Annotated in this window: 56 protein-coding genes and 1 riboswitch (2 of these 57 cut by a window edge); of the genes, 32 read left to right on the forward strand and 24 right to left on the reverse strand. The window is 52.0% G+C overall.

Features of this window, described 5'->3' with window-relative positions; translation table 11 throughout:
• On the reverse strand, positions 1–624 hold the beginning of the coding sequence (locus QWI17_RS18480) for a glycoside hydrolase family 97 protein (RefSeq protein ID WP_302724004.1). The gene continues 1,359 nt to the left of window position 1, outside the view; the window shows 624 of its 1,983 coding nt (coding positions 1–624); its start codon is at positions 622–624; the stop codon falls past the left edge of the window.
• 142 nt (positions 625–766) lie between these two features.
• Between QWI17_RS18480 and QWI17_RS18485 the strand changes: the two genes are divergently transcribed.
• Positions 767–1,831: a DUF2157 domain-containing protein gene (locus QWI17_RS18485; RefSeq protein ID WP_302724005.1), complete on the forward strand. Its 1,065-nt coding sequence runs from the start codon at positions 767–769 to the stop codon at positions 1,829–1,831.
• Entirely contained in the window at positions 1,828–2,643 is an 816-nt protein-coding gene (locus QWI17_RS18490; protein WP_302724006.1) for a DUF4824 family protein, read from the forward strand. The genes QWI17_RS18485 and QWI17_RS18490 overlap by 4 nt, the downstream gene beginning before the upstream one ends.
• Positions 2,644–2,714: 71 nt before the next feature.
• Here QWI17_RS18490 and QWI17_RS18495 read toward each other — a convergent pair whose 3' ends face one another.
• The 3 genes from QWI17_RS18495 to trmH all read right to left on the reverse strand — a co-directional run bounded on the left by QWI17_RS18495 (position 2,715) and on the right by trmH (position 4,625).
• On the reverse strand, positions 2,715–3,053 hold the full coding sequence (locus QWI17_RS18495) for a hypothetical protein (protein ID WP_302724007.1): 339 nt from the start codon (positions 3,051–3,053) through the stop codon (positions 2,715–2,717).
• Positions 3,053–3,850 (reverse strand): transporter substrate-binding domain-containing protein, encoded by a 798-nt coding sequence (locus QWI17_RS18500; RefSeq protein ID WP_302724008.1) that lies wholly within the window; start codon positions 3,848–3,850, stop codon positions 3,053–3,055. Before QWI17_RS18500 ends, QWI17_RS18495 begins: the two co-directional genes overlap by 1 nt.
• A 94-nt stretch (positions 3,851–3,944) precedes the next feature.
• Positions 3,945–4,625 carry a tRNA (guanosine(18)-2'-O)-methyltransferase TrmH gene (trmH, locus tag QWI17_RS18505; RefSeq protein ID WP_302724009.1) on the reverse strand — a complete coding sequence of 227 codons (681 nt, stop codon included), beginning with the start codon at positions 4,623–4,625 and terminating at the stop codon, positions 3,945–3,947.
• 89 nt (positions 4,626–4,714) lie between these two features.
• On the opposite strand from trmH, the gene QWI17_RS18510 reads away from it, so the two are divergent.
• The gene (locus QWI17_RS18510; RefSeq protein WP_302724010.1) at positions 4,715–4,930 is read left to right on the forward strand and encodes a peptidase S14; all 216 of its coding nucleotides are present in this window, start codon (positions 4,715–4,717) and stop codon (positions 4,928–4,930) included.
• Between the two features lie 3 nt (positions 4,931–4,933).
• Positions 4,934–5,728 carry a sulfite exporter TauE/SafE family protein gene (locus tag QWI17_RS18515; RefSeq protein ID WP_302724011.1) on the forward strand — a complete coding sequence of 265 codons (795 nt, stop codon included), beginning with the start codon at positions 4,934–4,936 and terminating at the stop codon, positions 5,726–5,728.
• A gap of 15 nt (positions 5,729–5,743) precedes the next feature.
• Here QWI17_RS18515 and hemH read toward each other — a convergent pair whose 3' ends face one another.
• Complete coding sequence (gene hemH, locus QWI17_RS18520; RefSeq protein ID WP_302724012.1) at positions 5,744–6,754, reverse strand: ferrochelatase; 1,011 nt, start codon at positions 6,752–6,754, stop codon at positions 5,744–5,746.
• A gap of 107 nt (positions 6,755–6,861) precedes the next feature.
• On the opposite strand from hemH, the gene QWI17_RS18525 reads away from it, so the two are divergent.
• Positions 6,862–7,206, forward strand: coding sequence for a thiol-disulfide oxidoreductase DCC family protein (locus QWI17_RS18525; protein ID WP_302724013.1), 345 nt, complete (start codon positions 6,862–6,864; stop codon positions 7,204–7,206).
• A gap of 328 nt (positions 7,207–7,534) precedes the next feature.
• Here the strand turns inward: QWI17_RS18525 and QWI17_RS18530 are convergent, their stop codons facing one another.
• Positions 7,535–8,665: a PQQ-dependent sugar dehydrogenase gene (locus QWI17_RS18530; protein ID WP_302724014.1), complete on the reverse strand. Its 1,131-nt coding sequence runs from the start codon at positions 8,663–8,665 to the stop codon at positions 7,535–7,537.
• Positions 8,666–8,829: 164 nt separating this feature from the next.
• Here QWI17_RS18530 and QWI17_RS18535 point away from each other — a divergent pair, with 164 nt between their 5' ends.
• From QWI17_RS18535 to QWI17_RS18555, 5 genes are all read left to right on the forward strand, one after another.
• Positions 8,830–10,116 (forward strand): endo-1,4-beta-xylanase, encoded by a 1,287-nt coding sequence (locus QWI17_RS18535; protein ID WP_302724015.1) that lies wholly within the window; start codon positions 8,830–8,832, stop codon positions 10,114–10,116.
• Between the two features lie 94 nt (positions 10,117–10,210).
• A complete protein-coding gene (pip, locus tag QWI17_RS18540) occupies positions 10,211–11,182 on the forward strand; it encodes a prolyl aminopeptidase (RefSeq protein WP_302724016.1) in 972 nt (323 codons plus the stop codon).
• Positions 11,183–11,197: 15 nt separating this feature from the next.
• Positions 11,198–11,635, forward strand: coding sequence for a D-aminoacyl-tRNA deacylase (dtd, locus tag QWI17_RS18545; protein WP_302724017.1), 438 nt, complete (start codon positions 11,198–11,200; stop codon positions 11,633–11,635).
• A 47-nt stretch (positions 11,636–11,682) separates the two neighbouring features.
• A complete protein-coding gene (locus QWI17_RS18550; protein WP_302724018.1) occupies positions 11,683–12,555 on the forward strand; it encodes a TraB/GumN family protein in 873 nt (290 codons plus the stop codon).
• A 347-nt stretch (positions 12,556–12,902) separates the two neighbouring features.
• On the forward strand, positions 12,903–13,238 hold the full coding sequence (locus tag QWI17_RS18555; RefSeq protein ID WP_302724019.1) for a glutaredoxin family protein: 336 nt from the start codon (positions 12,903–12,905) through the stop codon (positions 13,236–13,238).
• A gap of 45 nt (positions 13,239–13,283) precedes the next feature.
• Here QWI17_RS18555 and QWI17_RS18560 read toward each other — a convergent pair whose 3' ends face one another.
• From QWI17_RS18560 to QWI17_RS18585, 6 genes are all read right to left on the reverse strand, one after another.
• Positions 13,284–13,697, reverse strand: coding sequence for a hypothetical protein (locus tag QWI17_RS18560; protein ID WP_302724020.1), 414 nt, complete (start codon positions 13,695–13,697; stop codon positions 13,284–13,286).
• Positions 13,698–13,734: 37 nt separating this feature from the next.
• On the reverse strand, positions 13,735–15,417 hold the full coding sequence (locus QWI17_RS18565) for a S41 family peptidase (RefSeq protein WP_302724021.1): 1,683 nt from the start codon (positions 15,415–15,417) through the stop codon (positions 13,735–13,737).
• Between the two features lie 113 nt (positions 15,418–15,530).
• Positions 15,531–17,189: a ubiquinone biosynthesis regulatory protein kinase UbiB gene (gene ubiB, locus QWI17_RS18570; RefSeq protein ID WP_302724022.1), complete on the reverse strand. Its 1,659-nt coding sequence runs from the start codon at positions 17,187–17,189 to the stop codon at positions 15,531–15,533.
• Positions 17,186–17,809 (reverse strand): ubiquinone biosynthesis accessory factor UbiJ, encoded by a 624-nt coding sequence (locus QWI17_RS18575; RefSeq protein ID WP_302724023.1) that lies wholly within the window; start codon positions 17,807–17,809, stop codon positions 17,186–17,188. The genes ubiB and QWI17_RS18575 overlap by 4 nt, the downstream gene beginning before the upstream one ends.
• The gene (gene ubiE / locus QWI17_RS18580; RefSeq protein WP_302724024.1) at positions 17,809–18,558 is read right to left on the reverse strand and encodes a bifunctional demethylmenaquinone methyltransferase/2-methoxy-6-polyprenyl-1,4-benzoquinol methylase UbiE; all 750 of its coding nucleotides are present in this window, start codon (positions 18,556–18,558) and stop codon (positions 17,809–17,811) included. The genes QWI17_RS18575 and ubiE overlap by 1 nt, the downstream gene beginning before the upstream one ends.
• Before the next feature lie 78 nt (positions 18,559–18,636).
• The gene (locus QWI17_RS18585) at positions 18,637–19,083 is read right to left on the reverse strand and encodes an RDD family protein (RefSeq protein ID WP_302724025.1); all 447 of its coding nucleotides are present in this window, start codon (positions 19,081–19,083) and stop codon (positions 18,637–18,639) included.
• A 171-nt stretch (positions 19,084–19,254) separates the two neighbouring features.
• On the opposite strand from QWI17_RS18585, the gene QWI17_RS18590 reads away from it, so the two are divergent.
• Together QWI17_RS18590 and QWI17_RS18595 are read left to right on the forward strand one after the other, a co-directional pair.
• A complete protein-coding gene (locus QWI17_RS18590) occupies positions 19,255–19,665 on the forward strand; it encodes a YeeE/YedE family protein (protein ID WP_302724026.1) in 411 nt (136 codons plus the stop codon).
• Positions 19,666–19,674: 9 nt separating this feature from the next.
• Entirely contained in the window at positions 19,675–20,088 is a 414-nt protein-coding gene (locus tag QWI17_RS18595) for a DUF6691 family protein (RefSeq protein ID WP_302724027.1), read from the forward strand.
• A 7-nt stretch (positions 20,089–20,095) separates the two neighbouring features.
• On the opposite strand, the gene QWI17_RS18600 is transcribed toward QWI17_RS18595, so the two are convergent.
• Complete coding sequence (locus QWI17_RS18600; RefSeq protein ID WP_302724028.1) at positions 20,096–21,412, reverse strand: sigma-54 interaction domain-containing protein; 1,317 nt, start codon at positions 21,410–21,412, stop codon at positions 20,096–20,098.
• Positions 21,413–21,592: 180 nt separating this feature from the next.
• Here QWI17_RS18600 and QWI17_RS18605 point away from each other — a divergent pair, with 180 nt between their 5' ends.
• The 4 genes from QWI17_RS18605 (at position 21,593) to QWI17_RS18620 (ending at position 29,723) form a co-directional block, all read left to right on the forward strand.
• A complete protein-coding gene (locus QWI17_RS18605) occupies positions 21,593–22,495 on the forward strand; it encodes an MBL fold metallo-hydrolase (RefSeq protein WP_441294595.1) in 903 nt (300 codons plus the stop codon).
• Positions 22,496–22,536: 41 nt separating this feature from the next.
• Positions 22,537–24,264 (forward strand): SulP family inorganic anion transporter, encoded by a 1,728-nt coding sequence (locus QWI17_RS18610; protein WP_302724029.1) that lies wholly within the window; start codon positions 22,537–22,539, stop codon positions 24,262–24,264.
• 186 nt (positions 24,265–24,450) lie between these two features.
• Positions 24,451–26,175 (forward strand): autotransporter assembly complex protein TamA, encoded by a 1,725-nt coding sequence (locus QWI17_RS18615; protein WP_302724030.1) that lies wholly within the window; start codon positions 24,451–24,453, stop codon positions 26,173–26,175.
• Positions 26,172–29,723: a translocation/assembly module TamB domain-containing protein gene (locus QWI17_RS18620; protein WP_302724031.1), complete on the forward strand. Its 3,552-nt coding sequence runs from the start codon at positions 26,172–26,174 to the stop codon at positions 29,721–29,723. The genes QWI17_RS18615 and QWI17_RS18620 overlap by 4 nt, the downstream gene beginning before the upstream one ends.
• A 33-nt stretch (positions 29,724–29,756) precedes the next feature.
• Here QWI17_RS18620 and QWI17_RS18625 read toward each other — a convergent pair whose 3' ends face one another.
• The 3 genes from QWI17_RS18625 to QWI17_RS18635 are packed head-to-tail and all read right to left on the reverse strand — an operon-like array spanning position 29,757 to position 33,024.
• Positions 29,757–30,161: a type 2 periplasmic-binding domain-containing protein gene (locus tag QWI17_RS18625; RefSeq protein ID WP_302724032.1), complete on the reverse strand. Its 405-nt coding sequence runs from the start codon at positions 30,159–30,161 to the stop codon at positions 29,757–29,759.
• Between the two features lie 13 nt (positions 30,162–30,174).
• Positions 30,175–31,398: a hypothetical protein gene (locus tag QWI17_RS18630; RefSeq protein WP_302724033.1), complete on the reverse strand. Its 1,224-nt coding sequence runs from the start codon at positions 31,396–31,398 to the stop codon at positions 30,175–30,177.
• 24 nt (positions 31,399–31,422) lie between these two features.
• Positions 31,423–33,024: a methyl-accepting chemotaxis protein gene (locus tag QWI17_RS18635; protein ID WP_302724034.1), complete on the reverse strand. Its 1,602-nt coding sequence runs from the start codon at positions 33,022–33,024 to the stop codon at positions 31,423–31,425.
• 342 nt (positions 33,025–33,366) lie between these two features.
• On the opposite strand from QWI17_RS18635, the gene QWI17_RS18640 reads away from it, so the two are divergent.
• Positions 33,367–33,579 (forward strand): DUF2061 domain-containing protein, encoded by a 213-nt coding sequence (locus QWI17_RS18640; RefSeq protein WP_302724035.1) that lies wholly within the window; start codon positions 33,367–33,369, stop codon positions 33,577–33,579.
• Here the strand turns inward: QWI17_RS18640 and tatC are convergent.
• The 7 genes from tatC to QWI17_RS18675 are packed head-to-tail and all read right to left on the reverse strand — an operon-like array spanning position 33,576 to position 37,693.
• Entirely contained in the window at positions 33,576–34,322 is a 747-nt protein-coding gene (gene tatC / locus QWI17_RS18645) for a twin-arginine translocase subunit TatC (RefSeq protein WP_302724036.1), read from the reverse strand. The genes QWI17_RS18640 and tatC overlap by 4 nt on opposite strands.
• The gene (gene tatB / locus QWI17_RS18650; RefSeq protein ID WP_302724037.1) at positions 34,319–34,684 is read right to left on the reverse strand and encodes a Sec-independent protein translocase protein TatB; all 366 of its coding nucleotides are present in this window, start codon (positions 34,682–34,684) and stop codon (positions 34,319–34,321) included. The genes tatC and tatB overlap by 4 nt, the downstream gene beginning before the upstream one ends.
• 23 nt (positions 34,685–34,707) lie before the next feature.
• Complete coding sequence (gene tatA, locus QWI17_RS18655) at positions 34,708–34,941, reverse strand: twin-arginine translocase TatA/TatE family subunit (protein WP_368045371.1); 234 nt, start codon at positions 34,939–34,941, stop codon at positions 34,708–34,710.
• Positions 34,942–34,949: 8 nt separating this feature from the next.
• Positions 34,950–35,309, reverse strand: a complete 360-nt coding sequence (locus tag QWI17_RS18660) for a phosphoribosyl-ATP diphosphatase (protein ID WP_302724039.1) — start codon at positions 35,307–35,309, stop codon at positions 34,950–34,952.
• Positions 35,306–35,704, reverse strand: coding sequence for a phosphoribosyl-AMP cyclohydrolase (gene hisI / locus QWI17_RS18665; RefSeq protein WP_302724040.1), 399 nt, complete (start codon positions 35,702–35,704; stop codon positions 35,306–35,308). Before hisI ends, QWI17_RS18660 begins: the two co-directional genes overlap by 4 nt.
• The gene (locus QWI17_RS18670; RefSeq protein ID WP_302724041.1) at positions 35,697–36,500 is read right to left on the reverse strand and encodes an aldo/keto reductase; all 804 of its coding nucleotides are present in this window, start codon (positions 36,498–36,500) and stop codon (positions 35,697–35,699) included. The genes hisI and QWI17_RS18670 overlap by 8 nt, the downstream gene beginning before the upstream one ends.
• Positions 36,497–37,693, reverse strand: coding sequence for an NAD(P)/FAD-dependent oxidoreductase (locus QWI17_RS18675; protein WP_302724042.1), 1,197 nt, complete (start codon positions 37,691–37,693; stop codon positions 36,497–36,499). Before QWI17_RS18675 ends, QWI17_RS18670 begins: the two co-directional genes overlap by 4 nt.
• Positions 37,694–37,851: 158 nt before the next feature.
• Here QWI17_RS18675 and QWI17_RS18680 point away from each other — a divergent pair, with 158 nt between their 5' ends.
• From QWI17_RS18680 to waaA, 5 genes are all read left to right on the forward strand, one after another.
• Positions 37,852–39,585, forward strand: coding sequence for an NHL repeat-containing protein (locus QWI17_RS18680; RefSeq protein ID WP_302724043.1), 1,734 nt, complete (start codon positions 37,852–37,854; stop codon positions 39,583–39,585).
• A 550-nt stretch (positions 39,586–40,135) separates the two neighbouring features.
• Positions 40,136–41,218 carry a GDSL-type esterase/lipase family protein gene (locus tag QWI17_RS18685; RefSeq protein WP_302724044.1) on the forward strand — a complete coding sequence of 361 codons (1,083 nt, stop codon included), beginning with the start codon at positions 40,136–40,138 and terminating at the stop codon, positions 41,216–41,218.
• 141 nt (positions 41,219–41,359) lie between these two features.
• Positions 41,360–41,695, forward strand: coding sequence for a hypothetical protein (locus QWI17_RS18690; protein ID WP_302724045.1), 336 nt, complete (start codon positions 41,360–41,362; stop codon positions 41,693–41,695).
• A 71-nt stretch (positions 41,696–41,766) separates the two neighbouring features.
• Positions 41,767–42,345, forward strand: coding sequence for a CBS domain-containing protein (locus QWI17_RS18695; protein ID WP_302724046.1), 579 nt, complete (start codon positions 41,767–41,769; stop codon positions 42,343–42,345).
• 75 nt (positions 42,346–42,420) lie between these two features.
• Complete coding sequence (waaA, locus tag QWI17_RS18700; protein WP_302724047.1) at positions 42,421–43,695, forward strand: lipid IV(A) 3-deoxy-D-manno-octulosonic acid transferase; 1,275 nt, start codon at positions 42,421–42,423, stop codon at positions 43,693–43,695.
• Between the two features lie 66 nt (positions 43,696–43,761).
• Here waaA and QWI17_RS18705 read toward each other — a convergent pair whose 3' ends face one another.
• Positions 43,762–45,144: a TolC family outer membrane protein gene (locus QWI17_RS18705; protein WP_302724048.1), complete on the reverse strand. Its 1,383-nt coding sequence runs from the start codon at positions 45,142–45,144 to the stop codon at positions 43,762–43,764.
• A 251-nt stretch (positions 45,145–45,395) separates the two neighbouring features.
• Positions 45,396–45,490: riboswitch (TPP riboswitch) on the forward strand.
• Positions 45,491–45,605: 115 nt separating this feature from the next.
• On the opposite strand from QWI17_RS18705, the gene thiD reads away from it, so the two are divergent.
• The 10 genes from thiD to QWI17_RS18755 all read left to right on the forward strand — a co-directional run.
• Positions 45,606–46,472: a bifunctional hydroxymethylpyrimidine kinase/phosphomethylpyrimidine kinase gene (gene thiD, locus QWI17_RS18710; RefSeq protein ID WP_302724049.1), complete on the forward strand. Its 867-nt coding sequence runs from the start codon at positions 45,606–45,608 to the stop codon at positions 46,470–46,472.
• On the forward strand, positions 46,469–48,376 hold the full coding sequence (gene thiC / locus QWI17_RS18715) for a phosphomethylpyrimidine synthase ThiC (RefSeq protein ID WP_302724050.1): 1,908 nt from the start codon (positions 46,469–46,471) through the stop codon (positions 48,374–48,376). Before thiD ends, thiC begins: the two co-directional genes overlap by 4 nt.
• Before the next feature lie 9 nt (positions 48,377–48,385).
• Positions 48,386–49,012 carry an NUDIX domain-containing protein gene (locus QWI17_RS18720; RefSeq protein WP_302724051.1) on the forward strand — a complete coding sequence of 209 codons (627 nt, stop codon included), beginning with the start codon at positions 48,386–48,388 and terminating at the stop codon, positions 49,010–49,012.
• A 9-nt stretch (positions 49,013–49,021) separates the two neighbouring features.
• Positions 49,022–49,471, forward strand: coding sequence for a DUF1249 domain-containing protein (locus tag QWI17_RS18725; protein ID WP_302724052.1), 450 nt, complete (start codon positions 49,022–49,024; stop codon positions 49,469–49,471).
• A 159-nt stretch (positions 49,472–49,630) separates the two neighbouring features.
• Positions 49,631–50,455 (forward strand): 3',5'-cyclic-AMP phosphodiesterase, encoded by an 825-nt coding sequence (gene cpdA, locus QWI17_RS18730; protein WP_302724053.1) that lies wholly within the window; start codon positions 49,631–49,633, stop codon positions 50,453–50,455.
• 295 nt (positions 50,456–50,750) lie between these two features.
• Complete coding sequence (locus tag QWI17_RS18735; RefSeq protein ID WP_302724054.1) at positions 50,751–51,350, forward strand: YqiA/YcfP family alpha/beta fold hydrolase; 600 nt, start codon at positions 50,751–50,753, stop codon at positions 51,348–51,350.
• Positions 51,351–51,388: 38 nt separating this feature from the next.
• Positions 51,389–53,278 (forward strand): DNA topoisomerase IV subunit B, encoded by a 1,890-nt coding sequence (parE, locus tag QWI17_RS18740; protein ID WP_302724055.1) that lies wholly within the window; start codon positions 51,389–51,391, stop codon positions 53,276–53,278.
• Between the two features lie 122 nt (positions 53,279–53,400).
• Positions 53,401–53,754, forward strand: coding sequence for a GFA family protein (locus QWI17_RS18745; RefSeq protein ID WP_302724056.1), 354 nt, complete (start codon positions 53,401–53,403; stop codon positions 53,752–53,754).
• Positions 53,755–54,000: 246 nt separating this feature from the next.
• A complete protein-coding gene (locus tag QWI17_RS18750; protein ID WP_302724057.1) occupies positions 54,001–54,888 on the forward strand; it encodes a helix-turn-helix domain-containing protein in 888 nt (295 codons plus the stop codon).
• Between the two features lie 124 nt (positions 54,889–55,012).
• Positions 55,013–56,336 carry the 5' portion of a DUF1593 domain-containing protein gene (locus QWI17_RS18755; RefSeq protein ID WP_302724058.1) on the forward strand. Its footprint extends 83 nt past the window's final position, so 1,324 of the gene's 1,407 nt are visible here — the first part of the coding sequence; it begins with the start codon at positions 55,013–55,015; the stop codon falls past the right edge of the window.

Genomic DNA, 56,336 nt, shown 5'->3' on the forward strand with positions numbered 1-56,336 from the left:
GGTAAACAGTACATTCACATCATTGGCTTCAAAATACACGGGCAGTGAGGCAAAGCGACCGGCTTCGATCTGGGCCAGTGCATCGGCCACATACAGACGTTCGTAATGTGAGATAAGGGTTTCCTCTTCCGGGAAGAGGGTCGTCGTCATCGCCGGGAAATTGAGTGACATTTGCTCACTGAGCACTTTAATGTCGTGCGGGTAATTGCCCCAAAAGCGGTAGGCCATGCCATCGTTGAAAGCCCGGAACTCGATACCGAATTGATTAGCAAAGGATAGCGTAAGTGCCTGATAGTGCTCGGCAATGGTTGAGTTTTTGTGTGCGACGATGGGGGTGTGTTGCGTTTGCACTCGTGTTGAAGCTTGCGTTGTGACGGTAATTTTATCGGCAATATCCCCCATACCCGCGATGTCGAGGCCAATTGTGCTTGGCGCTATTACGTCGATGTCACCGAGCGTTACCGAGAATGACAACTCCCGTTCGGTATCGATGTTGACGCTGAGTTGGCCGTCCGGGGAGTTAAGGGTGTAGGTGTCAGCGTATGCGTTGAACGATAAAGCTGCGAATGCGGTGGCAACCAGCGCCAACGCGGCCAAACGAGTGGGGAAGAAAAGCCAATTCATGGGGATACCTTTGTTCTTATATGAAACCGGTTTAGCGCTTAGTTTGCCTATCCCCGACGAGTAGAGCAAGGCTTGACGCTGCAGCCAGCGCCCGCTCTAATGCAGAAACCGGCCCGGGCGGCCAAATAGATAAGGATGAATCGTGATCAATGCTGCCAGCGCGCAAGCGCGCGCTAATCAAATTCGCGCGTTCAAAGCCGAAATGGCCGAGTTGGCCGAGAACAATGTTTGTCATCTGTCACCAGAGCAGGCTCAGGCCGTTGAGCAGTATCACGCCAGCGTATTGGCAAGTTCACGGGCCCGGTTCGATGTGGATACTGGCGCGCGTTCCCATCACCTCGGTATTGGTATTCAGGTGGTCAGTTTTCTGGGTGCCTGGGCGCTTGCCGCCAGTGTGTTTTTCTTCTTTATGCAATTCTGGGGGCGTATGCCTATGGGGCTGCAGGTGAGTGTCTTAATCGGCTCCTCCCTCGCTTCGCTGGTATTGACCGCGTGGATTGCCGGTCGTGATGGTCCCGGCCGCTACTTTGCAAAAATTGCCGCGTTAATCAGTTTTGCCTGTGTGGTTATTAACGTGTCGCTTTTAGGGACGCTGTATAACCTGCCTGCATCGCCGGCTGCGCTAATGGTGTTTGCTGTGTACGGCGCATTGCTCGCTTACGCATTGCGAGTGAGATTGCTGCTGGGCGTTGCTATTCTCAGTTTGTTTTCGTTTATTGGCGCGCAAAGCGCTACCTACAGTGGCATGTATTGGCTGTCGGTAGGTGAAAGGCCTGAGCATTTTATTTTGCCAACGGCGCTGCTCTTTTGGTTGCCGAGTGTATGGTCTCAGGCCAACTTTAACGGGTTCGCCTGCATCTACCGCGTACTCTCTTTAATTGGTCTGAGTGTGGTGGTATTGGTGCTTTCCAATTGGGGGGCTGGCAGTTATATCCCCTGGGAGCGGGACTGGGTGGAAGGGTTTTATCAGGTAATGGGGTTTGCAATTAGTGCGGGTGCTATTTGGCTCGGGGTTCGCAATGGTTGGCCTGAAGTGCTGGCCACCGCCAATGTATTTTTCTTTTTGTACATGTACACCAAGTTCTTTGATTGGTGGTGGGATTGGCTGCCGAAGTCGGTATTTTTCTTGCTGTTGGGGCTGACTGCCTTGCTGGCTCTGTTTATTTTTAACCGGCTGCGTCGCTACGCTCAGGGAGAGGGACTATGAAACCTCTAATGTTAGCCGCTGGTCTTTGTATCGCCTTAGTCAATGTTTGGGTGCTGGGTAAGCTTGCCATAAATCGATTTGTTGGCGAGGTGAAAACTCTGCGTTTGACCGAGCGCGAGTTGGTTATGCGCCAACAGGGTATAGACAATAGCGTCCGATCGCTGTCTTTGGTGTGGCAGGGTAATCAGGCGGCGGATTATATGGGGATTGGCTACAGTAGCGCCAGAGTTCGTTTGGATGCCGACTCTTACCAGCGTTTGAGGGGGAATGAAACTCTGTGTGAGGCCGCGTTTAAGCATCGACAAGCCTGGGTTCTGCTGCAGTATGGCGGGGATGCGTTCGCCGGATTGCTTGAGCAATACGAAGCGCGTGTTGCGACGCTTGAGGATAAGCTCGGAACTAACAATGTCGTTGATGAGAATGACCAAAACCGACTCAAGCGGGCGAGAAAAAACCTTCTGAGCCAGCAGCAAGGCGGCTCGCGTCTGGTCGCAGTCGATGTTGCCCGCGAGCGCGCTATGCTGAAGCGTCAGGCAGAGCAATTGAGTCGGCCTTATCTCATTTTGCCGGTGACTTATTACCCGATTAATAAATGCGAGTCGACAGATGTAATGGTGGCTGCCAAAGGCAACCGAGAGTACTACCTCGCGCAGCCCTATGCGTCAGCGCTGGGGGCGAGTTATCAGTCGCGCGCTTATCGCGATGTTTGGCAAAAGCCGCGATACCAAGTCGACCTTGCCTTTGGCTCATTAAACTTGCCCTGGGTTCAATCTTTGTCGCACTGTCAGAATGGGTGTGAGTTGGCAGAATAAAGAGGGCTAGCTTGGGGCCTGCACACTGGCCGCTACATAAGCCAATGTGCAGACTAACGAGAGCTTGCCGCTTAAAACCCGACGCGGAAAATAGTGCTGGGCTCTGGCTCGCGCACATTGCTGCGAACTTTGATGCGGTTGTCGGTATTGCGAATATCTTCCAGTACCGGGTCGTAGCCGAGCTGAATTCGACTGCTAAGCTTTTCTCGGGTGTCGTCGTCAATTTGCCAGCGAGCTTGCTTGGGCATCGGCAGTGGCTCTGGCGTTTTACGCCAGCCCTTTGCCGATACCACAACCTCTTCCACGACTCGTTCGTCGTACTTGGTGGTCTCGGCTGCCTTGGCCGCAAAAGTTGCACCCAAGGCAAGGCTGCCGAGTAAGCCGATCTGAATAAACGTTTTAAGCGCCATTATTGCGCCTCCTGCCACTCCAGGCTATCGAACCAGAAACTTTCGGTCGCCGGAATCCAGCGATCCGCTGTGCGTGATACGATCCATGCATTCAAAAAGTTTAGCAGTGGCTGTTCGCCTTTGCTTACGGCAAATGCAATTTTGTAGGTGAGCAAGCGCTCGGGCAGTGGTAAATCAACGGTATCTGCATGCGTCATGGCAAAAATCCGCGCCATGGCTTCGCTCGCCACATAGCCCTGTGCTTTACCTTCCAGAACGGCAGCCTCGGCCAGCTGCGGTGTTTCGAAGTAGGTGAGAGTTGCTTTATCAAATACAGAGGCGGCCAGATCACCACCAATCGTATCTTGTACCGCAGCAATCACGACAGATTCCTTGTTGAGCTCAATCAGGGAGTTTATGTCTTTGGTATTGGCGGTGTGGGTTGCCAAAGTGACCCCAGATTCCGAATAAGGCTGGGTGAAGTCAACACGCAGTGCGCGCTTGGGGGTGATAGCCATACCGGCGGCGATAAAATCAATCTCGCCCTTTTGCAGTGCGGGCATGATCTTTTCCCACGGGTAAACCTTAAATTCAACTTCCACGCCCATATCGGCGGCGATTTTTTTCGCAATATCGATTTCAAAGCCCGCCAACTTACCCTTGCTGCTTTGAATGGTCCAGGGGGTAAACAGAGAAACGCCTACCTTGATTTTTTCGTGTTTGATAATGTCGCTTAATGCATCGGCATGGGCCTGCGCACAGGCCAGGCTCGTCACTAAAGCCAGTAGAAAGCCGAGTCGTTGTAGCAAATTTACCATTGGGATCGCTCCTGAGTATCATCCATTTAGGCTTGGATACTATTACACGAGCGCAGTTATGGCTACCGATGTAGGAAAAGTGTTGCAGGCCAAGTCAGTCAAATGGTCGTCTATAGCGACTGTCTGCCGGTGGAATAATATCGCCATCTTCGTCTATGTCAGGATAGGGTAGGTTGTGCGCTTTGCAGTATTTGACCATTTTCGGGTGCATCCACTCAAATAAGGTGGTGTGATAGACCTCATCTTGGATAAAATCTCGTTCATAGAACCCGGCTTGTTGTCTTTGCTGCATCGCCTCTTGCAATATAATTGCTGCCGCTACGCTAACATTGTAACTCTCTACCAAGCCTACGATAGGAATCGTTACGTGCTGGTCTGCCTCGCGTGCCGCGTAATCGCTTAACCCGTGTTTTTCGGCGCCCATCACCAGCGCAAAAGGGCGGGTGTAATCTGCCTGGCGGTAGTCTATGGCCCGGTCTGACCAGTGTGCCGCGTAGAGTGCCATCCCCTGCTCTTTGATACTCGCCATACCTTTTTCGATACTGTCATGCACGATTTGATCGGTAAAGCGGCCAATGCCACCGGCGGTGTTGTGATACACCAGGTGGCCGCGCTCGGGTTTGACCATATGGATAGTGCCAATACCGGCCGCCTCTGCGGTCCGTAATATGGCTGAGATATTCTGTGCCTTGTGGACCTTGTCGGTGAGCACGGTCATATCTTGTTGGCGGGTCTTAAGCACCTGCTTAAATTTTTCGAATCGTTCTCGACTCATGAATCGGCTATGGTAGTCAGTTGAGCGGTCGGCCATTATAGTGGAAGGCCACACACAGCGTAAGCCACGAGAAGTTGTGGAGGTAACAAATGAAAGCGTCGGAGTTTTTAAAGAAATACGAAAAGGACAAACAAAAGCAAGAGCGGGAAGATCACTCATTGCAGCATCAGGCCCGGGAACGCGCCGAGCACCTGGAGCAAGGGCTACAAGTAGGCAGTCCCTATGATTGGGAAGATTTGGAGCGCTATAAAAAAGAGATGGCACGTATGGAAAAAGAGGGACCGGGGTCTAAAAAACCTGATTAGAACATGACACTGTGGTTATTGAGCTATTTGGTATTGGGGGCGGCAACCGGCTATATGGCCGGGCTGTTAGGTATTGGCGGTGGCGGCATTATGGTACCGATTCTGGTCATGTTGTTCAGCTGGCAGGGCGTAGCCGATGAGCATTTGGTGCACTTGGCGCTGGGAACGTCGATGGCGGCTATTGTGCCTACTGCGCTCGCCTCTGCATCGGCGCATCACCGCCGCCGCTCTGTAGATTGGCGGGTTGCCGTGACCATGACGCCCGGGGTATTGGCTGGCGCCTTTTTAGCAACATTTATTGCCGCCTACATACCTTCTAAGCCTTTAGCCATTTTTTTTGCGGGATTTATGACGGTTATTGCAGGCTACATGATCTGGGGGCGTACCCCGCGTCCCGATCGTATGTTGCCACACCCAGCCGGGTTGATCGGTGTGGGAGCCGGTATTGGTGGAGTGTCGTCTTTGGTGGCGATAGGTGGCGGTTCGCTGACAGTGCCATTTTTACTTTGGTGTAATCAAAGCGCGCAGCGCGCCATAGGCACCTCGGCGGCGCTCGGTATACCCATCGCGTTTGCGGGTGCTTTGGGTTACATTGTGAATGGCTGGCATGTCAGTACAGAGTTACCAACGCTGGGCTTTGTGGTATGGCCGGCGGTACTTGTGATGGCCAGCGTAAGTTTCATGACTGCGCCATTAGGCGCAAAGTTGGCGCACACGCTGCCGGTAAGGCGGCTCAAGCGTATCTTCGCACTGATAATGATCGCCCTCGCCCTTAAAATGCTTCACGGTGTTTGGTGAGCTTGCCCCCGGTTATTAAAGTCGCTTTTCAATGATCGACACCAATGCATCGATATGGTCGTCCCGATCATTCAATGCTGCTATATAGCGGTAGCTCTCGCCACCTGCATGCTTGAAGATTTCACGGTTTTCAACCTCCAGCTCTTCTAACGTTTCCAGACAGTCGGCGCTGAATGCAGGGCTGACGATAGCAATATTTTTAATGCCTTCTTTAGGCAATGCTTCCAGGGTTTTATCGGTATAAGGTTTAAGCCACTCGGCTTTGCCAAAGCGCGACTGAAAGGTAGTGATACAGTCGTCGGGGTTAAGCCCGGCCCTGAATGCGGCCTGGCGGGTAGATTTGATGCAAAAACAGTAATAGGGGTCGCCTTTCTCAAGGCAGAATTTAGGCGTGCCGTGGTAGGAAAAAACCCACTTTTGCGGAGCACCATGCTCAGCCTGATGGTCTCCTAAAGATGCGGCTAAGGCATCGATGTAGCGCTCGTCTTCTGAGTAGCCGCTGATAAAGCTGATTTCTGGTACCCAACGCCAAGAGTTGAGCGATTTGGCGATAGCATCAAAGGTGGAGCCTACCGTAGCGGCGGCATACTGAGGGTAGAGAGGCAGAACAATGATTTTTCTAACCCCAGCTTGTTGCAGCTCGTTAAGAGCATTGGCTATCGAAGGGTTGCCGTAGCGCATCCCAAGCGCGACCTGCGCGCGACCTTCGAGTTTAGCGGCAATTTTTTGTCTCTGTTTTTGCGCGATAGCCAACAGTGGCGAGCCGTCATCGGTCCAGACACTGGCGTAAAGTGCGGCTGATTTCTTCGGCCGAACCCTTAAAATAATGCCGTGTAAGATGATGAGCCATAGCACCTTGGGGATCTCGATGATTCGCGGGTCCGACAGGAACTCTGCGAGGTAGCGCCGCAGCGAGGGTGCATCGGGGGCGTCGGGGGTGCCCAGATTGGTCAGGAGCACACCGACTTGAGGCGCCTGTTTGGCTGTCTCGTGCGCGTTCTCGGTTAAAGCGGTGTACTTGGCCATAGAGTTTTTCCACTGTGGTTTTCGCGTATTTTAACAAGTTCGGTGCGAATCTGTGATCGCGCTCTTTTAATACGTCGTATTGCCAAAATAAATCACTGGTAATTGCGATGAAAGCAACATTGTATTTTGATGGGAAATGTCCGTTGTGCCGGCGCGAAATTCGGTTGTTAAAGCGAGTTGTCTCTAGTCGGCTGCGTTTTGTCGATGTTCACGGCGCGAGCTTGGCGGAGGATCAGCGCGCCGCTATGTTACAGCAACTGCACCTGCAAACCGCTGATGGCAAGTGGTTAGTTGGGCTGGCGGCAAATGTCGCGGCTTGGCGAATGACTCCGCTCGGATTTTTATTCGCACCCCTGCTTTGGCCTGGCATTAAGCCAGTAGCAGAGCACTGTTACCAGCGGTGGGCTGCGCGCCGTGCCCGGCGGTGCGAATGGATACCCCCGATGACCTAACGTGTGCCCGCAGGCACAAGGGAAGGCTGGCAAGGTTCAACCTACAGAGGTGTGTGATGAAGCAATCCGAAAAGTTCATGATTCTGTCGATCAGTGAGTGCCCTTTTTATTTGTTGGCAAAGGGCGATATATACAATACTCAAATGATTAAAAATGCTGACGGTAAGCCGAAAAAATTCAACAGCCTGCTAGTGAATGAGTCCCCTTTGACGAAATGATTGGCAATCACGGCCCCGTTCGTGATGCCATGCCGCTATAACTAGGGCGCAGTGAATATGATCAGCCCATAGGGTACAGCGCGAGCTGAAGCGCCCACGCTGCAATGTCGTTAGTCGCTCGGTGTAAGACGAATAATTTTGCCATCGCCCTGATCTGTCAGTAAATATAAGTAGCCGTCCGGGCCCTGGGTGACGTGGCGAATACGCTCGCCGAGCTCATCGCTAAGCATACGCTCCTCGTGCAGTACCCGACCATTTTCAATGTCGAGGCGCGAGAGGGTCTCGGCGCGAAGGCTGGCAACAAATAAATCGCCCTGCCAATCCGGGAATTTGTCGCCGCTATAAAAGGTTAGCCCCGCCGTGGCCAGTGAAGGTAGCCAGTAGTAAATGGGCGCCTCCATCCCTGCTTTTTTAAAGCCTTCGCCAATTTTACCGCCGCCGTAGTTCTCGCCATAGGTAATGACGGGCCAGCCATAATTGACACCGGCACGGTCAATGTTAATTTCGTCGCCGCCTTGCGCGCCGTGCTCACCACTCCAGAACTCACCGGTTTCGGGGTGTATGGTGCCACCTTGCATGTTGCGGTGGCCGTAGGACCAAATTTCAGGCAGCGCCCCCTCGGTTTGCAGAAAAGGGTTGTCGGCAGGAACGCTGCCGTCGGTATTGATACGAATGACCTTGCCGTGATGGTTGTCCAACGTTTGCGCGTCGTCCATGCGCGAATAGCGGTCACCCAAGGTTAAGAATAGGGTGCCGTCGCCTTTAAACACAATACGCGAGCCAAAGTGTGCATTGCTCTTTACCTTGGGTTTTTGACTGAAGATAACCTCCAGGTCTACCAGGGTTTGGCCATCTATACGAGCGCGGGCCAGTGCCGTGCTGTTGGTGTCGTTCTCGCCCGGCTCAGAATAACTGAAGTAGACGTAGCCATTGTTGGCATAGTCCGGGTCGGTGGCGATGTCGAGTAACCCCCCCTGGCCTTTAACGACGATGTCCGGTAGTCCGCTCAGGGGCTCGCTAACCTCGCCGTTGGCACTAACGCGCCGAATATTACCGACGCGTTCAGTTACCAGCATCGAGCCGTCAGGCAGGAAAGTTAATCCCCACGGATTTTTCAGATCATCGGCAATGGTACTTAGTTTGAATTCGGCACGCTCACTTTCAATGGTTTTAGCCGACAGCGCCGGCGCCAAAGCCACGGCGGTTATTAAGGCGGTAGCGCATAGGGTGCGAAGGCCCATAGGTCATCTCCTGATGAACGTAAATATTAATCTCAAAGGGTATCAAGCGCACGGCTTGGCGGCAACGATGCCTGCGCTTGCATTATAATGGTCATAGTGACAATATCTTATGGCGGAGTACCGTTAGTAACCCTGCATATCTATAAAAATAAAATAGGTGAGTCATGAAATTACTGATTTTGCACGCTGTATCTTTATCGACCATTTTAGTCTTGGCCGCTTGTGGTGGCGGTTCGGGTGGGGGCTCTGGCGGCTCTCAACCTTCGAGCTCTGCTGCAAGTTCGGAATCCTCCAGTTCCGAATCTTCGAGCTCTGAATCATCTAGCTCAGAGTCCAGCAGTTCTTCTGAGTCCTCCAGCTCAGAGTCCTCCAGTAGCGTTAGTAGTTGGGCTGTTACTGAGGCGCATCTCTACGATAATGCCAGTTTTCCTATTGGTGTGGCGGTAAGTGCCGGTAATGAGTCTTACAGTATTGTGGAAGACTCGGAGGCAGGAGAGAAGCGCCGGCAAGTGGTCGTGCAACACTTTAGCAATATGACCGCCGGCAACATTATGAAGATGAGTTACCTGCATCCCGAGGAAGACTCCTATACCTATGGCGATGCCGACGAGCTGGTCCAGTTTGCGGCCGATAATGGCATGACCATTCACGGTCATGCGCTGGTTTGGCACTCGGACTATCAGGTACCAGCCTGGATGAAAAACTACAGTGGTGACTGGGAGGCTATGCTGCGTGAACATGTGACTAATATCGTCAGTCATTTTGCGGGCTCAGGTGTTGTGCCGAGCTGGGATGTAGTGAATGAGGCGTTTGTGGACGATGGCAGTTACCGCTCGGCTGACAGCGTGTTTCATCAAAATATGGGGGAGTCCTATCTGGAAGTTGCCTTTCAGGCTGCGCGCGATGCAGACCCCGCCGCCGAGCTGTACTACAACGACTACAGTCTGGCTCAGGGCGGAGCTAAGCTTGATGCCGTCATTGCCATGGCAGAGGACTTTATCGACCGGGACGTGCCAATCGATGGTATAGGGTTTCAGGGGCATATTCAGATCGATTGGCCCAGCGCGACCAATATTGAGCAAAGCTTTGCTCAGGCTGCGGCGACAGGCCTGAAAGTGCGGCTAACTGAGTTGGATGTCCCGATTAATAACCCGTATGGGGGTAGCTATGATTACCCCAATAACTACCATGCAGAGTTGACGCTGGAGCTTGCCAATCAGCAGAAACAACGCTATTGCCAGGTCGTTGAAGCATATATGAATGCGGTACCAGAGGCGCAGCGTGGTGGTATCAGTGTTTGGGGCGTGGAAGACCCAAGCTCGTGGCTGATTGGGCAGTTATTTGATAATAATCACGATGATTGGCCGCTGTTGTTTGATGAACATTTAAGCGCCAAGCCGGCACTGCAAGGCGTGGCTGATGCCCTCAACGGTCAGCCGTGTGAGCCGTAAGCAAATGCGTTAAAAGCGGCCACAAAAGTGTCGTACCCGCTCGGCATGTGTGCTAACTTGGGCCATTCAGTGGAAGAGGTCAGGTTTAGCGCACATGTTGATGTTTTACCCCGAAATAAAACCCTATGCACGCCATCAAATTCCAGTTGAAGCTCCCCACGAGCTGTACGTTGATGAGTCCGGTAATCCCGATGGTATTCCTGTTCTGTTTATCCATGGTGGGCCCGGGGCCGGATGTGGCAAGTACGACAGGCGATTTTTTGACCCGGAACTCTATCGCATTATTCTTTTTGATCAGCGTGGTTGTGGTCGCTCCACCCCGCACGCTGAGCTTGAGGGCAACAATACCCACAAGCTGGTTGAAGATATCGAACATATTCGCAATCAGCTGGGCATCGATAAATGGGCCATTTTTGGCGGTTCATGGGGGTCAACCTTGGGGTTGGTCTACGCTGAAACTCACCCCGAGCGGGTGTTGGGGTTAATTCTGCGGGGTATTTTTCTATGCCGCGATCAGGACCTGCATTGGTTTTATCAGCACGGTGCGAGCTCTATCTTTCCCGATTATTGGCAGGACTTTCTCACGCCTATCCCGGAAGCAGAGCGCGGCGATTTAATGAAAGCCTACTATCAGCGTTTGACCAGCGACAATGAACTGCAAATGATGTCTGCAGCTAAAGCCTGGTCGTTGTGGGAAGGCCGGTGCGCTACTCTGCGTCCCAATCAAGATGTCGTCGATGCGTTTTCCAATCCCTTTAAAGCGTTGGCGTTGGCAAAAATCGAGGCGCATTACTTCATCCATAAAGCGTTTTTAGAGGACAACCAAATCCTCGCCAATGCCGATAAGCTTGCGGGTATTCCAGGGATGATTGTGCACGGGCGTTACGATATGGTTTGCCCGCTAGACAACGCTTTTGCTTTGCAAAAGGCCTGGCCCGACGCTGAGCTGCAAATCATTCGCGATGCCGGTCACGCGTCACGTGAAGCGGGTATTGTCGATGCGCTGATTCGCGCAACCGATGCGTTGGCGCGCAAACTGCGCAATGATACTGATCAAATGGCTTAGCTTAGCCTTGGTTCCATGAAAGGTTTGATTCAACGCGTTAAGCGCGCCTCAGTCGACGTTGATGGTACCTGCATTGGTGCTATTGACCATGGCCTGCTGTTATTGCTCGCAGTAGAGTGTGATGATACCAAAACTAATGCCGATAAACTCCTCAAGAAATTACTCGCCTATCGAATTTTCTCCGATGCCGACGGTAAGATGAACCTCAATGTCGCTCAGGTAGGCGGAGGTGTTTTGGCTGTGTCGCAATTTACGCTGGCAGCTGATACCAGTAAGGGGTTGCGCCCGGGCTTTTCCAACGCGGCCAGTCCCGATCAAGCCCTGATGTTATACAACTATTTTGTAGCACAGCTGCGTGACGTTCACCCGGTGGTTGCGACCGGCGAGTTTGCCGCCGATATGCAGGTGTCGTTAATCAATGACGGCCCGGTCACCTTTATGCTGAACAGTTAGATCAAATCTAATAAATTAAATCTATACCAATACGTGAGGGAATCACAATGCAAAAAATTAAAATGGGGTTGTTGGCGGCTTGTCTCAGTGCTTGTGCTTTGTTGGCTAACTTTGCCAGCGCTGAGGCCATGGTATGGGAAGTGAGCCGAGGCGATAATACCGTCTATTTGGCGGGCACTATTCACATGCTCAAGCCCAGCGACTATCCATTGCCAGCCGAGTACGAAGAGGCTTTCGCAGTATCCGACACGATTGTGTTGGAAACGGATATGGAGGCGGTGCAGTCGCCACAATTTGCAATGCAAATGTCGCAGAAGATGATGTTGCCCGAAGGGCAGAGTCTATCGACAGTGTTGAATGCGGACGTGTATGAGCAGGTGCGGGCTTTTTCTTCGGAGCGCGGTCTACCGTTGCAGGCTATTGCCAATTTTCAGCCAGCATTTATTGCACTGACGTTGTCTGTGCTCGAGATGCAAAAGCTGGGGTTTGCCGAAGGTGTCGATGTTCTCTATGCAAAAAAGGCTAAGGAGGCGGGTAAGGCCTTGGGCGCTTTGGAGACGCCGGAACAGCAACTGGGGTTTATTATGGCCATGACCGAACTCGACCCAAACGAATTTATGCTGTTCACTCTTGAGGATATGAAAAACCTACCTGTTCTGATGGACGATATGGTCAAAGCATTTAAAACTGGTGATGCAGACGGTCTCTATCGTTTGGGCGGCGAACCCATGATCGACTATTCACGCGAGCTTTACCAAACTATTCTTACCGATCGCAATCGCGCCTGGCTGACGGATATCGAACAATTCTTGGCAACCTCAGACACCGAGATGGTCATGGTAGGGGCATTACATTTAGCAGGACCCGACAGTGTCCCCGCACTGCTTAAACAAAAAGGAATTTCCGTTAAGCGCTTGTAGGTGGGCGTAGAGACAGGGATGTTGTTTGATATACTTGAGAATGACTATAGTCCCGCAGGGCGTGGCCTGAAGCGCACATCTGCTGTGCCCTGCCTCTAGCAAAGGCAACCATCCTGTCCGTCGAGACAAGACACAACATCTGCACGCTTCAGGCCACGCTGAGCATGCATGGGGTTTTTCAACAGCCTGCTAGGCTTTATGGCCCCGAAATCGCTCAAACATTTACCAGTGACGAGCTTACCTCGACGCAAGAGTTTGACCTACTTCGAGACTGTATCGATGCTGTTAAGGGGCGCGTAGACTGAGCTGTGGTTGAGCTTGGCGCTTGTTAAAAAATGGGTGGAGCTATGAAGACTATCGTTTTTGTGTTTATTGCTATTGCGGTGGCAATAAAAATTTTTGCCGGAAGTGGAGTCTCAGGTGGTACAGAGCGTGTTGATCAGTACTCAGGCGAAGTCGTGCTTTACGCAACGCCGTGGTGCGGTTACTGCAAGAAGACGCGTGAGTTGTTGCGCGACAATGACATTGTTTTTACTGAGTATAATATTGAGAAATCTAACCGTGGCCGTCGCGAGTACAACGATTTAAACGGTCAGGGCATACCGCTAATGGTTATCGATGGTCAGGTGGTGCGTGGTTACCAACCGCGTCAAATACTATCGCTGGCTAAAGCTACCCAGTAGCTAAACATCTTCCGTTCCCCGTTCCCCGTACCCCGTACCCCGTCCCTATTTCTCTGCAATACAGCGCGCATCCTCCAACACCCATTCGCGCTCACTCTCCTCATGTTTCAGGATGCACTGTTTGCCTTGCTTCCACAGTGTGAAGTGATCGGGCCGACCTAAATCCATGCCTTGCCGATGACCGTTAATGGATTTGGGGCGGGGTGCATCAATGATTAACCGGTTGGAGTCTGTTAATGCGCGGCTGGATAAAATAACGTTGCTGCCTAATGCGTAGGAGACACGTTTTTGCAGCATTTGTTGTACGGATTTTTCCGGGGAGTCGAGCCGTGCTGGCTGTGCTGTGCCGATGACATTCTGACAGCCAGCCGTCACAACGGTTACGGTTAACAACAAAAAGGCCAGTGCGAGTTTACTCGCGCCGGCCTCTTTGTGGTTTGCTGTCTTTGTGCAATTCAAGAGTTCACAGTTTCAGCGCGTCAAGTGCCGCCAGCCGTTACGGCTGGCCTCGCAGTATGGCGTCACCCATGCCGGGCGGGTGGAACATAACGCCGTCGCTGCGCGTAATACTGCTTTTGGCCGCGCCGGTGGTTGTTTTACTGCCGGCCTCTACCGGACAGCTGCCGTTGTCGCGGTAGTAAAGTGCCGTTGCCAGGCGAGCTTCATTGCTATCACCCAGGGAATGTTCGTAATCATCGGCGACGACGCAGCCAGGTAATTCCGAAGCATCAGCACTATTGTTATCACCGGGGAAGAAGCCCCCAGCGTAATCACCAAACCCTTTGGCGTTTGCCCCTTTAAATTGAATGGTGAAATAAGACAGACCGCAATTATCAACCACATAAGCGCCGTACGGCTTGCCGCAAGTGGGGTTGCCAACCTGAATCACTTCCACATCGACGCCGGCCAAACCATTCATAATTGCCTCTGACGCAGAGCAGGTGTTACCACCGGTGAGTACGAACACTCGATTCAGGTCTAAGGTGGGCAGGGCTTGGCCTACCGGCTCAGAGAAGCCCAGGGTTGTACTGTGAAATTGTATTGGCTCTATGGTATTGCCGTTAAACGGGTCTGTGGTTGGGTGTTTGTCGTTAAATTCGGTGGTGTAGAAGTCCTTTCCGGCAGTATTGCTGCCCCCTATCATATAACCCAATTCGCTGGCGATATCCAAATAGCCGCCGCCATTGTAGCGAATATCCAGTATCAAATCGGACACGCCGCTATTGGCGAAACTCTCTATGGCGATTGCCAGGTCGGTCTCGGCGGTGGCGATGTGGTTATTAAAGAGCATATAGCCCACATCCCCGGTTGGCGTGCTAATAACATTGGTGGTTTGTACGGCGGAAACCGTCAGTTCACTCGCAGTGAGAACAACGTCGCGGCTGCTGCTACTGCCTAAATCTTGCACGGTAAACGTGTGTGACTGACCAACCTCAGATGGGAACAGTGCCGTATTCAGCACATCTACACCGGCTTGTGAGTCGTCGTTGACTAAATCGACGCCATCAATCGCAAGAATTCGGGCGCCGCGGGAAAGCCCCGCATCGCTGGCCGAAGAGGAGGGTACCGTGTAGGCGATCACCGCTTCGCGTGGCGGCAGGGTAGATAAAAGTACCCATTGCAAACCATAACCGACACTGACGCCTGAGTCTTGGCGCGTGCGATAGGTATCTGTATTTTCGTACCAGTGGAATTGGTCTTTAAGGGCGCCAGACGGCGTCCTTTCTTCAGTTACCAGAAGACTAAAGTAGGTGGTTGTGTCATAGAGAATGGGGTTGCGATCGATAATCTCGTCGTACCAAAGGTAAAACTCGTTGCTGAAAGAACGCAAAAAGACGTTTTCATCAATGTAAGTGCCCGCCATATCCGGATATGGTTCACCGTTGTAGGGGGCAACCCCTTGGCGTGGGTTTTCGCACAGAGACCAGTAGTCGTCCATATTCGGAAATGCGCCCTGTTCCCAAACGAAGTCTTCGCCACTGCCGCTAACCGAGCTGGACGAACTGCTTACTGAGCTGGAGGAGCTGCTAACGGAGCTGGACGAGCTGCTGCCAACGACGTCTTCCAGAGAGTCGCCGCTGCTGCTGCCTCCGCCACAGGCGCTTAGCGCTACAGCTGAAAGCAGTGCCCCCAGCAGGGCCAGCTGGCGTGTGTAGGGTGTTTGGGTCGAGTTTAACATTGCGTGCTTATCTCCTTGCCGCAGTTTCAGTTATGGTAATGAGTAGATAGTAATCAACATTACCAGAAGTCGCGGGTGTGAACACCCGTTAATCAATAAAGTTTGTGTCGGTGTTAGCGTTTTAGTGTCAGCAAAATAGTGCCGATGGCAGCCAGAGCCCAGCTGGTGGTCGGTATATGGGTCAAATCAAGCATAGGTGCACTCGCAGACAGTATTGCCCAGTGTGGTAGCAGGCATACGATGGCACCAATAAAACTGGCGCTGGCGGCCAATGAGAGGCGCCTGCGCATGCTCGCCTTGCGCAGCTGTTCAGCGTGCTGTTGGCGCTGCTCGCTGAGTTCCTGGCGTACTTCGTCCAAATTCTGAACCTGCTGCAATGCATTGAATACCAGGTGCGGTATTTCGGGGAACTTTTCCATCCACTCCGGTCCGTAGCGTTTGAAATCCGTCCACAGGGATTTTGGGTGAAAGCGTTGTTTAAGCCAGCGCTCTAAAAATGGGTGTGCCGTTTCCCATAGGTTGAGCTCTGGGTAAAGCTGCCGGCCAAGGCCTTCGATGTTGAGCAGTGTTTTTTGCAGCAACACCAACTGGGGCTGTACTTCCATATTAAAGCGCCGCGCCGTACGAAACAGGTTAAGCAATACATGGCCAAATGAGATGTCCTTTAAGGGGCGCTCGAAGATGGGCTCACACACAGTGCGCACCGCGGCTTCCAACTCCTCGGTGCGCGTTGATTCCGGCACCCAGCCACTTTGAATGTGGAGCTCCGCGACTTGACGGTAGTCGCGCCTAAACATGGCCAGCATATTGCGGGCTAAATAGTACTGATCGGCACGATTGAGCGACCCGACAATCGCCATATCCACAGCGATATACTGAGGTTGGTCCGGGTGTTCGCGGGCGACAAAGATATTGCCCGGGTGCATGTCGGCATGAAAAAAATTGTGCTCGAAAACCTGAGTAAAAAAGATTTCTACACCGCGCTCGGCCAGTTTTTTCATGTTTGTATTTTGTGCATGCAACTGGTCAAGGTCGGTCACTGGAATGCCGGAAATGCGCTCCAAAACCAGAACATTGGCGCGACAGTAGTCCCACATGACTTCGGGTACATACAGCAAAGGTGAGTGCAAAAAATTGCGGCGCAACTGGGAGGCATTGGCCGCTTCACGCTGCAAGTCGAGTTCATCAAAAATAGTCGTGCGGTAATCTTCGACAATTTCAACAGGCCGCAAGCGCTTGCCGTCGCTGCTGTAGCGCTCTACCGCGCGAGCCATTAAAGTGAGTAGCCGGGTGTCCTGCTCGATGACGCGGGCTATGCCCGGGCGGATAACTTTTACGACTACTTCGCGACCATCGTGTAGAGTCGCTGCGTGGACCTGGGCGACCGACGCTGAGGCCAGAGGCTCGCGGTCAAAGTGCTTAAATATTTGATCTACGCTTTCGCCATGCGACGTCTCCACCAAGGCCAAAAACTGCTCCTTAGCAAAGGGCGGGACTCGGTCTTGCAGGGCTTTCAGCTCGGTGACGATATCCTCGGGTATCAGATCGGGGCGAGTGGAAAGCAATTGGCCAAACTTGATAAAAATAGGGCCGAGTGATTCCATGGCTAGACGCAAACGTTGACCGCGACTGTAGTTGCGTTGGGGGAACAGGCTAAGGGGCAACAGTAATAGCCTCAGCCACCAGGGTAAGCTGTGGCGAGGTAGCAAAAGGTCAAGGCGGTAACGGGCAGCCGTAACAAGAATTTTTAGAAGTCGAAACAAACTGGTCATTGCGGTTGTGCATTCCCTGTGCTCGCTAGTCGCTCTATTCTGGCTTGGAGTCGGTCCAGTGCTAGGCGTGTTTGGTTGATGTCTGCGCTAAAGAGCTCAAACTCATTGCGGCCTAATCCGGAACCGCTCTCTTCGCGTAAATACTCGCCACCGAGGCGTTCGGCACTGGCAACACGTTCTTCGCCCCAGTGTTTGGCTTGGCGAAAATGCTTCGCCATAAAGTGCGCCGGTAGTGTGCCAATGGCATCGGCCAGCCACATCTCCCAGTCGATATCTAGTGTGTTGAATATGTTTTGCAATTCTACCAGCAGCTGAGTGCTGCCGGTCAGGGTCACACCTGTACCATGCAGGCTATGAACATCGCTGGCAGCGACTTGTAACAATTGATCCATGCGCCCGCTCAGTGAGCTGGTGATGTCTCCGTCGTAAAATTGTTGTAGCTTTATGTTTGCGCCCGGCAGTATATAAAGGGTAATTTGCGGCGCGCGGCAGTGAATCGCTAAACATTGCCCCTCTAGTGCCTGCAGTCGTAACCGACTGCCAGGGTCGTAAGCCAGAGATTTGTGGCAAAGGGTTTCCAGCGCGCTGGCGAGTGCAGCGACAGCGGTGCTACCAAGCATTAGGGTTTAATTCCCGTATGCAGAGCGACAATTCCGCCGGTCATGTTGTGATACTCCGTCATAACAAAACCGGCATTATCCATCATACTCTGGAGCGTTTTTTGATCTGGGTGCATGCGAATCGATTCCGCCAAATAACGGTAGCTATCGGCGTCTCCGGTGACCCACTTGCCCATGTTGGGCAAAATCTTGAATGAGTAGGTATCGTAGACTTTTTCTAGCATGGCATTGGTGGGCTTGGAAAACTCCAGTACCAGTAATTTACCGCCGGGTTTTAATACCCGCAGCATAGAGGCGAGCGCCACGTCTTTATCCGTCACATTGCGCAGGCCAAAGGCGATCGTAATTCGGTCAAAGGTGTTGTCCGCAAAGGGCAAAAACTGGGCGTCGGCTTGAGCCACATCGAGATTGCCAACAACCCCCTTGTCCAGCAGTTTATCGCGGCCGACTTTGAGCATAGAGTCGTTGATGTCGGCCAAGATTACCAAGCCATCTTTACCGACCTGGCGGGCAAACTGGTATGAGAGGTCGCCTGTCCCACCGGCAATATCCAATACTTTGTGACCCGGGCGGACGGCCGCTTTTTCAATGGTCAGGCGTTTCCAGAGGCGATGCACACCGCCGGACATGAGGTCGTTCATCAGGTCGTACTTGCCCGCTACCGAGTGGAATACGCTGGCTACCCGCTCAGCTTTTTTATCGGTGTCGACGGTTTCAAACCCAAAGTGGGTGGTTTTCTTATCGCTCATTGCGTCGCCTGTTTCGCGCCTTTCGTGGGAGGAGTATTGTACATTGAAGCGCCGCAGGCGTCAGTCATCGCTCACCTGCTATGGCGCATTCTCTTTATTCTCAGCCTGAATGACCAAAGTGCGGGCTAGTTTGTCATGCCAACCCTGCTTTTTCGGGTCCAGCGCAATCCATATGAAGCCCAGAAACAAAGGCAGTGCCGACAGGTAGTAACCCAAATAGCGCACCACCAGTTGCCAGCGTGCGGGTTTTTGCAGGGTGATGGCATCCACAATTACGGCACCCAGCAGCATTTTCCCTGGTGTGGCGGATTTTATCAGCCAAAATATTAGGGTAAAGGCGGCGGGCACACCGTAGTTAAGCCAAGGATTTTTGGCGCTAGCCAACAGCATGCTAAACCAGTCGCCTGAGTGCTGGTATAAGCCAATTGCCACCGCAATGACGATCGGGGTTACGACCAGTGAGTCGACAATAAACGCGAGAAAACGCAGCCAAAAGCCGGTGTAGATGGGGGTGTTGACGGTCATGGTGTTCCTTTTGTCAAATTTGTCAGTCACTTTGTCATAAGTGTGCCGTAATTGGCTGGCAATGGCGACTCAATGGTGGCATAGGCCCATTAAATAGGGGGCCTATGGTTTGGCCTCAAACTTGCTCTAACGGTTTAAGTGTATGCAATTCAACGATCGGGTGGTGAACTTATGACTCAATTTTTACCGGCACTGGCCGGAGGTCTGCTTATTGGCGCCTCGGCGGTAGGTCTGCTTTATTGGTTGGGACGGATTGCCGGCATCAGCGGTATTTTGTGGGGAGCATTAAGTGGCGCCGCTGATAACTTGTGGCGCTGGGTATTTGTGGCGGGGTTGCTCGGCGGTGCCTGGCTGTTTCATGCGCTCAGTGGCGTGCATTATCCCGCACCCAGTCAGTTGCCAATGTGGCAGGCGATATTGGGTGGCTTGGTGGTGGGTATCGGAGTCAAACTTGGCAGCGGTTGTACCAGTGGTCACGGGGTGTGCGGTATTGGCCGTTTATCGCCGCGCTCGATTGTGGCCACCATGCTGTTTATGTCTACCGGTATTGCCACGGTTTACCTGATTCGCCACATTCTTTAAGGAGGCTCTATGAAAAATACATTCGCATTGTTCTGTGGTCTTTTGTTTGGGGCGGGCCTGGCGATGTCGGGTATGACCGATACGGCTAAAGTGCTGGGTTTTTTGGATATATTGGGTGCTTGGGATCCGACGCTTATATTTGTGATGGGGGGCGCTGTGGCGGCTACATTACTGGGCTTTCACTGGGTGCTTAAATGCCAAAGCCCTGTGTGCGCCGATCGCTTTCAATTGCCGGCCGGCCGGAGCGTCGATCGCAAGCTTGTTGCCGGATCAGCCATGTTCGGCATTGGCTGGGGGATTTATGGCTATTGCCCGGGGCCGGCGATGTCGGCTTTAGTGTACCTGGATGTGCAAACCTTTGCCTTTGTGGCCGCTATGTTGGCGGGCATGGCAGGCGTAGCGCTTGTGCAGAAAAAAGTCTAATCGGCGATCAGTTTTCTTTTAGCTTCCGGTACAGAGTTCGCACACTGATACCGGCGGCTTTGGCGGCGGCCTGTTTGTCGCCGCCATGCTCTTCCAGTAATTTCTCCAGGTGCCGTAATTGCAAAGACTTAAAGTCCTGCTCCGGGTTGAGCGTTTGTATGGACTCTTGGTGGTGGCGCTCGCAGGCCCGGTCCGCCGCCACAGCCCACTCTAATGTTGTGGTGCTGATTTCAGTGCTGTTTTCTAGTAGACAGGCTCGTTCCAGAACGTTGCGCAACTCGCGTATATTGCCTTGAAAGGACTGATCGCTTAACCACCTTTCGGCGCTCGGGGTCAGCGTTAAACGCGATTGTAGTTTGTGCAAAAGAGCGCTGGCGACTAAAGGGATATCCTCGCGTCGTTCACGCAATGGCGGTAGGCAAATAGGAAATACATTGATGCGAAAATAGAGGTCCTGACGAAACTTGCCGTCCGCCACCATAGTCTTCAGATTTTTATGAGTGGCGCAAACCAAACGAAAGTCGGCCGGTTGCGGTTGCACACTGCCGATTGGGCGGTAAGTGCCCGATTCTATAAGGCGCAGAAGTTTAACTTGTAGATGCAGGGGAATATCCCCAACCTCATCTAAAAACAAAGTGCCGCCCTGAGCGGATTCGACTAGGCCTCGTTTGCGGTAGCTTGCGCCAGTAAATGCGCCCTTTAAGTGGCCGAATAATTCGCTTTCAAACAGTGTGTCAGTAAGTCCCGCGCACTCGACAATGACAAAAGGCTTGTCACGGCGGGGACTGGCATCGTGTACGGCGCGAGCTGCGAGCTCCTTGCCAGTACCGGACTCCCCCAGCAGCAATACAGATGCTTCGCTGGGACCGACCCGATTGATTAAATCAACGGCATTGTTAAAGGCAGGGCTGGTGCCTACCATTTTGGGGGTAGATACATCGACACTGGCGGTGCGAACGGGCTTGAGTAACTCAACAAAATATTTTAGCTGGCCGTACTGCCCCTTGATAGGAATCATTTGAACATCGACATGCTCGCGACCGCGCGGTGTGTTGTGAATGTGTAGCACACGCTCTTTTCTGCCAGACTCCTTACAAGCTGCCAGAGGGCAAGATTCACCGGCTTGATCGCAGGGGCGGTCGTAACCATGGGAAACCTGATAACAATGTGGTGTGCGGACCGGGTCAATAGCGCCAAAGGTTGAGGTGTATAAGTCGTTGGCGGCCAACACCTTGTAGTCGGCACTCATTAATATTGCTGGGCAATCGTAGCCGTCCAGCATACGGGCGGTATCGAGTTCGGTGTCCCGGACAATTATTTGCATTGTGTCAGCCTTGTCTAAGTTTATGTCAATTATGGCAAAAAACTCAGCTGGCTGCTGTGTTACCACTGGATCTAGGTTGAAAGCCTATAAAAATCAAAGAGTTGGGGCTTTTTGCTGCATTGTGGAATCTTGGCCTAGGGGTTGCAATACAACGTATAACCCCTAACGGAGGAATGAACTGTGGAAAAAGTCACCTTACCCTTTGCCGCCGATATGAATCTGCATCCGGTGGTGATTGCCTTTTTTGATGAGCCCACTAATACCTTCTCGTATATCGTGAAGGACCCGGAGTCGGAAGCTTGTGCCGTGGTGGATTCGGTGATGGAGATTGATTATGCCTCGGGGCGTACCGATTTAAGTGGTGCCGATAAAATCATCGAGTATATCCGCGATAATGGCTGGAGACTTGAGTGGATTATTGAGACTCATGTGCACGCCGACCATTTATCCGCCGCGCCTTATATTCAGGAAAAGCTCGGCGGTAAGCTCGGCATTGGCGATCAGATTACTCTGGTGCAGGAAACGTTTGCCAAGGTTTTTAATGAGGGCACGGACTTCGCTCGCGATGGTTCCCAGTTTGATCGGTTGTTTGCTGACGGAGACACCTACACTATTGGCAGTATGACCGCATTTGCGCTGCACACACCGGGGCATACGCCTGCCTGCATGACGCATGTTATTGGCGATGCGTCTTTTGTGGGGGACACCCTGTTTATGCCAGACGGCGGCACAGCGCGGGCAGACTTTCCCGGTGGCGATGCCAAAACACTGTATCGGTCCATCGGCCGGGTGTTGTCGTTGCCAGACGATATGCGCCTTTTTATGTGTCACGACTATTTACCTAACGGCCGTCCCGCGGCATGGGAGACGACGGTGGGCGACGAGAGGGCTGCCAATATTCATGTTAGGGAGGGTATTGGTGAGCAGGAATTTGTCAGCATGCGTCAGGCGCGCGATGCGACTTTGGGCATGCCTAAGCTAATTTTGCCGAGCCTGCAGGTCAATATGCGAGCGGGTCATTTGCCGCCGCCTGAAGACAATGGGCAGGTATTTCTGAAAGTACCGTTAAACACCCTATCGTGAGCGGCTTGAACAACGAAAACAAGGTGAGGCAGAAGCCCAAAATGAATGTATCACTGGAGCGCTATCTGCCGATCCTCGATTGGTCCAGGCGCTACACCAAAGCAACACTAGTCGATGATTTGTTGGCCGCTGGCATTGTTACCGTCATGCTGATTCCGCAATCGCTTGCCTATGCGTTGTTGGCGGGTTTGCCACCAGAGGTGGGCTTGTATGCTTCGCTGCTGCCGCTAATTTGTTATGGGCTGTTGGGTACAAGTCGAGTCATGGCGGTGGGGCCCGTCGCTGTTGTGTCTCTGATGACCGCGGCGGCCGTCGGTGGTTTGGGACTGGTGTCTGTCGAACAAAAGCTGGCAGCGGCTGCAGGATTGGCACTCGTCAGTGGGGGCTTCTTACTGTTGCTGGGAGTTTTGCGGTTGGGTTTCTTGGCGAACTTTCTCTCGCACCCGGTTATTGCGGGTTTTATTGCGGCTTCTGGGATTTTAATTGCCCTGAGTCAGGTGCAACATTTGGTCGGCGTGAGTATTGAGGGGGATACCTTGCCTGAGTTGTTGCACGGGCTATGGCTCGCCCAAGCGGATATCAATGTCATTACGTTCGCTCTCGGCCTGGCCACTTTAGTGTTCCTGTTTTGGGTGCGAGCGGCGCTCGCGCCCTTACTGGAAAGGTTAGGCTTAGCGAAGCGCACCGCGTCACTGCTGGCGAAGGCCGGACCTGTTATGGCCGTGGTGGTAGGTACTGTGTGCGCATGGGCGTTTGAGCTGGGGGGCGATGGTGTGGCCTTAGTGGGGAGTGTGCCCGGTAACTTACCTGCACTCGCTGTGCCGCGCCTCGATTGGGCGCAGTGGCAACAGCTGGCTGTTCCCGCCTTGCTCATCGCCGTTATTGGATTTGTCGAGTCTGTTTCTGTGGCGCAAACACTTGCCGCAAAACGCCGGCAGCGCATTGATCCGGACCAGGAATTAATCGCACTTGGCGCTGCCAATATAGCGTCGGGCTTAAGTCAGGGCATTCCTGTAACCGGAGGTTTCTCGCGCTCGGTGGTTAGCTTTGATGCCGGCGCGCAGACACCGGCAGCAGGCATTTTTACGGCGGTGGGAATGGTCTTGGCGGTACTGTTTCTAACGCCTGCACTGTACTTTTTACCCAAAGCAACCTTGGCTGCAAGCATTATCGTGGCGGTCTTGTCGCTAGTCGATTTGTCGATACTGTGGCGCGCCTGGAGCTACGCTTTGGCTGACTTTATTGCCACGGCTTCAACAATTACTCTGACCTTGCTGGCAGGTGTCGAGTGGGGGGTTAGCGTGGGTGTGTTGGCGTCCATTGCCATCTACCTGATTAAAGCCTCGCGACCGCATATGGCCGTTGTGGGGCAGGTGCCAGGCACGGAACATTATCGCAATGTCGAGCGCCATAAGGTTATTACGCAACCGCATGTGCTCGCCTTGCGTATCGATGAAAACCTATTTTTCGCCAATGCACGATTTTTGGAAACAAAGGTCTACGATCAGATCGCGGCAAACCCAAAGATACTCCATGTAATACTTCAGTGCAGTGCAATTAACTCTATAGACTTAAGCGCATTGGAGTCGCTTGAAGCGATAAACCAGCGGTTGTTCGAAAGTGGCGTCCGTTTGCACTTGTCAGAGGTCAAAGGGCCCGTGATGGACCGTTTGCGGCGCAGTCACTTTCCCGAGGCGCTATCGGGAAAAATATTCCTCTCGCATCATCTGGCGGTGATGGAACTGGACGAAGAAGATTTTGTCATCTAAACCAGTGGTCTAAGATTGGGCCCAATGTCGTGAAACTTACCCAGACAGCTGCTGTAAACACATTTACTGTAAAGGCTGTGCGGGTGGATTAGTCCCAATGATATAATGCGGTTTATGTTAAATAATCGTCGCCGATAGCGTCGATTATAGCTGAACGCATCGAAATTGGATTTTTATCGGGACTTTATGTCACATCTTCTTCTACGCTGCCTAGTGTTCGTGGCCCTGCTGCCGTTCACTGCGTTGGCTGCGTCTCCTAAGCTCGAAATCAGCGGCGGCAACGATTCTCTGCAAAACAACATTCGCGCGTACTTGGCGGTTCCTGAGCGTAACTGTGAACTTTCGCCCTGGCACAAAGGCAGTTTTTCCCAAGAAATCACTGAAAAGGTTACAGATGCGGGGCGTGCGCTGGGTTACTACCATTTGCAGTTTGAGTCTCATATCGTCGAGAAGGACGGTTGTTGGACGGTTACAGTTACGCTTCAGCCGGGTAACCCGGTTGTTTACGCGAGTGTAGTGGCTCACCTGGAAGGTGACGGTGCGGAAAACCCGGTGTTGCAGAAAACTATTGCCAGCAACCCAATGATTGTCGGCGCCACCTTTAATCACAGCGAGTATGAAAGCTATAAAAGTAGGCTTTTGCACACAGCTAGCTCACAAGGCTTTTTTGACGCGCGTTTTATACGATCCCAGGTGCTGGTGTCGAGAGAAGACAACAGTGCCAGAGTGACATTAATACTGAATACGGGCAGTCGATACCGGATTGGTAAAATCACCATAAATCACGATATTCTCAACCGCTCGCTTATTGATCGCTACGTTCAGTTGCAGTCGGGGCAGGCCTATCGATCAGAAGATTTGGTGAGCCTTAAAAGCGAATTTCAGTCCAGTGGCTACTTTGAATCTGTGACAGTGGAGCCGCGCTTAGGCGAGCTAAGTGGCGGCGAAGTACCGGTGTCAATTGATTTGCTTGCCGGGTCAAAACACCATTATGTGATTGGCGCTGGGTACTCTTCCGATACCGGCGCACGTATTCGTCTGGGTTACGAAAATCGCTACATCAATAGTGCCGGTCACAATCTGGATGCGACGGTCAATGCCTCCGAGGTAATAACGACTTATCAGCTGGGCTATTCCATACCAATGGCTAGGCCCGCGTATCAAGTTCTACGTCTGTATACCGGGTTCAGTCAGGAGGACATCAACGATAGCATCAGTAACCGTTTGGTGACGGGACTTAACTACTCTAGCTGGGAGTCAAGTCAATGGTTGAACAACTATGGTTTGAGCTATGAAGAGGAAGAGTTTTCATTTGGTGAAGACCCGTCAACCCATTCAGAATTTGTCATCCCTATGTTTAGTACATCGTACACAATGGCCGATGGAGTCAAGTACCCCCGGCGTGGTTGGAGTGCATTTGTTCGAGTTAAAGGTGCGAGCGACTCAGTTGTATCAAGCACCGATTTTGCGCAAGTTTTTGGCCGCTTAAAGTTGATTTTCCCTGCGGGCGAAGGGCGCATAATGGTGCGTTTTGAGGGGGGCATTACCGAAGTTGATGATTTTTCCAAGTTGCCAATTTCGCAACGGTTTTTTGCCGGCGGTGATGCCAGCGTACGCGGCTATGACTATAAAACGTTGGGTCCAGTAAACGATGATGATATTGTCGTTGGTGGTTCACGGTTGGTGACAAGTTCTATTGAATACGACCGTAAAGTCTACGGTGATTTTGTACTGGCAGCGTTTTATGACGAGGGTACCGCTTTTAATAAAGGCTACCTAGATCCTTACCGTGGTATCGGTGTCGGTCTGCGCTGGCTATCCCCGGTGGGACCGGTGCGTGCTGATGTTGCCAAGGCACTCGATGGTCATGAAGGGTGGCGCTTACATTTGAGTGTAGGGCCTGATTTATGATCAAGCGTGTATTGGTGCGCGCACTGTTAGTGTTTTCCCTAGTTGTCATGTCATTGTTGCTGCTGATCTCAGCGGTTGTGGCTACTGAGCCCGGGACACGCTGGCTATTAGAGCGAGTGAGTGCTGCAACCAATGTAGAGCTTCGTTATGTCGAAGGTGCATTGCTGCGGGGCGTCACTTTACGCGACGTTCGATACCAATCTGCTGCGGTGGAATTTGCAAGCGAAGAGTTGGAGCTAGCCTGGCGCCCGGCGACTTTTGTTTGGGGGGTGATTTACGTTGACCGCCTTGCGCTCGATAGTGTTTTGGTCAATGTAGCCCAAGCTGAGAGCTCTGCGGCAACGGCAGGCGAGTTTACCGGTTGGCCCGACCTCGATCTTCCGGTTCGGCTCACGTTAAAAGAATTAGTCATTGCAGAGCTGACAGTAAAACAAGGGGATGCTCCCGAACTTTTTATTGAGTCTGTAGAAGCGTCGGCTTCCTATGGCGTGGGTGAAGTAAGCATTGAGCGCATACTGATCGAGTCAGCGGGCGACCGGTTACAGTTAAGTGGTTCGGGAGCGCTGAGTTACCCCTATGACTTTAATGCAAAAGTAGCTGTGCGGTTGTTGTCTCGCCAAGACAATGTTGCCCCAAGCGTATTTTCGGCTTTCTTGCCGGCAGCCGTGCTTGCAGAGTCTTGGAGCACAGGGCTGAAAGCGAAAGGTAATCTGGAAAAAATTGAGTTTACTCTCAATAACTCGCAACCCTTGCCGGTGATTGTAAAGGGGGGGCTTGAAACGGGCTTCAATTCTACACAGGCAGTTCTGCAGCCAAACGTAAATGCAAGTGCCCGAATTGAGGAGCAGTCTTTGCCTCAAGTGCTGATGGGGATCGATGTGGGGCCAGTGCAGACATTGGGCGCTGAAGTCGACTTCAATGGTTGGTTGACTGGCTACGATATAAGCGTCCAGGCCAAGACAAAAATAGAGCCGTTGGATGATTTGACGCTTTCACTTACCGCCAGCGGTGATACGGAACGATTAACGTCGGCACAGCTAGGCCTGACGATGAACAAGGTCAGAGTCGGGTTAAATGGCAAGGTGTCCTGGCGGGATGGATTGCGCTGGTCGGCGAGTGTGACTGGGGAGGACGTAGATCCTTCAGTCCTTGCTAAAAACTGGCCCGGGCAAATTCAGTTTCAGTTAAACAGTGACGGGAGTTGGATTGACGAGCGCCTTGTCGCCTCCGCTGATGTGGCTAATCTGCAAGGACAACTGCGCGCGCTGATGATTCAGGGCCAAGGAGCGGTTCAGTACGATAATGGATCTTGGCAGCTAAAGCAGGTGAAAACCTCATTAGGGGCTAACCAAGTCGAGCTGAATGGTTCTTGGGGGGATTCAATCGATATGACAGGGGTGATAGCGGCGCCCTTGCTCGCGCAAATTGACCCTAAGATAGGTGGCGAGCTGAAGGCTTCGGGTAATCTGCGGGGAACTCGGCAAGAGCTGCGATTTAACGGTGATGTCGATGCCAATAACCTGCGTTGGCAAGATTATTCAGTTGAACGATTTGAGTTGCAATCAAGCATGGAACGTGTGGTGGGGCGTGAGCTTGCGATAAAGGCCATTGCATCAGGCATCGACCTTGCCGGTAAACATGTAGATAAGATGTCAGTTTCTGGTGGCGGCAAGTTAAATGATCACCGGTTTGCTTTTGACATAAAAGCGGAAGATACCAGCTTGCACGCGGACGTGACGGGAGCTCTAAGTGCAGAGATTTGGCAGGGCAGCATTCTGAAGTTTTCGGTGAGTTCTCCCTACACTCATCACATTGAGCTTGAAGCGCCGGCCTCAGCTTTCTTATCCCCAGCAAAGGCAGAGTTGCAGACGGTTTGTTTGCATATGCCAAATGATTCAGACGAAACCAATGACGTGGGTGTATTTGCCCGTGGCTGTGCCGATGTGCTCTGGTCTGTTGATGATGGACTGCGGTCGAAGTTTAATATTGATCGGGTAGATCTGGCATTGTTTGATCCGTGGTTGAAAAATGGCATGAAGTTGGGGGGGTACTTACAATCGGACGGTGAGCTGACCTGGGGGAAAAATGAACCCAAAAAGTTGTCTGCAAGTATGCATACTGTCAATGCAGAACTTGTGCATCAATTGAGCGAAACAGACTTTAATCACTACCCACTGGGCGAACTATCGGCAAATCTGGAAGGTGACGACAAGGCAGTAAGGGTAGATTCTAAAATTATGATTGGTGAGTTTGGTCGGGCAATGGCCAGTGCCAGTTACCAGATGGACAGTAAACAAGTCTCGGGGCAAGTGAATGCCAATATTGACAATCTAAAGCCACTGATGGCTTTGATTCCGGGAGTCAGTGACCTGAAGGGCGAGTTTATTCTGGACGCTGATGTTGGGGGAACTCTGGGAGCGCCAGAACTCGCTTTGAATTTGGAAGTTGTTGATGCCTCAATGGGAGTCCCGCCTTTAGGGATTGAGGTTACTTCGCTCAATGCCAAAGCCCGTGGCGATCACTCTGCCATGACAATGAAAGCACAGGCCAAACTTGAGCAAGGCAGTATGAATTTGCAGGTTTCAGCTGAAAATTTATTGAATGAAGACTGGGGCGTCAGTGCAGATTTAAGTGGGGAAAATGCGCAAATATTTAACCTTCCGCAGTTGTCGTTGTGGCTAAATCCTGATATTCATGTTGCCGCGAGTAAGAAAAAAATCGAAGTGAGAGGCTCGGCAAACTTGCCTAAGGGACGAGCGTTAATAAGCACGCTACCTGTCAGTGCAGTAAAGGTTTCCAATGATGTGGTGGTTATTGATGAGCAGCAAGACCAACCTGATAAAATACCTTTGCATATGGATTTGGCGTTAACCTTGGGTGATGATGTTGATGTAGAGGCTGCCGGTTTCAAATCCAGCCTCGGGGGTAAAATGTCACTGAATAAAACTCCGACGCGGGAGCTCTATGCCATTGGCGATATTGTTGTCGAGGACGGGAAGTACGAGGCGTATGGTCAAAAGCTCGAGGTGGAGCGAGGCGTAATATCCTTTCAGGGACCATTGGATAATCCTGGGTTAAATATTACGGCGACCCGCAGGGTGGAGGATGTTGTCGTTGGCCTTATCATAACCGGAACTTTACAGTACCCGGAAACCGAAATTTATTCTCGTCCGCCACAATCGGAAAGCAATGCAATGGCTATGCTGTTCACCGGCAAAAAACTTGAGTATGCATCATCCGGCGAAGCAACCATGTTGATAAACGCCGTCGCCAAACTTGGCGTAAAACGTGGCCAGTTTCTCGCAGACGATATAGCTAAGAAGTTCGGGTTGGATGAGTTGACGATTAAATCAGAAGATAATGTAGATGCGAGCCAGCTATGGTTGGGTAAGTATTTGACCAAAGACATCTACATTCACTACGCCGTGGGCCTGTTCGACAGTATATCCACTGTAGGTTTGACTTATTTTATCTCCGACAATTTGCGAATTGAGGCTGAGTCTGGGGTTGTGCAAAGTGCGGATATTATTTACAGCATGGAAAGGTGATGGCGAGCCACAGTCTCGCCATCGATCGCTATACTATGGCGTTAATACGACCTTAACACTGTCATCTACCTCAGAGGCGTCTATGTACCCAATTGCCCCAGGCGTGCTGGCTACAGCAGATTTTACTGATGCCGACGAGTCGAGTGTTCGTGGCGGTTGTCCTTTGCCGGTAAAAACCTGCTTTGACCAGAACGCATTGAGCTGCGCTTGCGATCGGCCTGTTACTTTATCGTGAAACTCTTCCCGCAATGGCTGCCCTTGATCGAGATCAATCGGATCCGCCGACTGGCCGTTGGGGAGCTGTTTGCTTCGACCTATAAATAAGTCTCGCACTTGATTGTTTTCCATGCTGTCAGGCCCCGAGGGGTGCGTGATAACAACAACGTCGGCGAAAGCAGATGAAGCACTAAAGAGTATTCCTAGCAATATATATTTCACGTTATACCCACCCTCAAAATGCTGCATCAAGTTTAATGGTGTATACATCCGCGTCATCATAGACAACGACGGGTGTAAAATTATTACCAGACAAGCCGCCTCCGGTATCGCCAAAGCCACTGGCTCGGGTAACGTCGAATTTTAGTGCGACGTTACTCATAACGTCCCAGCGTAGACCTAAGCTGTAAGCGCTGCGTTCCGTATTTTGCACATCCGATAGTGCAATGGCCTCGCTGTTGCCAAAGAAAGGGCTGGCTGGGTTGGTGATGGCAGCAAAAATAAATCCCCGGGAGTAAGGACGTTCGTCGTCGTCAGTAGACTCTCGTACCGAATATGTGGCGTAAGGCGTTACAGATCCAAAAGTATAGGCAGCCGTAAAATAAGCCGCATCCGCATCGGGAGTGGCGCCGTCGATTTCTAATCGGGTGAATTCCGAGAGTAGCTGCAGCCGACCATTGTTGTAGCCAAAGCCTAAGCCGTAGAACTCCGTTGGAATGTCGTCGCCTCCCCCGGTATTAATGTCGGTGACGGCAACATTACCGCGCAAAGTCCAGGTAAAGTCGGTCCACGTCGCGGACCCGCCTAGCAAGTCATTCACCTCTAATTCGACTACTTGGCCTAATTGCGTTATATCTTCTTTGGATTCTCCAACAAAAGCTTGCAATGTTAAGGTCGACATGTCGAAGTTAATATCGTAAAGGCCATCAATACCCGTGTAACTTGTAACGGGTATTGCGCCGTAAATTTCTTCTGGCGGCCGCAGCCAAGGTTGAGCATAGCCCACTTCCAGAGAGTCAGAATACATAAATAGCGGTAGGCGCATTTTTCCGGCTCGAGCTTTAAAGTCTGAAGAGAAGCTGTGACTAATGTAGGCCCACTCTAGCGAAGGCTCCCAATTTTCATTGCCTCGCCCCACCAATTGCATGGTGACCTCAGTTTGGTCGGTAATAGTAAATGCGCCTTGCAAGCCGAATAAACTTTCGTTTTCAAAGGTGCCTTCCTTCATATAACCAATGTAGCCAGCGTCATTGCTGGCAGCGCCGTAGGCAACACTAAAGAAGCCGTTAAAACGCACTCTGTTTTCAATAGGTTTGTTGACTTGCTGTTGCAATGACTGAACTTGCTGTTCCAGTTTGTCGATTCGGTCTTGGTCTTGCGCTAAGGCCGACCCACTCGCGAGAACGACTCCGGCGGCACAGGACAATAAAGTGTAATAAGTGACGCGATTAAAGCTCATGACTCTCTCCTTTGGAGAATTATTTTATACCTTAAACTGTGAGGCAACGTCTCCCAGTCGTTTTGAAATATTGTCAATGTCTTGGCAAATGCTGTTTGTGGTGCTTGTACTTTCGGTGACTTTCTCGGTATTACTGTGAATGTCGGTAACATGATTCATAACCTCCGAGAAAGTAGAACTTTGCTCATGGGTTGCGCTGGCGATCTGCTCATTGAATGCACTGATTTCCTGCACGCTGGTGAGGATGCTCGTCAGAGCAATTTCCGATTCGCGTGTCGCTTCAACGCCAGAGTTGACGCGCTCAACACTGTTTTCCATGGAGGCTACAGCACTTTGCGACACGCTTTGTAGCTCGCTAATGACGGCGTGAATCTCATCGGTGGCCTGCCGTGTTCTGACTGCAAGTTCGCGCACTTCATCGGCTACTACAGCAAATCCTCGGCCATGTTCACCGGCGCGGGCGGCCTCAATAGCGGCATTCAGTGCGAGTAGGTTAGTTTGCTCTGCTACATTTTGAATCGTGTTGAGCAGTTGGCCGACGTCGGTACTGAAGGTTTCAAATTTGTTAACGACCTCGGCGGAGCTCTTAATGTCATCCGCGAGCGCGGTAATCGTGTCGACATTGCGGTTAAGGGTTTGCTTACCCTGTTCAGCGGTGGTGTTTATTTCGGCGGCTTTCTGCGATCCGCTGCCGGCGAGCTCGGCCACCTGCTCTACACTTGCCATGAGTTCGGCGATAGCATTGCGCGTGGCGGAAATGGCGCGGGCCTGCGCATCAATTTCCGTAACGTTCTTTCCACTTGTGTCTGTTAGTCTTGATGACACCGAAGACAGTGAATTTACATCGTTCAGTATTTCTGCAAATGAAGCGTGTAGCTTTTCTACAAAGCGGTTGAAGTTTTCCGCCAAGGGCAAAATCTCGTCCTGACCGCGATAATCAATACGACAGGTTAGGTCGCCATCTCCAGATGCCATGTCATGTAATGATTGGGTAACCTGATGCAAATTACTGGTAATAGAGCGCCCAATAATTAAACTCATGACCACTAAAACTACGACAGCGACAATAGAGATGCCCAGTGAAATTCCTGAGGCACGCGAGGCGCCGGCCAGCGTTTCAGAAATGGAATTGGTGAAGTTTGCTTCGGTGTTGGACTTCATTAGCTCCAGCGATTGGGTCAGCGATTTTAATCTGTCGGCATTTCTCTTCGCGTCTTCGGCAACCCGGCTGAAGTCCACGGTGCCATCGATAAACCCCTCAGCTATTTGCGTAGCCGTACTGTACCACTCGTCTAAATCACTGAGCGCTTTGTCAATGCTGGGGGTGCCAAGCACTTGCAGCCGCTTTAGGTTTGACGCAATTAAGTCGTATTGACTGGATGCTTGCTCGAGAATATCGGGGTCGCCAGTCGTCACTGCCGAGCTGATATTCTGCTCCATAGACAGTAATGTGCCGAGGTTTATGGTTGTCAATTCCAGTGAGGGATACAGGTTTTTTTGCACATCGACTAAGCGTGCGGCGTTGCCGCGTTCTACATACAAGGTATAGCCCTGACTGATAACGAAAGCTATGAGTGCAATGCCGACAATCAGCAATAATTTGTGCGAAATTTTCAAAGCAAACACGCAGACATCCTTTTATTGAATAAGTATCGCCGAGCCATTTTGCCTTAACAGGGAGTCCAAATATGGAGATGGGTTATATCAGGTATAGCAGTAGGGACACGGCGCCGCAAATTTTGCCAGTGCGCTGGCCAATTCGTTATCGACTTTCTCACAATTGGAAATAAGAAGGGTGTCAGATTATCGCTAAAAGTTGTTGAAAGCCCGATTGTCTTGACGCCTTGGGCAATGATCGTAAATAAAATATAGCGTATAGCTATCAATTAGATTGGGAGCATTGCTTTGATTGTTTAAATGAGAATGGATATTATTACTAAAAGGTTGGCGATCAATGAGGAGGCCGTAATGACTAAGACAATTTCATTTGCAGTATTGCATTTCACTGTCGCTTTTACAGTGACCTACATATTGACTGGCGACCTACTCATAGGCAGTGCCGTTGCGTTAGTGGAGCCTGCCATCAATACTGTGGCCTTTTATTTCCACGAAATGGGTTGGAAGCGCTGGGCGGACGAAAAAGAGTCCATTATCGAGAGCTTTGCGCACCGCGCAGCTTAGGCTGCGCCGGGTTCTTCGCGGCGCTTTTGCAGAAGGCGGCCAAAGAAAATTCCAGTTTCAAACAAGAGCCACATGGGCAGTGCCAACAGGGTTTGTGAAATTATATCTGGCGGTGTTAGTAGCATTCCGACAATAAAGCAGCCAACGACGACATAGGGGCGTTTCTTTGCCATGCCATCGGCGCTAATGGCGCCCGCCAGAATCAGTAGAATTGTGGCGATGGGTATCTCAAAAGCGACGCCAAAAGCGAAAAAGATCTTCAAAACAAAGTCTAAATATCGGCTAATGTCGGTCATGATGGCGACATTTTCCGGCCCCACAGACGTGAAAAAGCCGAAAATGAGTGGGAACACCACAAAATAGGCAAATGCCATCCCCAAGTAAAACAGCGCTACCGATGACGCCAAAAGTGGCAGCGCCAGGCGCTTTTCATGGCGATAGAGCCCCGGCGCAATAAAAGCCCAAATTTGATAAAGCACGTAGGGAATACTGGCGACAAAGGCTGTAAACAAGGTTAGCTTAAATGGAGTTAGGAATGGTGATGCCACATCTGTGGCAATCATGCTGTTATTTTCCGGTAAATAGGCTTGCAGCGGCGCCGATACAAACTCATAGATTTCGCTGGCAAAGGGCAATAGACATGCGCAAACCGCCCCGACCACAAGCAGTGCTTTAAGCAAGCGGTTACGCAATTCAATCAGGTGTTGTACCAGTGGCAGTTCCTGGTCGGTAGATTCACTCATGACTTTTCGCTGCTAGAGGCCGATGCTTCGGTATTGTCCGGGGGAGTTTCACTGTGGGCGTGGTCCGGTGCTTCGGTGGGCGCGCCATAGTCTTTTTGCATACGCTCTGCGCGCTCGGGCTCCATTGCCTGTTCAATGTCGCGTTTGGTCGCTTCCAGGTTGCGCATAATCTCTTCGTTGTGCAGTTGGCGGCGAATGTCGTCTGCGCCAATCTGCTTTTCAATCTCGCTGCGCGTTTCGCGCAAGCTGCGTTTGAGCCTACCGACCCATAGGCTTACGGCGCGCACCGTTTCCGGTAAGCGTTCAGGGCCAATGACCACCAAAGATACAATGGCAATTAGCAAAAGCTCGAAAAACCCCATATCGAACACGAGTGGCCGTCTGCTCAGCGACTTTCGGTTTTATCTTCGCTTTTCGACGCACTGTCCGTGGGCTTTTCTTCGGCTTCCAGTGACTTGGTGTCTTCGGCTTTGTCGTCATCGCTGACGGATTTTTTGAAGCCTTTAATCGCCTCGCCTAGGTCCGAGCCCATGCCGCGCAGGCGCTTGGTGCCAAACAGCAGAAAAACAATGGCGAGAATAATGAGTAATTGCCAGAGGCTGATGCCAGCCATAGTGATACCCTCTATTAATGGTGTGTGGTTTTTGATTGCGAGCGGGAGGCTTTTTCGTCGTGCCCGGAAACCCCGAAGCGGCGAGCAAGCTCCTGCATGACGCTGTCTGCCGACTCATCAAGGTGAGATAGCATCACCAGCGAGTGAAACCACAAGTCGGCAGTTTCGGCAATCAGGTCTTTGGTGTCGCCAGTCGCTTCGGCGTCCTTGGCGGCGAGAATGGTTTCGGTGGCCTCTTCGCCCACCTTTTCCAAAATCTTATTCAAGCCTTTTTGGTGCAGGCTCGCCACATAGGATTTATCGCCGTCGCCGCCTTTTTTGCGCTCGGCCAATATTTTTGTTAAAGCCGCTAGAACGTCAGTGTTGTTTGTCATTGGTATATTTCACCCGGATCTTTGATGACAGCTTCGACGCTTTGCCAATGGTCGCCGTCGAGCTTGCGATAAAAACAGCTTTCCCGGCCCGTATGACAGGCGATACCGCCTATTTGCTCTACCGTAAGCAGTACCACGTCGGCGTCGCAGTCGAGTCGCATTTCGTGCAACTTTTGCACGTGGCCGGAGGATTCACCTTTGCGCCAGAGTTTGCCACGCGAGCGCGACCAGTAAATGGCCCGGCCCTCTTGTGCGGTGAGTGACAATGCCTCGCGGTTCATCCAGGCCATCATCAGAATGCGGCCGCTGGCCACATCTTGGGCGATGGCGGGCACTAAACCGTTGTCGTCCCATTTTACCTCATCCAGCCAGCTGGCCGGTGAATTTTCAGTCATGCTGCAGGCTCCGCTTTGCCTTGGCAATGTTATCAGATAGATGCTGCGGGTTTATGGTGCCCACAATGGCCGAGCTAACACTCGGGTGGGCAAACACATAATTCATGCTCGCCTGAATAGGGTCACTCTGCGTCGCTGTATGGCATATGTGACCACTGGCCAGGGCTTTTTTGAGCAAAACCCCTTTGTTAAGGCGCTGGCATTCATCCAGTACCGCCACTTCGCTGGCGTGGCCCAGATTATAGGTAACCATGACACAGTCAGATTCCCGCGCGGCGAGTATACCGCCTTCCACCGTTTTGGTGGACATTCCATACGCTTTTATTACCCCTGCCTGTTTGAGCTTGTCGAGTTCTGTAAAGGCATCGGTATTTTCAATAATGTCGACGTCTTCGCCATTGGAGTGCACTAATACCAAGTCTAGGGTGTCTCGCCCTAAGCGTTGCAGGCTGCGCTCGACACTAAAGCGTGTGTGCCTGGCACTAAAATCAAACCAGCTTTTGCCATTGTCGAACTCTTCCCCAGTTTTAGTGCCGACCACCCAGCGCGCGTGTTCTCCCTTAAGCAGCTGCCCTAAGCGTTCTTCACTAATGCCGTAAGCCGGGGCTGTATCGATAAAATTAATGCCCAGTTCCCATGCCAGGCTCAGTAGGGCTTTGGCCTGCTCATCACTGGGTAGTTCAAACTGGGTAGGGTACTTAACACCCTGGTTGCGGCCGAGTTTCACTGTACCGAGACCCAGTGCACTGATGTGCAGACCGCTACTGCCCAGCGGGCGGTGTTGAAAGCCGTTCATTGTCGCTCCCAGGGTAGTGAGGCTATTTGCGGCGCAGACAGTTTGGCACGTAATTTTTCTAACCCATCGCTCGAGGTCTGCGGTGGTGTCAGATGAGCCAAAACCTGCTGCGCCATATTGGGTACAAGCGTGAGTTTGGTCGGCCAGGCGACCAATGTATTGTCTATACCGGGGGCTGGTTCGGCATAGGCCTGGTCTGGCCGCACCAGACCAGGCTGGCGTGGCTCGGCCCGCTCGATAAATAGTGTGCTGAAGGTCGCCTCACTAAAATCCAGCCAGGGAAACAAATGCTCTAATTCCCGTCGCCCGCTAGCCACTAATTGTTCATCCGTCAGCTTCGCGCCGTCTTCGGCCAGGCTACCGCCTAGGTACCAAACCATTTCACCGTTTGAGTTCGGGTGGCTTGAGATAGTCAGACGCGGGGTTTTATCGGCGCCCAGGCAGTGGCCGTAAAAAGCGTGTGGGTGGCGATGACGCACAACCAGTTGGCGCAGCGGGCGCAGTTGTTGTTCGGGCTTGTCACAGCCGAGCGCATGCAAGCACTCGGCGTTGCCCTTGCCGGCAGTGAGCACAACCTGTCGGGCCTTGATTGCGGTGCCATCTTGCAGCCTTATCACCGCTTGATTGTTTTCGCGAGTCAGCTGGTCTTGCTCCGACAGGCTGAATAAATGACCACTATTATTTTGCGCAAGGTTACTTACCAAAGACGGTACATCGAGCACCATATCGACCAAACGGTATAGGCTGCCCTTGAACTGATCGGTTTGAAACAGTGAAGGCCGTGCGCTGGTCGTTACTTTGTCGACACGGCCCCGCAACGCCTTGCTGGCGAAAAAGCTGGTTAGGCGGCCCACGGTTGATGATGACCACATGTAAAAGTGATCACTCAATACCCGGGAGCGCTGTAAATCGACGTCCCCTTGTCCCTGCAAACACGCGCGCCAGTGTTCGGGCATATCGGCGATGGCTTCGGACGCACCGCTTAAGCTGCCGGCCAATGTGTACTTAACACCACCGTGAATCATGCCTTGCGAGGCAACGGTTTGACCGCTACCCAGCGGCGCGCGGCTGAACAGGGCGGCTTGATAGCCCGAGCGGCGCAAACGTTCGAGTAGCCAGAGCCCGGCTATGCCACCGCCGATAATGGCGACATCCAAGTTGACGTCAGTGTTGTTTTCAGGTGAAGCGGACATGAAAAGTGAGTAACCAGGTCGGTTGCGGTTGCCACAAAGCAACACTTAAAGTGAGTTGCGACCATTATATCGGTTACGGCTCACTTTTGCTGTATTTGCCCTGACACGCAAGTTCTGGTTGGTTAACATAGCGCCTGCTCAACAACGGAGGAATCACCTTGACAGGAAAATCACGCATAGCCGCCGCACTTATCATTGTTGCTTTTGTATTTATCGGCGGTCTCTATCTATGGGCTGGGGGTGAGCAAGCGCGACTTGTCGGTTACGGTTTTTTAAAGTTAGACCGCGGTCAAATGACGGTAAATTTTGATCGGCATTGGGTTTGGCTGGATGCCAATGGTCGCGAAGGCCGATCACTGGATTTGGCCGCGGTAGATCTGCATCCTGTGGCAGATTATGACTTTTTTGCCAACGGCGATCTGCTGGTTTTGCACCGGGCAGCGCAGCGCTCAGTATGGCAGAATTTGCGGGCATTTCTGCGCATCAGTGAAGGTCCGCAAAGCGCAGCCGGGACTGCGCAGGGGCGACAAGACGGCTTTTATCGTTGCCAATTGCTGCCACTTAATTGTGAGCGTCTGGCTAAGATCACGCAGCTGCCAGCGCGCAGCTCTCGGCTCGTTATAGACCGGCAAAGCGATACGGTTTACCTGGTGGATACAGCGGATCACAGTCTGTATAAATACAGTGCGTCGGGTCGGTTGTTGGCACAACAGAGCACGGGTTTTAAATTTCCCAATCAGCTGCTTTTGACTGAAGGTCAATTGTGGCTTGCTGATACCAACAATCACCGGGTCGTTCGCCTGGCTACGGCAGAGGATACTTTTGGCGAAGTACTGGAAACCCACAACATTAATCTCGGCGGAGAATACCGCTGGCCTCATCAACTGGCGGCGTCTGCGGCCGGGCTCTGGGTGTTGGTCGGTAACAATGCAATGGCCGATGGAAAATTGCGGTTAATAGAGCCAAGTGGCGACCTCGCAGCGCCCATTTCCAGCCAGGCATTAGCCAAAGTTGGCATCGGAGATCCATTGGCCCTACATTTTTGGCAAAAGCGTCTGTGGATCAATGACTTTGATGCGCCCAAGCTTATCTTGTTTGATCCGAACTCAGGCACTAGTACTCGCGCCCAGTCGCCGACATTAACGCAACTGGAGCAGGCGCATATTGAGCGCTGGGAGTACTATCAACTAATGCAGCGCATCGCCCTAATTCTCTTTGTGGTTTTATTGATCGGCGGCTTTGCGGCGGCGTGGCGTCTAGAACGGCAGCAAACGTTGGATAAGTTTAAGTCGGTTAAGAACGCTAACAGCCTATCGGTAGACGGCGAAATAACCCCCACTGGCCAAAGCGGCGTTATGTGGATTAGCTCGGGTTTAAAGCCCTGGCACCATTGGATGATCTACGTGTTATGGGCGTGTACGTTGATGTGTTCAGTGTTGCTGATTTACTTGTATGTGACCAACGATAAGCTAGGTTCGGGTTTCCTGGCAGTGATGGGCGCGATGATCGTTTTTTTGCTGCTGATCAGTTTGGTGGTCAGTAAAATATTTCGCAGTATTGTCAGCGCTAAATTAGGCGTGGTGGGCGAGTCGCTGGTGTTGGATGACGGCTTTGGCAATAGCACTATTGCCAAAGATGGTGCGCTGGCTTATACCGCGCATTTTATTTTTGCAGATGATGTGGCAATCGCGCTCGGCAATCAAAATGTTAAGTTCTTTGCCAGGAATGAGCTGGAAAAATGGGTGTACCCGAGGCTTAAACGGGCGCGCAAGCTGTCGGCCTGGGAGCAGACTGTGCACTTGTGGCGTTTGCGCCACCCGCAAATGATCTATATGGCTATTATTTTGGCTGCCATGCTCGCATTGCTGATATTTTTGGAGCTTTTTTCTTGATCGGTCGTTGTGCAGTTTGACTGCAATGTGTACTATTAACCCTTGCTTATTCGGTGGCCAAAATTTGTTGCTTAGTTCGGACAATTTGTCTGATTTATTTCGCAATAGTTGCCCGCCGAATCCCGATTAAACAGTGAGTCGACGATGATGACACGCATGCATACACAAAAACACATGAACCTGGCGGGTCAAACCTGTCGAGGTTATGTGCGCGTGCACATTTCGCAGCTCTCACTGAACGATTGAAAATAACAGGGGCCGCGAATCAATTGCGGCCTTTGTCAGAACTTTTTATTTCCCCTCTGTATTAGCCCGCATTGATTGAGCCCCCTACACATGGAGTGTTGGGGATGTTTGAGTTTATTAAAAAAATAATAAGGTTTAGACGCAGGAAAATCACAGGCGCTGACGGCTTATCATCGCGCCTGCAAAAAGATGCAGGGGTGCGGGTCACACGCATTCGTTTGCCTAGTGGTGCCGAGGTTGTAATAACCCATAGGGAAGACGGCTCCGAGTCGCTATAATGAGCCTCCAATATAAGGAGAATGCCATGAATTCTATGCCCATACGCGCTTTGTTGGCGGGATGGTTTGCACTTGCATGTGTGAACACTTTTGCCGAGCAAACCTTTGCGCCAGATGCCGACCACTTTAGCTATCGCGGACGTATTGATTTCTCTGCACCGCACAAGCCTGAATTGAGCTGGCCCAGCAGTCGTATCGACTTCCGTTTTCACGGCACCTCCGTGGCGGTAACGCTCGATGACGACACCGGCAATAATTTTTACGGTGCCTTTATTAACGGTAACTGGGAAGACCCTGTTGTGCTTGACCTAGACAGCGGCGCTAAGCGGTATGTCATTGCCGATGGCCTGGAACAGCGAGAGCACCGTGTAACGCTGGTTAAGCGCACCGAAGGTGAAGAGGGGGCTACCCGCTTTTTGGGTGTTGCACTCAACGATGGCGCTGAGCTATTACCGGCACCCCCGCTACCGTCGCGCCGGATTGAGATCTTTGGTGACTCGATTACCAGCGGTATGGGGAACATGGCCGAGCTTCGCGCCGGCGATGGTAATCTGGCAGAAAAGAATGCCTTTATGTCCTACGGGGCGATTGCGGCTCGTGAGCTGGATGCCGATTATCGAAGTATTTCACAAAGCGGAATCGGGATCATGATCAGCTGGTTCGGCTTTACCATGCCGGATTTTTACGACCAGTTGAATGCCGTGGGTGATAACGACAGTCGCTGGGATTTCTCCCGGTGGACGCCCGATGTAGTGGTGATCAACCTGTTGCAGAATGATAGCTGGCTGGTAGAGGACAGGCTCGACCCAGTGCCTACCGCCCAACAGAGGGTTCAGGCCTACTATGACTTCTTGGCGTCGGTGCATAAAGAATATCCCAAGGCTTTTATCATTGCGGCTTTGGGTAGTATGGATGCGACAAAGGAAGGGTCACCCTGGCCCGGCTATATTGCGGCAGCGGTCGCTCAGTACCAGAAGGCTCATTCTGAGGCGCGATTGGCAACGCTGGTCTTTCCCTTTACCGGCTACGGTCAACACCCACGGGTCGTTCACCATCGCGCCAATGCGATGCTGTTGACCGATTTAATCCGGCTGGAAATGGGCTGGTAACAATAATTCACTCACAGCAGTGGGTTTTTACCAAAAACGCCCAATCAGGTCTTGAAACTTTGTCGCTTAGCCCGCAGTCTTAGTGCAGGGATTGATACTTCCCTAGCCCCAAAAGGGCGCCTCTATTACTGCGGGCCAAACATGTTGAAAGCAGCACAACCAATGCGGGCGAAAGCTCAAAATATGACCGGGTACGTCACCGGCGTGGTTCTGTGTCTGTGGCTTGCGCTTAACTTTCTCTTCCCAGTCTCAATCAATAATTCCGGTTTCGATTTATCAGGCTCGATGGAATTAACCGAGCCGGTGCATATTCCAGTGGGGTTCGACACCTCCGAGGGCGCTGAAGATGACGCCACTCTAGGCCGCGTGGAGCACACGATCCCTGTAACGCTGACGGCGTTAGCGTTGTTGGCACTTCTGCTTATCGGCTGTGGGCAGAAATATTCCGGTTTCAGTGCCCGCGCACCTCCAGTCTGACGCACACCTAAGTTTGCAAAAATTGTGTGTCTTAACCGCCTCGTGGCGGCTTAAAACTGTGAGGCTCTACTATGAAACCTGTACCTCGTATACCTGTTTGCCGTTTAAACCATTCTCTGCAATTGAGTAATGTGCAAAAGCCCGAAATCAGCTTAACCAGCCCTGCCGAGTTGGTGTTTTGGGATTTTGAATACGCTCCCCCTATGATTGTCAGTCCGGCCGTTAGTGTCGATGATGCCGCTTACCTGATGCATGTTACCAACGCTAAGCTCAAGCTTGTGATCGACTCGCGCAAGCGTCTGTCGGGTATTATCAGCCTGCGTGATATTGAAAGTGTCAAAGTGCTTGCAACCGCATCTGCCATGGGCGTGGGGCGTCAAGACTTGACGGTGAAAGACATTATGACGCCGATTGTTCGTCTTAACGGTATTCATCGCAAGGATCTCAATGAAGCCCGCATCAAGGACCTGCTCGATATTCTCGAGTTTGAAGGGCAGCACTACCTACTTATTCTCGGTGATCAAAATGAAGTGTGTGGCCTGGTAAGCGCTGAGGAAATCTCACATCGGCTCGGACGGCAAATTAACATTGAGCCGGTCGTGCACAACTTTAGCGATGTATTTAATGCGCTAAACGTCAGTAACCACTAGCAAAGTTAGGCTGGCGGCCTTTCCCTAGGCCGCCACTGTCGCTATCCTGTCGCTTTTCCCTGCGGTAAGTGATGTATGCGGCTTTTATATACTGTTATCTACTACTTAGCGGTGCCTGTGGTAATGCTTCGCCAGATATGGCGAGCCCGCCGCGATCGCCGACATATCGAGCGCTTGCCAGAGCGCTTTGGTTTTATTGGCCCTATCACCGGCCAGCAGACCCGTATCTGGTTGCATACCGTGTCGGTGGGCGAGTTTCTGGGGGCCCTACCGCTAATTCATCAATTGTTGGCGCGGCCCAATACTGAGCTCATTGTTACCTGCATGACCTTAACCGGCTCCGAGCGTATCCGCGCATCGCTGGGCGATCGGGTGCATCATTTTTATATGCCCTATGACTTGCCCGGTGCTATTCGGCGCTTTATTAAAACGGCCGAGCCGGATTTGTTGGTTATTATGGAAACAGAGCTTTGGCCCAATACCCTTGCTGAGTGTCACGCTCGTGGTGTGGCAACTCTACTGATAAATGCCCGCCTGTCAGAACGCTCGGCAAAGGGGTATGCCAGATTGCCCAGGTTGACGACCGCTATGCTGTCGCGTCTTGGTGGCGCTGCTATTCAGCAACAGATGGACGCGGAGCGGTTTGTGCAATTGGGGCTCGACCGAGAGAAGGTTCAGGTAACCGGCAATATTAAATTTGATGTAGAGCTGACTCAATCCATGCGCGAGCAAGCGCTATCTCTGCAAGAGCAGTGGACTCTAGGAGGGCAGCGTAAGGTTTGGTTGGTGGCCAGCACTCACCCGGGCGAAGATGAGATTGTTCTCGATACCTTGGCTCGCCTGCGCAAAAGAGGTATTGCTTCGGGTCAGCTGTTATTGGTGCTCGTGCCACGCCACCCAGAGCGCTTCGATCAGGTAGCGCAGATGGCCCGGCGAGCGGGCTTTGAAATCGAACGTCGCACAAGTGGTACAGCACCAGGCATTGCCACGGATGTGTTGCTTGGCGACACCATGGGCGAGCTGCAGCTGATGTATGGTGCCAGTGACTTCGTGTTTATGGGGGGGTCATTGGCACCTGTCGGCGGGCATAATTTTATCGAGGCCGCGCTCTGGGCCAAACCTCTGTTAAGCGGGCCGCACCTATTTAATTTTTCCGGAGTGTCCGCCATGCTGCGCGAGGCCGAGGCTTTGCGCGTGGTGGAGGGCGCTGAAAGTTTAACGGCGGAGCTGGTCGGGTTAATCGGGGATGACACTCGCGCGCAATCGATGGGGGCCGCGGCTTTAAATGTGGCCGAGGCTAATCGCGGCGCATTGGACAAAACCCTGAAGATGATCGAATCGCTTGTTTAGAGGCAATCGCCGGAAACAAAAAAAGCAGCGATACGCTGCTTTTTTTGGGTCAAATGAAAGTCGGCACTAAATACCGTAGTCGCTGCGCCGCACCATTTTTCCATTGATTAAGAAGTTATTAATGCGCTCTACATCAGCAGGCGTTAGCATGCCCGCGGTTTCGCGCAGGCGAGTTTGTTGAATGATGTAATCGTACAGCGCATTCGAGTAGTCGCGGCGTGCCTGGTAAAGCGAGCGCTGCGCGAGCAGCACTTCAACCAGGTTGCGAGTGCCGACTTCAAAGCCAGATTGGGTTGCCCGAACGGCACTTTCATTGGAAACAATCGCTTGTTTGCGGGCCTTAACTCGCGCAACCCCAGTTTCAACCGCCAAGTGCAGCGAGCGGGTATTTTGAATTACATTGCGCTGTTGAAAATTAAAGTTCTCATCGGCTTGCATTGAGCGGGCGTACGCCTGGCGACGCGAGCCCGACGTGCGCAAACCGCTAAACAGTGGCACACGTAAACTAACGCCAAACGAGTGGCCTTCGCTGTCCGAATAATTGAATGGATTACTTTCAATATCTCTTTCGGTTTCGCTTTCAGAATAACTGGCCGAAGCGCTCAAGGTCGGTAAGTGGTTGGCCCGGGCGGCTTTGGCCTGCTCTTCGGCGGCAGCGGCGGCAGCGCCTGAAGCTTTAAGAATAAAGTTGTTTTCTAAGGCGAAAGTCACCCAATCATGGCGGTTGGCCGGGCTTGGTGGCACCACCGGAAACTCATCACTTAAAGGCGCGATGGCATCGTGTGACTGACCGGTCAACACTTCCAGCGCTTCATAGCGGATACCCAATTGGCCGCGGCCTTCCAGGGTGGCGGCTTGTGCGCTGTCGTAAGCGGCTTGCGCATCGTGCACATCGGTAATGGGGGTTAGGCCCACTTCGAAGCGCTGCTTGGTTTGTTCAAGTTGTTGTTCCAACGCTTTTTCTTCGGCAATGGTTGCTTCTAAGTTATCAATGGCGCGCAGCACGTTGAAGTAGGCTTCGGCAACACGCACGATCAAGCTTTGTTGGTCGGCAGAGTATTGCGCCTGTGCCTGCTCACTGAGAGCGATACCCTGTTGGTAAGTATGCCAGGCATTGAGGTCAATTAAGGCCTGATCCAGACTCACGTTCCAGCTGGTGACGTTACTTTCCGTGGTGGCGGAGCCCTCATCAACAATCACGCCGTTACTGATGGTGGCGCTAGAGTCGGACTCGCTCACTGTATAGCTGGCGCCGGCATTTATTTGTGGCAACAGACCCGCGCGGCCAATGGTTTTGTTTTCAAGCCCGGCCTGGAAGGCCGCCCGGTCAGCTTTTAACTGAGGGTCGTTTTCCAGCGCCAAATTATAAATATCCAGGATGGAGTTGGCCTGAGCGCTGCCGCTTGCAGCAATCAGGGCAGCCAGAAGGTAGCGTTTCATGATTTTCATGTATTTTCCCAGTGGTGGTACTTCCATAAATGGGCGACAGGCGAGCCCTATATGTATTGCCCGCTATTAGTAGGACGCAGAGGCTCATAAAAAAGTTGCATCGGTGTGCGGCCCGGCGCCTTAGTCAGTGCAAGAGTGTAGCGATTTGTGCCCCTAAGGTACAGGTGAATGCTTATTCATTTTCGCGGTTTTGGAGTAAAAAACCGTAAATCGTTTGCTTTACAGTGTCTGCAGAGTTCTCTAGACTGCTTGCATTCTTGTCGGGGTGCTTCGATTTTCGAGGCTGAGAGAGTCCCGTCGACCTGATCCGGTTAATGCCGGCGTAGGGAACGAGAGCCAGCAATGATATCAGTAGATTTATCAATTTCTGCCCAATCACTGTATCCGCTGTACGTGGCCTCCGGCCGGTATAGCAGCTTTGCGGCTAGCTCTGGTTCCTGTATTTCCCCGCGGAGCCAACAATGTCGCAAGCCCCCCCTGCAATAACGCCTCATACTCCTGCAGCGCTCACTATCGCCGGCAGCGACTCTGGTGCTGGCGCCGGTATTCAGGCTGATTTAAAAACCTTTGCCGCCTGCGGTATTTACGGCGCGAGTGTTGTGACGGCCATTACAGCGCAAAATACATTAGGTGTGCAGAAGCTTTGGATGGTGCCCGGCAGTAGCTTGCAGGCGCAGCTAAGTTCGGTGCTCGCCGACATGCCTATTGCCGCTGTTAAAACTGGCCTATTGGGAAATGGCGGCACCCTTCGGATTGTCTCTGAAGCCCTGCGGTTTCATGCCCGGCAGCACGCACCTCTACCGCTCGTAGTTGACACTGTGCTGGCTTCATCTAGCGGCCATCCGCTACTCGCCCCCGGCGCGCTGCCGGTACTTCGCGACCAATTAATTCCCCAGGCTTGTGTTATCACGCCCAATATTTACGAGGCCGCGCTTTTACTTGACGAGCCCGCCGCGCAAACGCTCGCGCAGGCGCAGCAGCAGGCGATTCGGTTATTGACACTGGGCCCGCAGGCAGTGCTGCTTACCGGTGGGCACCTAGAGGGCGACCAGGCCGTGGACATTTACTGCGACGCTCAGGAAATTTTCCAGCTGACCTCCGAGCGAGTAAGCACCCGCAATAGTCACGGCACCGGTTGCACTTTGAGTGCGGCAATCTGCGCTTACCTTACGCTGGGCGAGCGGCCTGCCAGTGCATGCCGAAAAGCCAAAGATTATCTGCAGCGCGCGCTGCTTGCCGGCGTGCGCCTTAATCTAGGGGCCGGTACCGGCCCGCTCAATCATTTTCCCGACTCTGTAAAACATTGCTCAACGCAGGAGACTTTATGAGCCAGAATACTGTTGAACATCTCAGTCAAAGTGCGGTGGTTGATAGCGCGTCTGTTCAGCCTTTTCCGAATTCGAAAAAAATTCATGTAGAGGGTTCAACATCTGACATTCGCGTGCCGATGCGCGAAATTAGCCTTACCGATACGGTTACTGATAAGGGGCGCGAGCAAAACTTACCGGTGCGAGTTTACGATACCTCGGGCCCTTATACCGACCCAAATGTCGCGATTGATGTGCGCCGGGGTGTGCCAGATATTCGCAGTGCCTGGATTGAGGGGCGTGGCGATACCGAACTACTGCAGCATTACAGTGCACACTATACCAACGAGCGCCTGGACAATGCCGAGCTCGCGAAATTGCGCTTTAACCTTAAACACAAGCCGCGCCGTGCGAAGGCGGGTAAAAATGTTACTCAATTGCACTACGCACGTCAGGGCATTATCACCCCAGAGATGGAATACATCGCCATTCGCGAGAATATGGCCCGGGCCCAAGCCGCCGAGCAAGGCTTGCTCGATGGCCAGCACAAGGGTGAGAGCTTTGGCGCCAGTATTCCCGATGAAATTACTCCCGAGTTTGTTCGCTCCGAAGTCGCCCGGGGGCGCGCGGTAATTCCGATGAATATCAACCACCCAGAGATCGAGCCGATGATTATCGGGCGCAATTTCTTGGTGAAAATTAACGGCAATATTGGTAACTCGGCGCTTGGCTCTTCCATTGAAGAAGAGGTTGAAAAGCTCACCTGGGGAACACGCTGGGGCGCAGACACCATTATGGATTTGTCGACCGGCCAAAACATCCACGAAACTCGCGAGTGGATTGTGCGCAACTCGCATGTCCCTATTGGCACTGTGCCTATCTACCAGGCGCTGGAAAAGGTCAAGGGCGTGGCCGAAGACTTAACCTGGGAAATCTTTCGCGATACCTTGATTGAGCAAGCCGAGCAAGGCGTTGATTACTTTACCATTCACGCGGGCGTGCTGCTGCGTTATGTACCGCTGACCGCCAAGCGGGTCACGGGCATTGTCTCGCGTGGTGGCTCAATTATGGCTAAGTGGTGTTTGGCGCATCATAAAGAGAGCTTCCTCTATACCCACTTTGAGGAAATCTGCGAAATCATGAAGGCCTACGATGTCACCTTCTCGCTCGGCGATGGTCTGCGCCCGGGCTCGGTGGCCGATGCCAACGATGAGGCGCAATTCGGCGAGCTGGAAACACTCGGTGAGCTGACTCAAATCGCCTGGAAGCACGATGTCCAGTGTTTTATCGAAGGTCCGGGGCACGTGCCTATGCACATGATCAAAGAAAATATGGACAAGCAGATTGAGGCCTGCCACGAGGCGCCGTTTTACACCCTTGGCCCGCTGACCACCGATATTGCCCCCGGCTACGATCACATTACATCGGGCATCGGCGCTGCGATGATCGGCTGGTATGGCTGCGCTATGTTGTGTTACGTGACACCCAAGGAGCACTTGGGGCTGCCTAACAAAGACGACGTAAAAGAGGGTATTATTACCTACAAGATTGCCGCTCACGCCGCCGACTTGGCCAAAGGTCACCCCGGCGCGCAGCTGCGCGACGACGCTTTGTCTAAGGCGCGTTTTGAGTTCCGTTGGGAAGATCAGTTTAACTTAGGGCTGGACCCGGACACCGCGCGCGAATATCACGACGAAACCTTGCCCAAGGATTCGGCCAAGGTGGCCCACTTTTGTTCGATGTGTGGCCCGAAATTCTGCTCCATGAAAATCAGTCAGGAAGTGCGCGATTACGCTGCCGATAACGGCTTTGGTCTCAGCGACAGTGGTGAAGATGTCATTCGTATGATTGACGTTGAAGCCGAAATGCGGGCTAAAGCGGAAGAGTTTCGCGAATCGGGTGCCGAGATATACCAAAAAGTGTAAGGAAGGCTAATGCCGAAAACAGCGCCACAATTTGCTCTTGCTGATGTCGAAATCTTAGCGCGGCAGGGCTTGTATCGGGGATTTTTTCGCGCCGAAAAGGTCACTCTGCGCCACCGCCTGTTTCGCGACAGTCAGTGGAGTCAGCCACTCAGCCGTGAAATCGTCTATCACAAAGAGGCTGTGGGGGTGCTGTTGTACGATCCGGCGCGCGATGAAATTGCTCTGGTTGAGCAGTTTCGTATCGGCGCCATGGCCGAGGCCTCCGGCCCCTGGTGTCTGGAGGTGGTTGCCGGCATGGTGGAGGCTGGTGAGGTGCCGGATGAGGTTGCTCGGCGCGAACTGATGGAAGAAGCAGGAATTGATCAGGTAGAGCTGAATTATATCGGTAACTATCTGGCCAGCCCCGGTGGTTGTGACGAAAAGCTGCACTTGTACTGTGGTGTGTGCGATCTCGCCAATGCCGGTGGTATATTTGGGTTAGCCGAAGAAAATGAGGATATTAAAGTCCATGTGCTGGCGGCTGACGAGGTATTTGCCACCCTATTTACTGGCCGCTGGAATAATCCGGCTGCCCTAATTACCCTGCAGTGGTTACAATACAACAGAGAGTCTTTAATTAAGCGTTGTGAGGGCTAACCCATCGCATTGAAAGAGCGTTACAAAGTCGACTTCCCGCTGCATATGGCGCAGTGTGAGGCCAATTACTGGTTGTTGCAGAAACTGATGCCCGCATCAGAGGTTCGCGACAACTGGGAGTTCGCCGTGGAAAGAGCCGAGGGACGCTGGGAAGTGCGCATTGAGATCACCGAGCGAATGCGCTACACCACCACAGTGCAGGTGTTTCGCCAAGATGCGGAGGCCAGTGAGTGGCTGCAGTCTCCGCGCTTACTGGTACGCCTATACCACGACGCCAATGTGGCCGAAGTCATGGCCTGTGAGGGCCACCGCCGGTTAGATGTTAAATACAGCTACCCCAATCAGAAGATGTATCAGGCCGATGAAAAGGCTCAGTTCAATCGCTTTTTAGGCGAGTGGTTGCGCCACTGCCTGGCCAATGGCCACTCTCTTAGTGAAATATCCCTTCCTGTTCGCTGATTTTTTGCAATAGAAAGCGTCGTTATCGGTGTTTTTTGAGCTAAATATCATACTTTTCACATTTGCTCCGGGCTTTCGCTGGCGTCTTAATCGGTAAGCGTTTATCGTTACCAATAAGAACTATGTTGAACACGAATGGAATAAGGAAGCTCTAGGTCGATGGCGGGTAAGGTCAGCACCACGATTGCCGGCGCTAAACCGATGCGTTTGGTACACATTACTGACACCCATCTCGGAATGGCCGATGGGGAAACCCTATTGGGCCTGAATACTGACCAGAGCCTGAAGGATGTGCTTGAGCTGATTCAGCGCGAGCAACCACACATTGACGCCATGGTGTGCACCGGCGATATCGCAAGCTCCCCAGAACCCGACTGCTACCGTCGTTATATCGATACGGTTCTTGAGCGTTTTGCTTGCCCACAGGGTTGGCTGCCAGGCAACCACGACTCGACCGAGGTTATGCTCAACCTCGATCATCCCCACTTACCCGTTTGCCGCACCATGGATATGGGCGCCTGGCTCATAGTATTGCTCGATTCCAGCGTGCCGGGCCATGTGCACGGCGAATTGACCGCGTCCGAGCTTGGCTTTCTCGATGATACGCTCAGTGCCAATGCCGATCGTCCAACGCTGGTTATGTTGCACCATCAACCGGTGGCAGTAGGCAGTGGTTGGATTGACCAATATATTGTGCGCAACAGTGAACAGTTGTTTGCGGTCATTGAACGCCATTCGCAGGTGAAGGCGCTTAGCTGGGGACATGTTCACCAACTCTTTGATGAATACAGAGGCGGTGTTCAACTGCTGGCCACTCCATCCACTTGTGTGCAATTCAAACCCGATTGCGATGACTTTACCGTTGATACCGCCATGCCGGGCTATCGGTGGTATGACCTGTATCCGGACGGACGCATGGAAACGGGTATCGCCCGTGTTACTGGCAAGGACTACGTGATCGATTACCGCTCTGCCGGGTACTAGCCAGCCTGTTGTGACTAAAAATTTACCAATCAAGGGGCGAGGAGAGTGGTTTGGTCATTCCAAGTGAAGGGCGAGCACTGCAAAGTGGCAAATTTTTAGCCACAACCCGAATACTTACATGGGCCTTCGGTATTAGAGCAAAGCAGGAGCCATTGCCGAGGGCCGTGGCCAACTTTGCTCCCGGCGCTGTCGCCGCATACTTATCTGGATTGGCCAAACCTCGCTTGCGGCGCCCGGCTGACAATAAAACTGTCGTCCGGCAGGCGCGTCCAAATCACAACGGCAGGCTCTAGCCATGGCCTGCGTTATTTATGTGCATGGCTTTTTAAGCTCTCCGCTCTCCCACAAGGCTCAAGTCACCAAGCGTTGGTTGACCGAACACTGCCCCCAGGTGAGCTTTCACTGCCCGCATTTAACGCCTTACCCTGCGCAAACGGCGGAAGAGCTCGATGCCCTTATCGAGTTTTTGCAGCCTGAGCCCATATGGTTAATGGGCAGTTCGCTGGGTGGATTTTGGGCGACGTGGCTGGCCGAGCGCTACAACCGCCCGGCCGTATTGATTAACCCCTCTGTCGCACCCTGGCAATTTATGCCCGAGTTTTTGGGTGTTGACCTGAAGTCGTATCACACCGATCATAGCTATCGCCTTGCAGCCGCTCATATTGATGAGATCAAAGCGGTGGACGTATCGCCGGTTACCCGCCACGCCAATTTTTGGCTTATGGTACAAACCGGTGACGAAACGTTGGACTACCGCCAAGCTGTTGCCAAATATCAGGGCTGCAGGCAGCTGGTAGAGCCAGATGGTGATCATGGGTTTGTTGATTTTGATCAGCACTTACCCGCCATATTCGATTTTTTTCAGGCGTTTGAGGCTACTCACGGCGCCCGATAAAACCACAGAACTAAGCCGAAGAAACATAGAAACAATATATGGCCAATTATTCCGCAGAAGATATTGAAGTCCTCACTGGGCTGGACCCCGTTAAAAAACGCCCGGGCATGTACACCGAAACCACCCGACCCAATCACTTGGCACAAGAGGTTATTGATAACAGTGTCGACGAAGCGCTGGCAGGCCACGCCAAAACGCTCAGTGTAACCTTGCATAAAAATCACTCCGTCACTGTTTCCGATGATGGGCGCGGTATGCCAGTGGACATTCACCCGGAACAAGGTAAACCCGGGGTTGAAGTGATTTTGTCGACCCTGCACGCGGGCGGCAAGTTCTCCAACAAAAACTATCAGTTTTCCGGTGGTTTGCACGGGGTGGGTGTTTCAGTCGTAAACGCCCTATCGGACTTACTGGAAGTGACCATTCGCCGCGACGGGCAAGTGCATCAAATCGTATTTTCCAACGGTGAGAAAACCTCCGACCTTACCGTGATCGATACCTGCGGCAAGCGCAATACCGGCACCAGTGTACGCTTTGTGCCCAACACCAGCTATTTTGACTCGCCCAAATTTTCAGTGAGTCGATTGCGCCATGTGTTGCGCGCAAAGGCCGTACTGTGCCCGGGGTTAACCGTCAACTTTAATGACGAAACCTCCGGCGAGAAAGACACCTGGTATTTTGAAGACGGCCTGCGCGATTACCTAAGTGGTAATACTCAGGGTTATGAAGTGTTGCCGGCACAACCTTTTGTGGGTGAATTTTCAGGCTCTACTGAGGCGGCCAGTTGGGCGGTACAGTGGCTGCCCGAAGGCGGTGAACTGACCCAGGAAAGTTACGTCAACCTGATTCCTACCGCGCAGGGCGGTACGCACGTCAATGGTTTACGCACCGGCCTGCTCGATGCCATGCGTGATTATTGCGAATTTCGCAGTTTAGTTCCGCGCGGCGTGAAATTGGCGCCGGAGGATGTGTGGGCCAACTGCAGTTATGTACTTTCCTCCAAATTGTCGGACCCGCAATTTTCCGGGCAAACCAAAGAGCGTTTAAGTTCGCGCGAGGCGGCGGCTTTTGTCTCCGGTATTGCCAAAGACGCTTTCGCACTGTGGCTAAATCAGCATACCGAGGAAGGCGATAAAATTGCCGACTTGTGTATTCACAATGCGCAAAAGCGGGTTCGCTCCTCGAAAAAAGTGGCGCGTAAAAAAATTACACAAGGGCCAGCACTGCCCGGTAAACTCGCGGATTGCTCCAGCAATGACCCGGCCAACAGTGAACTGTTTTTGGTGGAAGGGGATTCGGCGGGTGGTTCTGCCAAGCAGGCGCGCGATCGCGAGTACCAGGCCATTATGCCGCTGCGCGGAAAAATTCTTAACACCTGGGAAGTAGACTCCAGCGAGATTTTTTCCAACCAGGAGGTGCACGATATTTCTGTTGCGCTCGGTGTAGACCCTGCAACGGATTCACTGGAAGGTTTGCGTTACAACAAAGTGTGTATTCTTGCCGATGCTGACTCCGATGGCCTGCACATCGCTACCTTGCTGTGCGCGCTGTTTGTTCGCCATTTCCGACCCTTGGTAGCGGCGGGGCATGTGTATGTGGCCATGCCGCCCCTGTACCGAATCGATGTGGGTAAAGATGTTTACTACGCGCTTGATGACAGCGAGAAAGCCGGTGTGCTCGACCGTATTGAAGCGGAAAAGAAAAAAGGCAAAGTGGGGGTGCAACGCTTTAAAGGTCTGGGGGAAATGAACCCGCTACAGCTGCGCGAAACCACCATGGCTAAAGATACGCGCCGACTGGTTCAGCTGCGCGTGGAAGACGGCGACGATACCAATCAAATGCTCGACATGCTGCTCGCCAAAAAGCGGTCAGCCGATCGAAAAAGTTGGTTGGAGTCGAAGGGCAATTTGGCGGAAGTGGTTGTTTAGTTTCTATACACTCCTGGTAAGAACGAAAACGAGACTTTCGGTCTCGTTTTTTTTGCTCTGGATTTCGATATTTTCAGGCTAATGTTCTAATATTTACATGGTTATCGAGTGGGGGAAGTGAAATGGATTCCAAGCTGGGAAGTTGTCATTGTGGGGCGGTTACTTTTGAAGTAATTTTTAAAAATGGAATGCAGAACATTAGACGGTGTGATTGCTCGTTGTGTAAGCGAAAAGGCGCGATTATGGTAAGTGTTCCTCTGGCGGATCGAACCGTGACTAACGGTAAGGATGCTCTAACCCTGTACCAATGGAACACGAAAACCGCCAAGCATTATTTTTGCAAAGAATGTGGTATCTATACTCACCATCAAAGAAGAAGTGTGCCGACTGAATTTGGTGTTAACGTTGGTTGCCTTGAAGGCGTAGACCCACTTTCATTGAAAGATGTGGTCATAGGCAACGGGGCGGCGCAATGAGAACTGTAGTGACAGGCGTCGTGAGTGCTACGTTAAAAAATAGGGTTGGTAGCGTTGTTCATGTGGTTTGACTGGCGTCAAAGGCTCTTTGTTCGTCGGAATATGGTATTGGTTGTTACGTTTTCGTCGTTTTTGACAAATTGGCGGCTTATCTGTAAAGCTGTTATAACCTTATCGAGCGCAGTTTATTGAGTTATTAATTGCTTGCTCAGTAGTTGTGCCAATCGTTTAGACAAGCTGCTGCCTATGCCTGATTCACAGTTCGTAAACCGTTTTAGTTCCAACCGAAAATACTTTGAGCCCTATGGTTTGGCCTGTGTTTATTGGCAGCCTACGTCAATGCCGCGCCCAGATTATCACAATGAAATTGAGCTGAATTTTCTGCTTAAGGGCAGTGTCACCTACTTGTTTGGGGGGCATAAAATAACGCTTGAGGCGGGTAAGTTGGCTGCGTTTTGGGCCGCGATTCCTCACCAGGTTGTCGAATTCTCCAATGATGTCGTTTATTTTGCTGCGACCATACCTTTGCATACCTTCTTACAGTGGCGGTTGCCTGACCCTTTTGTGCAGCCTTTATTGCAGGGACATTTATTACAGGAGCTTAGTTGCAACAACAGTGTGACCGATGCCAGCTTGTTTAAAGGTTGGGAGAGAGATTTGTGCGGTGAAGCGCCTGAACTGGAAGAGATTGTACTGTTGGAAATGCATGCTCGCTTAAGGCGTCTTGCTGTTTCGCACAGCGGTCAGCCTGTGGCGAGTCAAAGGGGAAATTCTCACCTCGCTGTGCCGGCATCTGAGCTTAGCAGCGTTGAGCAAATGGCGTGCTACATTATGAAGAACTACGCCGATAAAATTACGATTCAGCAAGTCAGTGACAGTGTAGGGCTGACTCCCAACTATGCTATGAACCTTTTTAGGCAAACCTTTGGGGCCACTATTGGTGATTATCTGACGCAGCACCGCTTGTCACACGCCCAACGATTACTTGTCACTACGACGCTGCCGATTACCAACGTAGCGCTTGAAGCAGGGTTTGGCTCCATCAGTCGGTTTAATGAGGTGTTTAGCCTTAGTAATGGTTGCTCGCCCCGTCAGTACCGGAAAAAATACTGTATCCGGCAAGGGAAGCAATAAGCAAATACCCAACAATAATCATAGTATCCCGGCAGTTTGTGGTGTTATTTAGGAGGAAGTGCGGAATTGGTGGGATTATTATGGGGGTATCTATTCAAATAACGATCAATAGGTCGCGCATATTATGAATTACTTTTTAGGACTTCTACTCGTCTTCGTCCCCCTGTTCGGGTTGGCTGAGCCAGCTCATACACCCCTCAAGCCTCGTATTGTCGTTTTGACCGATATATCGCCGAATCACATCGAGCCCGATGACATGGAGTCGATCATTCGGTTGTTTGCTTACGCCGATCTGTTTGAAATTGAGGGTATCGTCGCTACAACGGGTTGGAGCAGCGCAGGGGATAACGCCGAGTGGATCAGCTTAATACATGACGCCATTGACGCTTATGAACAAGACTTGCCCAAGCTTTCCCGCCGCTCTGGGCAAAAGGAATTCTCCGAGCAAGAAAAGACTCAATGCATTGGGTACTGGCCTAGCCCGGATTATTTAAGGTCAGTGACTCTGGTTGGCAGTCAGGTTAGGGGAATCGAACATATAGGTGCGGATAACAATACCCCTGGCAGTGAATTGTTGATTGATGTTGCCAGCGAGTCGGATGAGCGCCCGGTGTGGGTGCTTGCCTGGGGTGGGGCAAATACTATGGCTCAGGCTGTCTGGCAGTTGCAAAATCAGGGTACAGAGGCAGAACTTACCCATTTTTTGAATAAAGTACGCTTGTACACCATCACCGATCAGGATCGCAGCTACAAGAGCGGTACTCCTTTTGATATCAGTGCTCATCAATGGCTGCGCCGTGAGTTTAAAGAAAAGCTCTTTTTCATCTGGGATGAAAGCGCCTGGCGGTATCAAAACGGTACCGGAAAAGCCAATTGGGAAGAATATGCAAAACACGTCCAGGGTAAAGGGGCTATGGGCGAGCTATACCCAAAATATAAATATGGTGTTGAGGGGGACTCTCCATCCTTCTTTTATGTATTGCCCAACGGTTTGAATAATCCCGAGCGGCCCTCGTGGGGCGGCTGGGGTGGCTACTTTGAATGGGCTATTACGCCGGACGAAGAAACTTACGCGCTGACAAACCATGAAGATATTGAAGCGGGGAAAATTTCAAGAAAGTACGAAGAGAAATTTTACCCCGCAATATTTAACGATTTTGTAGCGCGTATGGATTGGGTAGAAAATGGCAGTGGGAATCGTAACCCCGTAGCAACGGTCGATGGGGATCAGAGTCTTAGCCCACTGATGAAAACGCCAACTGCTGGCTCATCCATTACTCTTGACGGTTCTGCCAGCTTTGATCCCGATGGAGATAATATTAAGGTCTCATGGTGGATTCTGCCAGAGGCGGGCACTTACCAGAAGGAAGTAGAGATTCAGGGTGATGAAAAGGGACGTGTTAGCGTAACTATTCCGTCCGATGCTGTTGGGCAAAGCTTTCACATAA

This window comes from Gilvimarinus gilvus (genome assembly GCF_030518155.1).
In the GTDB taxonomy this organism is placed as follows: Bacteria; Pseudomonadota; Gammaproteobacteria; order Pseudomonadales; family Cellvibrionaceae; genus Gilvimarinus; species Gilvimarinus gilvus.

Bases quoted from the DNA above. Each gene is read 5' to 3' on its own strand.
- thiD (WP_302724049.1), top strand. From the start codon at position 45,606: ATGTCGCAAGCCCCCCCTGCAATAACGCCTCATACTCCTGCAGCGCTC.
- QWI17_RS18515 (WP_302724011.1), top strand. From the start codon at position 4,934: ATGACACTGTGGTTATTGAGCTATTTGGTATTGGGGGCGGCAACCGGC.
- QWI17_RS18670 (WP_302724041.1), bottom strand. From the start codon at position 36,500: ATGAACGGCTTTCAACACCGCCCGCTGGGCAGTAGCGGTCTGCACATC.
- QWI17_RS18585 (WP_302724025.1), bottom strand. From the start codon at position 19,083: ATGACCGTCAACACCCCCATCTACACCGGCTTTTGGCTGCGTTTTCTC.
- QWI17_RS18600 (WP_302724028.1), bottom strand. From the start codon at position 21,412: ATGCAAATAATTGTCCGGGACACCGAACTCGATACCGCCCGTATGCTG.
- QWI17_RS18610 (WP_302724029.1), top strand. From the start codon at position 22,537: ATGAATGTATCACTGGAGCGCTATCTGCCGATCCTCGATTGGTCCAGG.
- QWI17_RS18550 (WP_302724018.1), top strand. From the start codon at position 11,683: ATGCAAAAAATTAAAATGGGGTTGTTGGCGGCTTGTCTCAGTGCTTGT.
- QWI17_RS18500 (WP_302724008.1), bottom strand. From the start codon at position 3,850: ATGGTAAATTTGCTACAACGACTCGGCTTTCTACTGGCTTTAGTGACG.
- QWI17_RS18495 (WP_302724007.1), bottom strand. From the start codon at position 3,053: ATGGCGCTTAAAACGTTTATTCAGATCGGCTTACTCGGCAGCCTTGCC.
- QWI17_RS18750 (WP_302724057.1), top strand. From the start codon at position 54,001: ATGCCTGATTCACAGTTCGTAAACCGTTTTAGTTCCAACCGAAAATAC.
- QWI17_RS18735 (WP_302724054.1), top strand. From the start codon at position 50,751: ATGGCCTGCGTTATTTATGTGCATGGCTTTTTAAGCTCTCCGCTCTCC.
- QWI17_RS18630 (WP_302724033.1), bottom strand. From the start codon at position 31,398: ATGAGCTTTAATCGCGTCACTTATTACACTTTATTGTCCTGTGCCGCC.
- hisI (WP_302724040.1), bottom strand. From the start codon at position 35,704: ATGACTGAAAATTCACCGGCCAGCTGGCTGGATGAGGTAAAATGGGAC.
- QWI17_RS18690 (WP_302724045.1), top strand. From the start codon at position 41,360: ATGTTGAAAGCAGCACAACCAATGCGGGCGAAAGCTCAAAATATGACC.
- QWI17_RS18640 (WP_302724035.1), top strand. From the start codon at position 33,367: ATGACTAAGACAATTTCATTTGCAGTATTGCATTTCACTGTCGCTTTT.
- QWI17_RS18695 (WP_302724046.1), top strand. From the start codon at position 41,767: ATGAAACCTGTACCTCGTATACCTGTTTGCCGTTTAAACCATTCTCTG.
- QWI17_RS18675 (WP_302724042.1), bottom strand. From the start codon at position 37,693: ATGTCCGCTTCACCTGAAAACAACACTGACGTCAACTTGGATGTCGCC.
- ubiE (WP_302724024.1), bottom strand. From the start codon at position 18,558: ATGAGCGATAAGAAAACCACCCACTTTGGGTTTGAAACCGTCGACACC.
- cpdA (WP_302724053.1), top strand. From the start codon at position 49,631: ATGGCGGGTAAGGTCAGCACCACGATTGCCGGCGCTAAACCGATGCGT.
- ubiB (WP_302724022.1), bottom strand. From the start codon at position 17,189: ATGACCAGTTTGTTTCGACTTCTAAAAATTCTTGTTACGGCTGCCCGT.
- QWI17_RS18590 (WP_302724026.1), top strand. From the start codon at position 19,255: ATGACTCAATTTTTACCGGCACTGGCCGGAGGTCTGCTTATTGGCGCC.
- QWI17_RS18745 (WP_302724056.1), top strand. From the start codon at position 53,401: ATGGATTCCAAGCTGGGAAGTTGTCATTGTGGGGCGGTTACTTTTGAA.
- QWI17_RS18615 (WP_302724030.1), top strand. From the start codon at position 24,451: ATGTCACATCTTCTTCTACGCTGCCTAGTGTTCGTGGCCCTGCTGCCG.
- trmH (WP_302724009.1), bottom strand. From the start codon at position 4,625: ATGAGTCGAGAACGATTCGAAAAATTTAAGCAGGTGCTTAAGACCCGC.
- QWI17_RS18620 (WP_302724031.1), top strand. From the start codon at position 26,172: ATGATCAAGCGTGTATTGGTGCGCGCACTGTTAGTGTTTTCCCTAGTT.
- thiC (WP_302724050.1), top strand. From the start codon at position 46,469: ATGAGCCAGAATACTGTTGAACATCTCAGTCAAAGTGCGGTGGTTGAT.
- QWI17_RS18530 (WP_302724014.1), bottom strand. From the start codon at position 8,665: ATGGGCCTTCGCACCCTATGCGCTACCGCCTTAATAACCGCCGTGGCT.
- QWI17_RS18685 (WP_302724044.1), top strand. From the start codon at position 40,136: ATGAATTCTATGCCCATACGCGCTTTGTTGGCGGGATGGTTTGCACTT.
- hemH (WP_302724012.1), bottom strand. From the start codon at position 6,754: ATGGCCAAGTACACCGCTTTAACCGAGAACGCGCACGAGACAGCCAAA.
- QWI17_RS18595 (WP_302724027.1), top strand. From the start codon at position 19,675: ATGAAAAATACATTCGCATTGTTCTGTGGTCTTTTGTTTGGGGCGGGC.
- QWI17_RS18555 (WP_302724019.1), top strand. From the start codon at position 12,903: ATGAAGACTATCGTTTTTGTGTTTATTGCTATTGCGGTGGCAATAAAA.
- QWI17_RS18490 (WP_302724006.1), top strand. From the start codon at position 1,828: ATGAAACCTCTAATGTTAGCCGCTGGTCTTTGTATCGCCTTAGTCAAT.
- QWI17_RS18720 (WP_302724051.1), top strand. From the start codon at position 48,386: ATGCCGAAAACAGCGCCACAATTTGCTCTTGCTGATGTCGAAATCTTA.
- pip (WP_302724016.1), top strand. From the start codon at position 10,211: ATGTTGATGTTTTACCCCGAAATAAAACCCTATGCACGCCATCAAATT.
- QWI17_RS18510 (WP_302724010.1), top strand. From the start codon at position 4,715: ATGAAAGCGTCGGAGTTTTTAAAGAAATACGAAAAGGACAAACAAAAG.
- parE (WP_302724055.1), top strand. From the start codon at position 51,389: ATGGCCAATTATTCCGCAGAAGATATTGAAGTCCTCACTGGGCTGGAC.
- waaA (WP_302724047.1), top strand. From the start codon at position 42,421: ATGCGGCTTTTATATACTGTTATCTACTACTTAGCGGTGCCTGTGGTA.
- QWI17_RS18565 (WP_302724021.1), bottom strand. From the start codon at position 15,417: ATGTTAAACTCGACCCAAACACCCTACACACGCCAGCTGGCCCTGCTG.
- dtd (WP_302724017.1), top strand. From the start codon at position 11,198: ATGAAAGGTTTGATTCAACGCGTTAAGCGCGCCTCAGTCGACGTTGAT.
- QWI17_RS18525 (WP_302724013.1), top strand. From the start codon at position 6,862: ATGAAAGCAACATTGTATTTTGATGGGAAATGTCCGTTGTGCCGGCGC.
- tatC (WP_302724036.1), bottom strand. From the start codon at position 34,322: ATGAGTGAATCTACCGACCAGGAACTGCCACTGGTACAACACCTGATT.
- QWI17_RS18535 (WP_302724015.1), top strand. From the start codon at position 8,830: ATGAAATTACTGATTTTGCACGCTGTATCTTTATCGACCATTTTAGTC.
- QWI17_RS18705 (WP_302724048.1), bottom strand. From the start codon at position 45,144: ATGAAAATCATGAAACGCTACCTTCTGGCTGCCCTGATTGCTGCAAGC.
- tatB (WP_302724037.1), bottom strand. From the start codon at position 34,684: ATGGGGTTTTTCGAGCTTTTGCTAATTGCCATTGTATCTTTGGTGGTC.
- QWI17_RS18660 (WP_302724039.1), bottom strand. From the start codon at position 35,309: ATGACAAACAACACTGACGTTCTAGCGGCTTTAACAAAAATATTGGCC.
- QWI17_RS18575 (WP_302724023.1), bottom strand. From the start codon at position 17,809: ATGCTTGGTAGCACCGCTGTCGCTGCACTCGCCAGCGCGCTGGAAACC.